50 protein-coding genes and 1 tRNA gene (2 of these 51 running past the window's edge) are annotated in these 57,671 nt (G+C 69.6%); 34 read left to right on the top strand and 17 right to left on the bottom strand.

The window, feature by feature from the left end; all coding sequences use genetic code 11:
- From aceA to ilvA, 3 genes are all read left to right on the top strand, one after another.
- Window positions 1-1,011, top strand: partial view of an isocitrate lyase gene (gene aceA / locus FNH13_RS16400; RefSeq protein WP_143784441.1) — the 3' portion only. The gene continues 318 nt to the left of window position 1, outside the view; 1,011 of the gene's 1,329 nt are visible here — the last part of the coding sequence; its start codon lies beyond the left edge, outside the window; the stop codon is at window positions 1,009-1,011.
- An 89-nt stretch (window positions 1,012-1,100) separates the two neighbouring features.
- The gene (gene aceB / locus FNH13_RS16395; protein WP_143784440.1) at window positions 1,101-2,810 is read left to right on the top strand and encodes a malate synthase A; all 1,710 of its coding nucleotides are present in this window, start codon (window positions 1,101-1,103) and stop codon (window positions 2,808-2,810) included.
- Between the two features lie 163 nt (window positions 2,811-2,973).
- On the top strand, window positions 2,974-4,218 hold the full coding sequence (ilvA, locus tag FNH13_RS16390) for a threonine ammonia-lyase (protein ID WP_143784439.1): 1,245 nt from the start codon (window positions 2,974-2,976) through the stop codon (window positions 4,216-4,218).
- Between the two features lie 79 nt (window positions 4,219-4,297).
- Here the strand turns inward: ilvA and greA are convergent, their stop codons facing one another.
- Window positions 4,298-4,798: a transcription elongation factor GreA gene (greA, locus tag FNH13_RS16385; RefSeq protein WP_143784438.1), complete on the bottom strand. Its 501-nt coding sequence runs from the start codon at window positions 4,796-4,798 to the stop codon at window positions 4,298-4,300.
- 257 nt (window positions 4,799-5,055) lie between these two features.
- On the bottom strand, window positions 5,056-5,427 hold the full coding sequence (locus tag FNH13_RS16380) for a DUF4307 domain-containing protein (RefSeq protein ID WP_165700155.1): 372 nt from the start codon (window positions 5,425-5,427) through the stop codon (window positions 5,056-5,058).
- 161 nt (window positions 5,428-5,588) lie between these two features.
- Here FNH13_RS16380 and mca point away from each other — a divergent pair, with 161 nt between their 5' ends.
- Together mca and FNH13_RS16370 are read left to right on the top strand one after the other, a co-directional pair.
- Window positions 5,589-6,689: a mycothiol conjugate amidase Mca gene (gene mca, locus FNH13_RS16375; protein ID WP_143784436.1), complete on the top strand. Its 1,101-nt coding sequence runs from the start codon at window positions 5,589-5,591 to the stop codon at window positions 6,687-6,689.
- Window positions 6,686-7,021, top strand: a complete 336-nt coding sequence (locus tag FNH13_RS16370; protein WP_143784435.1) for a hypothetical protein — start codon at window positions 6,686-6,688, stop codon at window positions 7,019-7,021. The genes mca and FNH13_RS16370 overlap by 4 nt, the downstream gene beginning before the upstream one ends.
- Window positions 7,022-7,023: 2 nt before the next feature.
- Here FNH13_RS16370 and trhA read toward each other — a convergent pair whose 3' ends face one another.
- Window positions 7,024-7,803 (bottom strand): PAQR family membrane homeostasis protein TrhA, encoded by a 780-nt coding sequence (gene trhA, locus FNH13_RS16365; RefSeq protein WP_143784434.1) that lies wholly within the window; start codon window positions 7,801-7,803, stop codon window positions 7,024-7,026.
- 103 nt (window positions 7,804-7,906) lie between these two features.
- Here trhA and FNH13_RS16360 point away from each other — a divergent pair, with 103 nt between their 5' ends.
- The 4 genes from FNH13_RS16360 to FNH13_RS16340 all read left to right on the top strand — a co-directional run bounded on the left by FNH13_RS16360 (window position 7,907) and on the right by FNH13_RS16340 (window position 13,167).
- A complete protein-coding gene (locus tag FNH13_RS16360; protein WP_143784433.1) occupies window positions 7,907-8,671 on the top strand; it encodes an isoprenyl transferase in 765 nt (254 codons plus the stop codon).
- 308 nt (window positions 8,672-8,979) lie between these two features.
- Window positions 8,980-10,395, top strand: coding sequence for a PhoH family protein (locus FNH13_RS16355; RefSeq protein ID WP_143784432.1), 1,416 nt, complete (start codon window positions 8,980-8,982; stop codon window positions 10,393-10,395).
- Between the two features lie 229 nt (window positions 10,396-10,624).
- Window positions 10,625-11,542 carry an aggregation-promoting factor C-terminal-like domain-containing protein gene (locus FNH13_RS19355; RefSeq protein ID WP_202878810.1) on the top strand — a complete coding sequence of 306 codons (918 nt, stop codon included), beginning with the start codon at window positions 10,625-10,627 and terminating at the stop codon, window positions 11,540-11,542.
- Between the two features lie 188 nt (window positions 11,543-11,730).
- Window positions 11,731-13,167 carry a class II fumarate hydratase gene (locus FNH13_RS16340; RefSeq protein WP_143784431.1) on the top strand — a complete coding sequence of 479 codons (1,437 nt, stop codon included), beginning with the start codon at window positions 11,731-11,733 and terminating at the stop codon, window positions 13,165-13,167.
- A gap of 111 nt (window positions 13,168-13,278) precedes the next feature.
- Here FNH13_RS16340 and coaA read toward each other — a convergent pair whose 3' ends face one another.
- A complete protein-coding gene (gene coaA, locus FNH13_RS16335) occupies window positions 13,279-14,241 on the bottom strand; it encodes a type I pantothenate kinase (RefSeq protein ID WP_407669910.1) in 963 nt (320 codons plus the stop codon).
- A 55-nt stretch (window positions 14,242-14,296) separates the two neighbouring features.
- On the opposite strand from coaA, the gene glmS reads away from it, so the two are divergent.
- From glmS to FNH13_RS16315, 4 genes are all read left to right on the top strand, one after another.
- The gene (glmS, locus tag FNH13_RS16330; protein WP_143784429.1) at window positions 14,297-16,153 is read left to right on the top strand and encodes a glutamine--fructose-6-phosphate transaminase (isomerizing); all 1,857 of its coding nucleotides are present in this window, start codon (window positions 14,297-14,299) and stop codon (window positions 16,151-16,153) included.
- A gap of 7 nt (window positions 16,154-16,160) precedes the next feature.
- Complete coding sequence (locus FNH13_RS16325) at window positions 16,161-16,511, top strand: holo-ACP synthase (protein WP_143784428.1); 351 nt, start codon at window positions 16,161-16,163, stop codon at window positions 16,509-16,511.
- 44 nt (window positions 16,512-16,555) lie between these two features.
- On the top strand, window positions 16,556-18,031 hold the full coding sequence (locus FNH13_RS16320; protein WP_143784427.1) for an NAD(P)H-hydrate epimerase: 1,476 nt from the start codon (window positions 16,556-16,558) through the stop codon (window positions 18,029-18,031).
- Window positions 18,032-18,148: 117 nt separating this feature from the next.
- A complete protein-coding gene (locus FNH13_RS16315) occupies window positions 18,149-18,577 on the top strand; it encodes a VOC family protein (protein ID WP_143784426.1) in 429 nt (142 codons plus the stop codon).
- A 201-nt stretch (window positions 18,578-18,778) separates the two neighbouring features.
- Here FNH13_RS16315 and leuA read toward each other — a convergent pair whose 3' ends face one another.
- Together leuA and FNH13_RS16305 are read right to left on the bottom strand one after the other, a co-directional pair.
- Window positions 18,779-20,572 carry a 2-isopropylmalate synthase gene (leuA, locus tag FNH13_RS16310; RefSeq protein WP_143784425.1) on the bottom strand — a complete coding sequence of 598 codons (1,794 nt, stop codon included), beginning with the start codon at window positions 20,570-20,572 and terminating at the stop codon, window positions 18,779-18,781.
- Between the two features lie 703 nt (window positions 20,573-21,275).
- A complete protein-coding gene (locus tag FNH13_RS16305; protein WP_143784424.1) occupies window positions 21,276-21,653 on the bottom strand; it encodes a hypothetical protein in 378 nt (125 codons plus the stop codon).
- A 48-nt stretch (window positions 21,654-21,701) separates the two neighbouring features.
- Between FNH13_RS16305 and FNH13_RS16300 the strand changes: the two genes are divergently transcribed.
- Entirely contained in the window at window positions 21,702-22,097 is a 396-nt protein-coding gene (locus FNH13_RS16300) for a hypothetical protein (protein ID WP_143784423.1), read from the top strand.
- Between the two features lie 240 nt (window positions 22,098-22,337).
- Here FNH13_RS16300 and leuD read toward each other — a convergent pair whose 3' ends face one another.
- Window positions 22,338-22,937 (bottom strand): 3-isopropylmalate dehydratase small subunit, encoded by a 600-nt coding sequence (gene leuD, locus FNH13_RS16295; RefSeq protein ID WP_143784422.1) that lies wholly within the window; start codon window positions 22,935-22,937, stop codon window positions 22,338-22,340.
- A complete protein-coding gene (gene leuC, locus FNH13_RS16290; protein ID WP_143784421.1) occupies window positions 22,937-24,406 on the bottom strand; it encodes a 3-isopropylmalate dehydratase large subunit in 1,470 nt (489 codons plus the stop codon). Before leuC ends, leuD begins: the two co-directional genes overlap by 1 nt.
- A gap of 125 nt (window positions 24,407-24,531) precedes the next feature.
- On the opposite strand from leuC, the gene FNH13_RS19630 reads away from it, so the two are divergent.
- The 9 genes from FNH13_RS19630 to pheA all read left to right on the top strand — a co-directional run bounded on the left by FNH13_RS19630 (window position 24,532) and on the right by pheA (window position 34,398).
- Complete coding sequence (locus FNH13_RS19630; RefSeq protein WP_228266451.1) at window positions 24,532-25,440, top strand: peptidoglycan-binding domain-containing protein; 909 nt, start codon at window positions 24,532-24,534, stop codon at window positions 25,438-25,440.
- Window positions 25,441-25,636: 196 nt separating this feature from the next.
- A complete protein-coding gene (locus FNH13_RS16280) occupies window positions 25,637-26,782 on the top strand; it encodes a 3-isopropylmalate dehydrogenase (RefSeq protein WP_143785186.1) in 1,146 nt (381 codons plus the stop codon).
- A gap of 28 nt (window positions 26,783-26,810) precedes the next feature.
- Window positions 26,811-28,058, top strand: a complete 1,248-nt coding sequence (gene alr / locus FNH13_RS16275; protein ID WP_143784420.1) for an alanine racemase — start codon at window positions 26,811-26,813, stop codon at window positions 28,056-28,058.
- Complete coding sequence (locus FNH13_RS16270; protein ID WP_228266450.1) at window positions 28,055-29,236, top strand: alpha/beta fold hydrolase; 1,182 nt, start codon at window positions 28,055-28,057, stop codon at window positions 29,234-29,236. The genes alr and FNH13_RS16270 overlap by 4 nt, the downstream gene beginning before the upstream one ends.
- Window positions 29,233-29,880 (top strand): tRNA (adenosine(37)-N6)-threonylcarbamoyltransferase complex ATPase subunit type 1 TsaE, encoded by a 648-nt coding sequence (tsaE, locus tag FNH13_RS16265; protein WP_143784418.1) that lies wholly within the window; start codon window positions 29,233-29,235, stop codon window positions 29,878-29,880. Before FNH13_RS16270 ends, tsaE begins: the two co-directional genes overlap by 4 nt.
- Window positions 29,877-30,455, top strand: a complete 579-nt coding sequence (locus FNH13_RS16260) for an arsenate reductase/protein-tyrosine-phosphatase family protein (RefSeq protein ID WP_143784417.1) — start codon at window positions 29,877-29,879, stop codon at window positions 30,453-30,455. The genes tsaE and FNH13_RS16260 overlap by 4 nt, the downstream gene beginning before the upstream one ends.
- Before the next feature lie 424 nt (window positions 30,456-30,879).
- Window positions 30,880-32,460, top strand: a complete 1,581-nt coding sequence (locus FNH13_RS16255; RefSeq protein WP_143784416.1) for a sugar transferase — start codon at window positions 30,880-30,882, stop codon at window positions 32,458-32,460.
- Window positions 32,461-32,503: 43 nt separating this feature from the next.
- Window positions 32,504-33,469, top strand: a complete 966-nt coding sequence (locus FNH13_RS16250; RefSeq protein WP_228266449.1) for a zinc-binding dehydrogenase — start codon at window positions 32,504-32,506, stop codon at window positions 33,467-33,469.
- On the top strand, window positions 33,466-34,398 hold the full coding sequence (gene pheA / locus FNH13_RS16245; RefSeq protein WP_228266448.1) for a prephenate dehydratase: 933 nt from the start codon (window positions 33,466-33,468) through the stop codon (window positions 34,396-34,398). Before FNH13_RS16250 ends, pheA begins: the two co-directional genes overlap by 4 nt.
- On the opposite strand, the gene FNH13_RS16240 is transcribed toward pheA, so the two are convergent.
- From FNH13_RS16240 to FNH13_RS16205, 8 genes are all read right to left on the bottom strand, one after another.
- Entirely contained in the window at window positions 34,388-35,047 is a 660-nt protein-coding gene (locus FNH13_RS16240; RefSeq protein WP_143784414.1) for a GDSL-type esterase/lipase family protein, read from the bottom strand. The genes pheA and FNH13_RS16240 overlap by 11 nt on opposite strands.
- 13 nt (window positions 35,048-35,060) lie before the next feature.
- The gene (locus tag FNH13_RS16235) at window positions 35,061-35,243 is read right to left on the bottom strand and encodes a DUF6104 family protein (RefSeq protein ID WP_143784413.1); all 183 of its coding nucleotides are present in this window, start codon (window positions 35,241-35,243) and stop codon (window positions 35,061-35,063) included.
- Window positions 35,244-35,252: 9 nt separating this feature from the next.
- Window positions 35,253-36,302: a GNAT family N-acetyltransferase gene (locus FNH13_RS16230; protein WP_143784412.1), complete on the bottom strand. Its 1,050-nt coding sequence runs from the start codon at window positions 36,300-36,302 to the stop codon at window positions 35,253-35,255.
- Between the two features lie 176 nt (window positions 36,303-36,478).
- Entirely contained in the window at window positions 36,479-40,363 is a 3,885-nt protein-coding gene (locus FNH13_RS16225) for a multifunctional oxoglutarate decarboxylase/oxoglutarate dehydrogenase thiamine pyrophosphate-binding subunit/dihydrolipoyllysine-residue succinyltransferase subunit (RefSeq protein WP_143784411.1), read from the bottom strand.
- Window positions 40,364-40,459: 96 nt separating this feature from the next.
- Window positions 40,460-41,302 (bottom strand): ABC transporter permease subunit, encoded by an 843-nt coding sequence (locus FNH13_RS16220; RefSeq protein WP_143784410.1) that lies wholly within the window; start codon window positions 41,300-41,302, stop codon window positions 40,460-40,462.
- The gene (locus tag FNH13_RS16215; RefSeq protein ID WP_143784409.1) at window positions 41,299-42,336 is read right to left on the bottom strand and encodes an ABC transporter ATP-binding protein; all 1,038 of its coding nucleotides are present in this window, start codon (window positions 42,334-42,336) and stop codon (window positions 41,299-41,301) included. Before FNH13_RS16215 ends, FNH13_RS16220 begins: the two co-directional genes overlap by 4 nt.
- Window positions 42,337-42,504: 168 nt before the next feature.
- Window positions 42,505-43,929: an aldehyde dehydrogenase family protein gene (locus tag FNH13_RS16210; RefSeq protein WP_143784408.1), complete on the bottom strand. Its 1,425-nt coding sequence runs from the start codon at window positions 43,927-43,929 to the stop codon at window positions 42,505-42,507.
- Window positions 43,930-43,967: 38 nt separating this feature from the next.
- Window positions 43,968-44,204 carry a DUF2249 domain-containing protein gene (locus FNH13_RS16205; protein ID WP_143784407.1) on the bottom strand — a complete coding sequence of 79 codons (237 nt, stop codon included), beginning with the start codon at window positions 44,202-44,204 and terminating at the stop codon, window positions 43,968-43,970.
- Between the two features lie 163 nt (window positions 44,205-44,367).
- Here FNH13_RS16205 and FNH13_RS16200 point away from each other — a divergent pair.
- The 8 genes from FNH13_RS16200 (at window position 44,368) to prmC (ending at window position 54,230) form a co-directional block, all read left to right on the top strand.
- Window positions 44,368-44,439, top strand: a tRNA-Arg gene (locus FNH13_RS16200).
- A gap of 166 nt (window positions 44,440-44,605) precedes the next feature.
- Window positions 44,606-46,252: an arginine--tRNA ligase gene (gene argS / locus FNH13_RS16195; RefSeq protein ID WP_143784406.1), complete on the top strand. Its 1,647-nt coding sequence runs from the start codon at window positions 44,606-44,608 to the stop codon at window positions 46,250-46,252.
- 14 nt (window positions 46,253-46,266) lie between these two features.
- Window positions 46,267-47,262 (top strand): homoserine dehydrogenase, encoded by a 996-nt coding sequence (locus FNH13_RS16190; RefSeq protein WP_165700154.1) that lies wholly within the window; start codon window positions 46,267-46,269, stop codon window positions 47,260-47,262.
- Window positions 47,263-47,348: 86 nt separating this feature from the next.
- Window positions 47,349-48,782, top strand: a complete 1,434-nt coding sequence (locus tag FNH13_RS16185) for an aldehyde dehydrogenase family protein (protein ID WP_143785184.1) — start codon at window positions 47,349-47,351, stop codon at window positions 48,780-48,782.
- Window positions 48,783-49,179: 397 nt separating this feature from the next.
- Window positions 49,180-51,291, top strand: coding sequence for a transcription termination factor Rho (rho, locus tag FNH13_RS16180; protein ID WP_228266732.1), 2,112 nt, complete (start codon window positions 49,180-49,182; stop codon window positions 51,289-51,291).
- Between the two features lie 433 nt (window positions 51,292-51,724).
- On the top strand, window positions 51,725-51,943 hold the full coding sequence (gene rpmE, locus FNH13_RS16175; protein ID WP_143784403.1) for a 50S ribosomal protein L31: 219 nt from the start codon (window positions 51,725-51,727) through the stop codon (window positions 51,941-51,943).
- A gap of 129 nt (window positions 51,944-52,072) precedes the next feature.
- A complete protein-coding gene (prfA, locus tag FNH13_RS16170; RefSeq protein WP_407669909.1) occupies window positions 52,073-53,170 on the top strand; it encodes a peptide chain release factor 1 in 1,098 nt (365 codons plus the stop codon).
- A 172-nt stretch (window positions 53,171-53,342) separates the two neighbouring features.
- The gene (prmC, locus tag FNH13_RS16165; protein ID WP_143784402.1) at window positions 53,343-54,230 is read left to right on the top strand and encodes a peptide chain release factor N(5)-glutamine methyltransferase; all 888 of its coding nucleotides are present in this window, start codon (window positions 53,343-53,345) and stop codon (window positions 54,228-54,230) included.
- Window positions 54,231-54,564: 334 nt separating this feature from the next.
- Here the strand turns inward: prmC and FNH13_RS16160 are convergent, their stop codons facing one another.
- Window positions 54,565-55,245 (bottom strand): pentapeptide repeat-containing protein, encoded by a 681-nt coding sequence (locus tag FNH13_RS16160; RefSeq protein ID WP_143784401.1) that lies wholly within the window; start codon window positions 55,243-55,245, stop codon window positions 54,565-54,567.
- A 100-nt stretch (window positions 55,246-55,345) separates the two neighbouring features.
- Between FNH13_RS16160 and FNH13_RS16155 the strand changes: the two genes are divergently transcribed.
- The 3 genes in view from FNH13_RS16155 to FNH13_RS16145 are tightly spaced (at most 45 nt apart) and all read left to right on the top strand, a layout consistent with a single transcriptional unit that may run on beyond the window.
- Complete coding sequence (locus tag FNH13_RS16155) at window positions 55,346-56,254, top strand: L-threonylcarbamoyladenylate synthase (protein WP_143784400.1); 909 nt, start codon at window positions 55,346-55,348, stop codon at window positions 56,252-56,254.
- 5 nt (window positions 56,255-56,259) lie between these two features.
- Window positions 56,260-57,543, top strand: coding sequence for a serine hydroxymethyltransferase (locus FNH13_RS16150; RefSeq protein WP_143784399.1), 1,284 nt, complete (start codon window positions 56,260-56,262; stop codon window positions 57,541-57,543).
- Between the two features lie 45 nt (window positions 57,544-57,588).
- Window positions 57,589-57,671, top strand: partial view of a glycosyltransferase family 4 protein gene (locus tag FNH13_RS16145; protein WP_143784398.1) — the start only. It continues 1,012 nt past the right edge of the window; 83 of the gene's 1,095 nt are visible here — the first part of the coding sequence; its start codon is at window positions 57,589-57,591; its stop codon lies off the right edge, out of view.

The raw sequence follows: 57,671 nt of genomic DNA, 5'->3' as shown, positions 1-57,671 counted from the left end.
GGCTGGCAGGTCGCCGCCGACGCCAACCTGGCTGGCCAGACCTACCCGGACCAGAGCCTCTATCCCGCCAACTCCGTGCCGGCCGTGGTGCGCCGCATCAACAACGCGCTGATGCGCGCTGACCAGATCGACTGGTCCAACGAGACCAACGGCACCGACTACCTGGTGCCGATCGTCGCTGACGCCGAGGCCGGCTTCGGTGGCCCGCTCAACGCGTTCGAGCTGATGAAGTCCATGATCGTCTCCGGCGCCGCCGGGGTGCACTGGGAGGACCAGCTCGCCTCGGAGAAGAAGTGCGGCCACCTCGGTGGCAAGGTGCTCGTCCCCACCACCCAGCACGTGCGCACCCTCAACGCCGCACGCCTGGCGGCCGACACGCTCAACGTCCCGAGCCTGGTGATCGCCCGCACCGACGCGCTCGCCGCTGACCTGCTCACCAGCGACGTGGACCCGATCGACCAGGAGTTCATCACCGGGGAGCGCACCAGCGAGGGCTTCTTCCGGGTGCGCAACGGCATCGAGCCGGTGCTGGCGCGCGCCAAGGCCTACGCCCCCTACTGCGACCTGATCTGGGTCGAGACCGGCACCCCCGACCTCGGCCTGGCCCGCGAGTTCGCAACCGAGCTCCACAAGGAGTTCCCGGGCAAGATGCTGGCCTACAACTGCTCCCCGTCCTTCAACTGGAAGGCCGCGCTGTCCGACAGCGAGATCGCCGCCTTCCAGGACGAGCTCGGTGCCCTGGGATACAAGTTCCAGTTCATCACCCTGGCCGGCTTCCACGCACTGAACCACTCCATGTTCCACCTGGCTCACGGCTATGCCCGCACCGGGATGAGCGCCTACGTCGAGCTGCAGGAGGCCGAGTTCGCCGATGCCAACCGTGGCTACACCGCGGTCAAGCACCAGGCCGAGGTCGGCACCGGCTACTTTGACAAGGTCTCCACGGCCATCAACCCGACCAGCGGCACCCTCGCGCTGACCGGCTCCACCGAGGAAGAGCAGTTCCACTAAATCGCCCCGGCCACCGGCTGACCAGCCAATCCGGCCACACGACACGGCCAGACGACACCGGCCACACGACATACGAGAAGGAGAAAACGATGGCCACCACCACAGCCACCACACGGGGCACCAACGGCGCCGTCCAGGTCCGCGGCTCGGACCACCCCCGGTTCGACGAGATCCTCACCCCCGAGGCCCTGGACTTCGTGCGCCAGCTCGATGGTGCCTTCGCCGGCCGCCGCGCGGAACTGCTCCAGGCCCGCAGGGCCCGTCAGCACCAGATCAGTGCTGGCCGTGAGGAACTGGACTTCCTCCCCGAGACCCGCGGGGTCCGTGAGCACAAGTCCTGGCGCGTGGCCGAGCCCGCCCCGGGCCTGACCGACCGTCGCTGTGAGATGACCGGCCCGGCCAGCCGCAAACTGACCGTCAACGCCCTCAACTCCGGTGCCCGGGTGTGGATGGCCGACCTCGAGGACGCGACCGCGCCCACCTGGTTCAACGTGATCGACGGCCAGCTCAACCTCTTCGACGCGATCCGCGGCCAGATCGACTTCACTGATGAGAACGGCAAGGAGTATGCCGTCCGCGGGCAGACACCGACCATCGTCATGCGGCCGCGTGGCTGGCACCTGTGTGAGAAGCACCTGTCGGTCGACGGGCGGCCGCTGCCGGCCTCGTTGGTTGACTTCGGGCTCTACTTCTTCCACAACGCCCAGGAGCTCATTGAGCGGGGCGCCGGTCCGTACTTCTACCTGCCCAAGCTGGAGTCGCACCTGGAGGCCCGCCTCTGGAACGACGTCTTCATCCTGGCGCAGGACCTGCTGGGCATCCCGCAGGGCACCATCCGCGCGACGGTGCTGATCGAGACGGTGTCCGCGGCGTTCGAGATGGAGGAGATCCTCTATGAGCTGCGCGATCACTCGTCGGGCCTGAACGCGGGTCGCTGGGACTACATCTTCAGCTACATCCGCACCTTCGCCCAGCGCGGACCGGAGTTCGTCCTGCCGGAGCGTGCCGAGGTCACCATGACCACGCCGTTCATGCGCGCCTACACCGAGCTGCTGGTCAAGACCTGCCACAAGCGTGGTGCCCACGCGATCGGGGGCATGGCAGCCTTCGTGCCCGACCGCACGGATGAGGCGGCCGCGGCCGCGGCGCTGGAGAAGATCCGGGCCGACAAGGAGCGCGAGGCCGAAGATGGTTTCGACGGCTCCTGGGTGGCCCACCCGGCGCTCGTCCCGGCCTGCACCGAGGTCTTCGACCAGGTCCTCGGTGAGAACCCGGACCAGCGCAGCCGTCAGCGCCCGGAGGTGGAGGTCACCGCGAGCGACCTGCTCACCGGCGTGCCGGACCCGACGGTCACCGAGTCCGGGGTGCGCACCAACATCGCGGTGTCGCTGCGTTACCTGGCAGCCTGGACCGCCGGCACCGGGGCCGTCGCCATCGACAACCTGATGGAGGACGCCGCCACCGTCGAGATCTCGCGTGGTCAGCTGTGGCAGTGGATCCGCAACCGCACCCCGCTGGACGACCTGCGGGTGGTCACCCGCCAGCTGGTCGCCGACCTCATCGAGGAGGAGGCCGGACGGCTCACCGCCGAGGGCGGTCCGGAGGTCGCGGAGCCCCTGGCCCGTGCCCGTGAGGTGCTGGAGTATGTGGCGCTGGGTGAGTACCTGCCCGGGTTCTTCACCAACTACGCCTACGTCCGCTACCTCATCGACAAGCCGATGACCGGTCCGCTGGACAAGGAGGACCTGCGGATGTCGGAGCGGGTCCCCGGCGCCGGGCAGTCGGAGGACGCGGCCTGACCTGGTGTGCGATGGTCCGCCCACCCTGTCAGTGGTGGTCCGCCCCCCTGTGAGCGATGAGACATACTGCGCGCGATGCGACGTCCTGCACGTCGCATCGCGCGCAGCGCTGCCGGCTCGCGGAGGACCGGACCGGGGCCGGGAGGCCGACTAGGGTGATGCTGTGCCAACGACGCCCACAGTGACCCCAGCCGACATCGACGCCGCCCGCGAGGTCCTCGCCGGTGTTATCCAGCCGACGCCGATGGAGTTCAGCCAGGCGTTGAGCACGCTGGCCGGCACCTCCGTGCACCTGAAGTGCGAGAACATGGGTCGGGCCGGGTCGTTCAAGATCCGCGGCGCCTACAACCGGATGGCCGGGCTCTCCGCGGAGGAACGCGCGCGCGGGGTCGTGGCGGCGAGCGCCGGCAACCACGCGCAGGGTGTGGCCCTCGCCGCCAAACTGCTCGGTATCGAGGCCACCGTCTTCATGCCCAACGGAGCCTCCATGCCCAAGCTGCGGGCCACCAGAGGCTATGGGGCCACGGTCGAGCAGGTCGGCAGCACCATCGACGACTGCATCGAGCGGGCCCGGGCCTTCGAGCAGGAGACCGGCGCCGTCTTTATCCCGCCCTTCGACCACCCCGCCATCGTGGCTGGACAGGGCACCTGCGGGCTGGAGATCCTGGAGCAGGTCCCTGACGTCGGCACGATCCTGGTCTGCCTGGGCGGCGGGGGCCTCCTCGCCGGGATCGCCACCGCGGTCAAGGCCGTGCGGCCGGACGTGCGGGTCATCGGTGTGCAGGCCGAGGAGGCAGCGGCCTGGCCGGGCTCCCTGGCCGCGGGACACCCGGTGGCCGTGTCCTCGATGACCACGATGGCCGACGGCATCGCGGTGGGTCGACCCGGTGATGTCCCGTTCGATCTGGTGCGCGACCTCGTCGACTCGGTCGAGACCGTCGGTGAGGACTCGATCGCCAGGGCCATGCTGTTCCTGCTGGAGCGGGCCAAACTCGTGGTCGAGCCGGCCGGAGCCGCAGCTGCCGCCCACCTGATGAACCAGGCGGCCGCGGCCGGGGAAGAGCCGGCCTTCGACCCCGACAAGCCCGTCGTGGTGGTGCTCTCCGGTGGCAACATCGACACCCTGCTGATGCTGCGGATCATCCGCACCGGCCTGGGCATCGCCGGGCGCTACCTGCAGTTCCGGGTCACGGTGCCCGACCGTCCCGGCTCGCTGTCCGCGCTGCTCGCGCTGCTCGCCGAGGAGCGGGCCAACGTCCTGGAGGTCCAGCACGGGCGCACCACGGCCGCGCTGAGGGTGCACGAGGTGCAGATCGGCGTCACGGTCGAGACCGACGGGCACGAGCACTCCGACAGGGTCGTCCAGGCCCTCAACCACCACGGCTACCGGCCGGTGCTGGCCGGCTGACGGCATACAACAACGCCCCGCGGCGGCCGGTTGACAACCGGCGCGCGGGGCGTCTGTGGCCAGCGTGGCTGGCCCCTGCTCAGGAGGAGTAGGGCGTCGCGGAGATGACCTTGACGTCGATGCTCTTGCCGTTGGGGGCGGTGAAGGTCACGTTGTCACCGGGGCCGTGGCCCAGGATCGCCGCACCCATCGGGGACTTCTCGCTGTAGACGGTCAGCGTCTCGTCGTCACCGATGATCTCGCGGCTGCCGAGCAGGAACTTCTCGGTGTCGCCGAACATCTCGACGGTCACGATCATCCCGGGCTCGACGACACCGTCGTCCGCCGGGGCGTCACCGATGGTGACGTTCTGCAGCAGCTGCTCGAGCTGGCGGATGCGGGCCTCCATCTTGCCCTGCTCCTCCTTGGCCGCGTGGTAGCCACCGTTCTCCTTGAGGTCGCCCTCCTCGCGGGCCTCCTCGATGCGCTGGGAGATCTCGGTGCGTCCCTCGCCCTTGAGATGGGCCAACTCCGCCTGCAGGCGGGCGTGCGCCTCGGGCGTCAGGTAGGTAGCCGTCTGCTTGGTGGTTGTGTCGGTCACTTCAGTCACTCCTCGGGTCACGAGCCAGGGCCGGGTCTCGCGCAGTGCGGAGTCCCTGTCACGATCAAACAGTGAGGTCCGGGCGATGGGATGTCCTGAGGTTTCCTTGTGCTCAGGTCGTCCGGCCCGGACCTTCTCGAGGTTTAAGTCTAACAAGGAAACGGCCAATGACCATCTGAGCAGGTCACGATCCGGTCACGAGTATGCCGGCCGGCGGGTCTGTGCAGCCCGCGCCGCAGAGGTGGTCGAGACGGGCGTCAGCCGGTGTAGGAGCAGGAGTCGACATAGCCCGTCACGGCCCGGCTCACCGTGCGCAACGGCTCCACGTGGCGGGTCGGGGAGGTGTCGGCCGGGGGCACCGTGACCTGGCCGGTGCCGACCCTGGCGTGGTGCTCGTCCAGGGCGTGCAGGTCGCAGGTGACGGCGCGGGTGGGATCCCGGCGGACGTCAAACCTGACGTCGATCTGCTCGTCAGAGACGATCTCGAAGCCGGCGTTGTACCAGTGCACCTTGCCGCTCGCGCCCGCGATGCCGAACCAGATGGCGAAGGCCGTCATCACGACGACTCCCACGGTGCCCACGATCCACCAGGTGCGGCGAGAGACTGTGGGTGCTGCGGTGCTGCTCATGGGGCTCCGTCCGGGGTGGATGGACTCGCGGTGACATCGGGACCAGGTCGCGCTGGGTGCGGTGGGGACATCAAGCCTGCCGGAGGGTGAGAGGATGGGTGGTGCTGTCGCGCCGGGGCGCGACACCATTGTCCGTCACCCCAGACACGAGGAGCACAAGGGTGTCTCAGGAACTCCGCCTGATGGCCGTCCACGCACACCCGGACGACGAGTCCAGCAAGGGCGCTGCCACCACGGCAAAGTATGTCGCCGAGGGCGTGCAGGTGATGGTGGTGTCCTGCACCGGCGGCGAGCGCGGCGACATCCTCAACGAGGCGCTCAAAGGCAACACCCGCATCGAGCGTGACCTTACGCAGGTGCGCCGCGATGAGATGGCCCGGGCCGCCGAGATCCTCGGCGTGCAGCACACCTGGCTGGGCTTCGTCGACTCCGGTCTGCCTGAGGGAGACCCGCTCCCGCCGCTGCCGCCGGGCTGCTTCGCGCTGGAGCCGGTCGACGTGACGACCGAGGCGCTGGTGCGGGTCATCCGTGAGTTCCGTCCGCACGTGCTGACCACCTATGACGAGAACGGCGGCTATCCGCACCCCGACCACATCATGACCCACGTGGTGTCGATGGCGGCCTTCCACGCGGCCGGTGACCCCACGGCATACCCGCATGCTGGGCAGCCCTGGCAGCCGCAGAAGCTCTACTACTCCGGCTGGTCGATCAAGCGGATCCGCACGATCCACGACGCGATGCTCGCCGAGGGACTGGAGTCGCCCTACGAGGACTGGGTCACCGGCGCGCGCAACCGGCCGGAGCGGGACGTGAACACCCACGTGGAGTGCGCCGAGTTCTTCCCCGTGCGGGACGACGCCCTGCGGGCCCACGCGACCCAGGTGGATCCCGAAGGGTTCTGGTTTGCCGTCCCGATGGAGCTGCAGCAGAGGGTGCACGCTACCGAGGACTGGGAGCTTGCGCGGTCGCTGGTCGAGCCCTCCTTCCCGGAGTCGGACCTGTTCGCCGGGCTGCGCGAGCTGGACCTGGAGGCCGTATGCCGTCAGGAGCCCGCGCGGGACGCTGACGGTGAGGTGGTGGTCGCCTACCGCTCGGTCCCGCCGCCCCCGGTCGACGCGGACGGCGACGGCATCGACGACGCCCGCCAGACCGACGACCTGCACGACGAGATCACCGAGGTTGAGGGGCACCATGACCGCGACCAGAGTCACGAGGCCGACGAGGCGCACGTCGACGCGCACGGCGACGAGCAGGCCTCATGAACGGCACGAGTGTTGAGGTCACCGGCGGCCTGGGAGCCTTCCTGGGGCTGTTCTTCCTCGCCGTCGCCGTCATCTTCCTGGGCTATGACCTCAGCAGACGACTCCGCCGCCTCGACCACCAGGAGAAGCTGCGCCTCGAGGAGGAGCGGCTGACTCAGGAGCGCCGCGACCGACTGGCTCACGAGACAGACGCGGCAGCAGCAGGTGACGGCTCCGCCTCAACCGGGGACTCCGGAGATGAGCAGCAGCGGGGGGCGGGAGACGAGCAGCAGCGTGGGGCGGGAGACGGTCGGCGAGCCGATCCGGACGGCGACGCGCCTCCGACAGGCTGAGGTCAGCCGGCAGCAGCCGGGATCGCGCCGTAGACCGAGAAGGACACCGCGATGTAGTGCGCGGCGAAGGCCAGGATCGTGAAGGCGTGGAAGATCTCGTGGAAGCCGAACCAGCGCGGTGAGGGGTTGGGCCGCTTGGTGCCGTAGACGACGGCGCCCAGGGTGTAGAGCAGCCCGCCGACCGCGATGAGCGCCACCACTCCTGCGCCGCCATTGCGCCAGAAGCCCGGCAGATAGAAGACCGCGACCCAGCCGAGCGCGACATAGACGGGCGTGTAGAGCCAGCGCGGCGCGCCGACCCAGAGCACGCGGAACAGGACCCCGGCGATGGCTCCGCTCCAGACGATCCAGAGCAGGGTCTGTCCCTGCCCCTCGGGCAGGAGCAGCACCGCGAACGGCGTGTAGGTGCCGGCGATGATCAGGAAGATGTTGGCGTGGTCCAGCCGCTTGAGGATCCGGCTGGTCCGGGCACTGAAGTGACCGTTGCCGCGGTGATAGATCGCCGAGGTGCCAAACAGCAGCACCGCGGTGATCGCGAAGATGGCCGCCGCGATGCGGGAGGGGGTGTCGGGGGCGAAGCTGACCAGGACGATGCCGCCGGCCAGGGCCAGTGGGGTCGTGACCAGGTGAAGCCACCCGCGCAGCCGGGGCTTGATGGCCGCGACTGCCTCCCGTGCAGCGTCCTTGACCTCGTGGGCGGACTCCCGGACCTCTTGCACAGCAGACTCCGTGGCCTGGTGCACGCGGCCTCGGTCCTTGGCGGGCGAAGAGCGGTGTTCCATGGACCAATACTAACCTACGATGACGTAGGTTACGAGTGGGTAACCTAAGAATTGTCACGAGACTTGCCACACTCCACCGCGTGACGGCGAGTAGGTTGACGCTATGCGTTCTCCCCGCGACCTGCTCTATCGGGTCTACAACAGATCGCTGACCAGGCATCTTCCGGCAGATCGCATGCCGCGCCACGTGGGGGTCATGCTCGATGGCAACCGCCGCTGGGCCAGGTTGCGCGGCGCAGACACCGCCCAGGGCCACCGTGCGGGCGCGGACAACATCGCGCCGCTGCTCGAGTGGTGCCGGGAGGCGGGGGTCGAGGTGGTGACTCTGTGGCTGCTGTCCACGGACAACCTGCGCCGCGATGTCCGTGAGGTGGAGCCCCTGCTGCAGATCATCGAGGACGTCGTGTCCGAGCTGGCCGAGGTGGATCGGTGGCGGATCAACCTGGTCGGGGCCGCCCACCTGCTGCCCGAGAAGACGGTGCGCGTGCTGCGCGCCGCCGTCGAGCGCACGGCCGAGGTGGACGGCATGGTCGTGAATGTGGCGATCGGCTATGGCGGGCGCCAGGAGATCGCCGACGCGGTGCGCTCCCTGCTGGCCGAGGCGGCCGAGCGGGGGACGCCGATCGCTGAGCTGGCTCAGACCCTTGAGGTGGACGACATCGCCGAGCACCTCTACACCAAGGGTCAGCCCGACCCGGACCTGGTGATCCGCACCAGCGGCGAGCAGCGGCTCGGCGGATTCCTGCTCTGGCAGAGCGCACACAGTGAGTTCTACTTCTGTGAGGCCTACTGGCCGGACTTCCGCAAGGTCGACTTCCTGCGTGCGCTGCGGGCCTACGCCGAGCGGGAGCGTCGGTTCGGCAACTGAGCGCAGCGCTGGGGGTGCCCGGCACGGGCCGGTCGCAGGAGAACCTGCGGTGACGCCGCGGTGAACCCTTCGGGACGCGAGGCGGCACGTTTGCCGAAACGCCGCGCTAATGACCCCTCCCGGGGCGCGTCGCGCCTAACGTCAGGGGTGACGCAGGACACCCGTCCTCGTTCGGGAGGCTCACCACATGGAGCGACAGCTCTGGGCGGGGGGCCGGCGCCGGCACCTCGACCGCGTGGTCTGGGTCCCGTCCCGGTCAGCCCACCGCCGTCACGCGTAGCGCTTGCACGCGTGCAGGGAGAGTCGACATGGCATCCACCACCAGCCGATCCGTCACCCGTTCCACGCGCGCTGCTTCTACTACGCCCGCCGCTGTCTCAACCACTGCTGCCGCAGCACCCGTCGCCGATCTTGCTGCCTCCGCGACGAGCACCAAGACCTATGTCCTGGACACCTCCGTCCTGCTGTCCGACCCGCGGGCGCTGCTGAGGTTTGCCGAGCACCAGGTGATCCTGCCGATCGTGGTGATCACCGAGCTCGAGGCCAAGAGGCACCACCCGGAGCTGGGCTACTTTGCCCGGGAGGCGCTGCGGCTGCTCGATGATCTGCGGGTCAAGCACGACGGTCTGAGCGACCTCGTGCCAGTGGGCACCACGGGAGGCACCCTGCGGGTGGAGCTCAATCACACCGACCCCGCCTCACTGCCGGCCGGCTTCCGCCTCGGGGACAACGACTCGCGGATCCTGGCAGTGGCCTGCAACTTCAGTGCCGAGGGTCACGACGTGACGGTGGTCAGCAAGGACTTGCCGATGCGGGTCAAGGCCTCGGCGTGCGGGCTGGACGCCCAGGAGTATCGCGCCGAGCTGGCGGTGGAGTCCGGCTGGACCGGCATGGCCGAGCTGGAGGTGGATGACGCTGGCATGACCACGCTCTATGAGACCGGCCGCCTGGAGCACGAGGCCGCCCAGGATCTGCTGGTGCACACCGGTCTGACGGTGTTCGGCCCGTCCGGAAGTGCGCTCGCTCGGGTGGCCCCGGACCGTGCCGTCAAGCTGGTGCGTGGGGACCGCGATGCCTTTGGCCTGCACGGCCGCTCGGCAGAGCAGCGCATCGCCCTCGACCTCCTGCTCGACCCCGACGTGGGGATCGTCAGCCTCGGTGGGCGAGCCGGCACCGGCAAGTCAGCGCTGGCGCTGTGCGCTGGGCTCGAGGCAGTGATGGAGCGTCGCCAGCACCGCAAGGTGATCGTCTTTCGTCCGCTGTATGCCGTGGGCGGCCAGGAGCTCGGCTACCTCCCAGGCACGGAGAACGAGAAGATGGGGCCGTGGGCCCAGGCGGTCTTCGACACTCTCGGGGCCGTGGTGTCCAAGGAGGTCGTGGAGGAGATCATCGATCGCGACATGCTCGAGGTGCTGCCGCTGACCCACATCCGCGGGCGCTCGCTCCACGACGCCTTTGTCATCGTGGACGAGGCGCAGTCACTCGAGCGCAATGTGCTGCTCACTGTCCTCTCCCGGATCGGACAGAGTTCGCGGGTGGTGCTGACCCACGACGTGGCCCAGCGGGACAACCTGCGCGTTGGGCGTCATGACGGCGTCGCCGCCGTCATCGAGACGCTCAAGGGGCACCCGCTGTTCGCCCACGTCACGCTGCACCGCAGTGAGCGCAGCCCGATCGCAGCGCTGGTCACCGATCTGCTCGAGGGCGACGACTCGATGGCCTGACCCTGACTGGGTGCGCAGCGCCAGACCACATACGTCACACCAGCCCCACAGGCCTCTCTCGCCGGCCTGTGGGGAGGTGTGACGTTGACCACGTAACCCCTGGTTGAATTTGCGAACTCTTGACTCCGGCTGTCACCGTAGAAGGACACATCACGATTTGATAACGCTCGTGACCGTTTCCCCCGCTGCATCTGGCAGCCGACGGTGCCCCGGGCGTGGAGGTTCTCTCTTGTCCAATGCCCCTGACCTTTCTGTGCTGCCCGACAGCGACGACACTGCTTCCGGCAAGCACCGCAATGGCCGCCGCCTGCACCGCGGCGCCACCGCCGTCACCGCGATCATCGCGGCTGGCGCGGTCGCCATGGCCACCTATGCCGCGATGCCGGTGACCACATCCCCGACTCTTGACGGCGACGGTGTGGCGAACAGCATCTCCGACGCCAGCCCCTTCGTTGGCGACGCCGCACTGCGCAGCGTCGTCGACGGCGCCCAGTCGCCGCTGGCTGACGCTGTCGGTCAGGTCGACCAGCAGCTGGCTGACTCGCAGCTGCACTTCTCCGCCTGGAGCGCCCGCAAGGGTGGCGACGCGGCGACCGAGCGGTCCGAGACGATCGCCGCCGAGCGTGCCGCTGCCGAGCAGGCGGCCGCTGAGGAGGCCGCTGCCCAGCGTGCCGAGGAGGCCGCCGCTGCTGAGGCCGCTGCTACTGAGGCTGCAGCCGCAGAGCGCGAGCAGGCCGCTTCCCGGTCCGAGGAGCGCGTCGAGGCGCCGGTGGAGGAAGCCGCCCCGGCTCCGCAGCCGGCCCCGGAGCCCGAGCCGGAGCCGGAGCCCGCCCCGGCGCCGCCGGCCGGTGACGCTCGGTCCATCGCCCGCAACATGCTCGGCAGCTACGGCTGGAGCCAGGACCAGTTCGGTTGCCTGGACTCGCTGTGGATGCGTGAGAGCGGCTGGAACCACACCGCGACCAACCCCTCGTCCGGGGCCTACGGCATCCCGCAGTCGCTGCCGGCCAGCAAGATGGCCAGCGCTGGCTCGGACTGGCGCACCAACCCCGCGACGCAGATCCGCTGGGGCCTGGGCTACATCCAGGGCCGCTATGGCAGCCCCTGCTCTGCCTGGGCGCACTCGCAGTCCGTCGGCTGGTACTGAGCCACCCGCGCTGACGCTGCGCACCGCCGCAGCGTCACCAGCAACGCATGCCGCGCACCGTGAAGGTGCCTGGCACCAGGACCCCGGTCCGACCGTCATGGTCGGGCCGGGGTCTGCTGCGTGCGGGGCCTCGTGCTCGTGCCCCGGGTGGGTGGCGCCGCCCTGAGGGCACGGGGGAGACTGGAGGCATGACTGTCGACCCCAGCCCCTCGACCTCAACACCCGACGTCCCGATGCGGACGGAGCACGACTCGATGGGGGAGGTGCAGGTGCCGGCCGATGCGTTGTATGCCGCGCAGACCGCCCGCGCCGTCGAGAACTTCCCGATCTCCGGGCAACCGGTGCCACCGGCCATCGTCCACGCCCTGGCGCTGCTGAAGTCCGCAGCCGCCGCGGTCAACGCCGAGTTCGAGGTGATCGACCCCGACCGGGCGCGGGCGATCGGCGAGGCGGCGGACGAGGTCGTGCAGGGGCGCCACGACGCACACTTCCCGATCGACGTTTATCAGACCGGATCGGGCACCTCGACCAACATGAACGTCAACGAGGTCGTGGCGACGCTGGCGAACAGGGCCACCGGCGGCGAGCCCACCGTCCACCCCAACGACCACGTCAACGCCGGTCAGTCCAGCAATGACACCTTCCCCTCCGCGATCCGGGTCGCCGCCGCCCGCCTGGTCCGTGACGAGTTGCTGCCCGCCCTGGAGCACCTCGAGCAGTCTCTGGCAGACAAGGCCGCAGAGTTCGCCGACGTCGTCAAGGCTGGTCGGACACACCTGATGGACGCGGTGCCGGTCACGCTGGGCCAGGAGTTCGGGGGCTATGCCCGCCAGATCGAGCTCGGCCGCCAACGCGTGCGCTTTGCCGCCGAGACACAGGTCAACGAGCTGCCCCTCGGCGGCACCGCGGCGGGGACCGGCCTCAATGCCCATCCCGAGTTCGCCCCGCGGGTGATCGCCGAGGTGTCCCGACGCACGGGGGTGGACTTCGTCGAGGCAGCGGACCACTTCGAGGCCCAGTCCACGCAGGACGCCCTCGTCGCGCTCAGCGGGGAGCTGCGCGTGGTCGCTGTCTCCCTGACCAAGATCTGCAACGACCTGCGCTGGATGGGCTCCGGGCCGCGGGCTGGGCTGCAGGAGATCCAGCTGCCCGACCTGCAGCCGGGGTCCTCGATCATGCCGGGCAAGGTCAACCCGGTGCTGCCGGAGGCCACCTTGATGGTGTGCGCCCGGGTCATCGGCAACGACGCGACGGTGACCTTTGGTGGTGCCAGCGGCACCTTTGAGCTCAATGTGATGCTGCCGGTCATGGGTCAGGCGCTGGTCGAGTCGATCACCCTGCTGGCCAACTCATCGCGCGTCCTGGCGGACCGGTGCATCTCCGGGATCACTGCCAATATCGAGCACAACCGGGAGCTCGCCGAGAGTTCGAGTGCGATCGTCACCCCGCTCAACAAGTACATCGGCTATGAGGCAGCTGCCGCAGTGGCCAAGCAGTCGCTGGCCAACCGGCAGACCATCCGTGAGGTCGTCATCGAGCGCGGCCACGTCGAGCGGGGCGAGCTGACCGAGGAGCAGCTGGACGCGGCGCTGGACGTCCTGGCGATGACTCGCCCGCACAGCTGACCGGGCGCGTGGGCTTGCGCTCACACAGCTGCCCGGGTGCGCGAGCTTGCGCCCGCAGAGGTGACCGGGCGCGCGCTGGGTCGGATCGGGGGACCGGCGCGTCCGGCATACTCACAGCCGACGTAGGCGCACCCGGTTGACGGCGTGGTCCTCACCCTTGCTGAGCACGAGCGTGGCCCGGCCGCGGGTCGGCAGGATGTTCTCCACCAGGTTGGGGGCGTTGATGGCGTCCCAGATGCTCGAGGCGACATCGTGCGCGGCGGCGTCGTCGAGGCTCGCATAGCGGTGGAAGTAGGATTCCGGCTGGCTGAACGCGGTGTGCCGCAACTCCTGGAACCGGTCGACATACCACTTCTCGATCAGTTCCTGCTTGGCGTCGACATAGATCGAGAAGTCGAAGAAGTCGGCAACCGAGAGCCCGGTGCGGCCGTCGCTGTGCTGGCGGGGCGGCTGCAGGACATTGAGCCCCTCGACGATCAGCACGTCCGGGCAGTGGACCACGACCCGCTCGCCGGGGACGATGTCGTAGGTGATGTGGGAGTAGACCGGGGCAGCCACCTCGGCCTTGCCGGACTTGACCTCCATGACAAAGCGCAGCAGGGCGCGGCGGTCATAGCTCTCGGGATATCCCTTGCGCGCCATCAGGCTGCGCTCGTGGAGTGTCTTGTTCGGATAGAGGAAGCCGTCGGTGGTGACGAGCTCGACGACCGGCTTGGACTCCCAGCGCTGGATGAGGGCCTGCAGGATGCGGGCGGTGGTCGACTTGCCCACCGCGACCGACCCCGCGACGCCGATCACGAAGGGGGTGCGCTCGTGACGCTCGCCCAGGAAGTTGCTGGTGACCTGGTGCAGCTGCTCGACCTCGTGCTCGTAGAAGGAGAGCAGCCGCGACAGCGGCAGATAGACCTCCTCGATCTCCTGCAGATCGAGGCGTTCACCCAGACCCTGCAGACGGGTGATGTCCTCCTGGGAGAGCAGCATCGGGTGCTGCTGGCGCAACGCGGCCCAACTTGCCCGATCAAGCTCGACATAGGGCGAGGTGACGCCGGCGCCGTTGGTAGCCATGGGTGACATTGTGCACGGCCGTGGGATGCGACTTGTTGGGGCCGCACGGATTAGGCTGCTCCCCATGTGTGGAATCGTCGGATACGTCGGTCCGAACCCCAGCGCCAAGGCCCTTGACGTCGTGATGGAGGGCTTGACTCGCCTGGAGTACCGCGGCTATGACTCTGCCGGTGTCGCGTTGATCGGCGACGGTGAGGTAGTCGGTGAGAAGCGAGCCGGCAAGCTCAGCAACCTCGTCGAGGCGCTCAACGCGCACCCGCTGCCCGAGACCGCGACCGCGATCGGTCACACCCGGTGGGCCACTCACGGCGGACCGACCGACGGCAACGCCCACCCGCACCGCGGCGGGACCGACCGCAAGCTGGCGCTGGTGCACAACGGCATCATCGAGAACTTCCACGCGCTGAAGAAGCAGCTGCTCGCAGAGGGCGTGGAGTTTGCCTCCGAGACGGACACCGAGGTGGTGGCCCACCTGGTGTCCCAGGCCTTCGGGCGCACCGGGGACCTGACCCAGGCCATGCGGGAGGTCGTCAACACCCTGGCCGGTGCCTTCACCCTGCTCGCGGTCCACGCGGACCAGCCCGACGTGGTGGTCGGTGCCCGCCGCAACTCCCCGCTGGTCGTGGGCCTGGGCGAGGGCGAGAACTTCCTCGGCTCCGACGTCGCCGCGTTCATCGGCTACACCCGCCACGCCCTCGAGCTCGGCCAGGACCAGATCGTCACGATCACCCCGGACAGCTACTCGGTCATCAACTTCGACGGCACCCCCAGCGACGGCAAGGCCTACGAGGTCACCTGGGACTCGGCGGCCGCGGAGAAGGGCGGCTACGACACCTTCATGGAGAAGGAGATCAACGACCAGCCGCACGCAGTCGCTGACACCCTGCTGGGGCGCACCGACGAGCGCGGCCACCTGGTTCTGGACGAGATGGGCATGTCCGAGGAGGACCTGCGCGCGATCACCAAGATCGTCATCGTGGCCTGCGGCACCGCGGCGTATGCCGGGATGGTCGCCAAGTACGCCATCGAGCGGTGGGCGCGGATCCCCGTCGAGGTCGAGCTGGCCCACGAGTTCCGCTATCGCGACCCGGTGATCGATGAGCAGACCCTGGTGGTCTCGATCAGCCAGTCCGGGGAGACGATGGACACCCTGATGGCGGTCCGCCACGCCAAGGATCTCGGCGCTCGCACCATCTCGATCTGCAACACGCACGGCTCGACGATCCCGCGCGAGTCCGACGGTGTGCTCTATACCCACGCCGGGCCGGAGATCGCCGTCGCCTCCACCAAGGCCTTCCTGGCGCAGATCACCGCCAGCTACATCCTCGGCCTCTATCTCGTCCAGGTCCGCGAGGGCAACGAGGAGGGCGTCGCCGAGGTGATGAGCGAGTTGCAGGCCATCCCGGACAAGATCCAGCAGGTGCTGGACGGCATGGACCGGGTCAAGGAGATCGCCCGGTTCATGGCTGACACCCGCGCGGTCCTCTTCCTGGGCCGGCACGTCGGCTACCCGGTGGCCATGGAGGGCGCGCTCAAGCTCAAGGAGCTGGCCTACATCCACGCTGAGGGCTTCGCCGCGGGTGAGCTCAAGCACGGTCCGATCGCGCTCATCGAGCCTGGCCAGCCGGTCTTCATCGTGGTGCCCTCGCCGGACTCCGAGCACGGTCTGCACGGCAAGGTGGTCTCCAACATCCAGGAGATCCGGGCCCGTGGCGCCCGCACGCTGGTCATCGCCGAGGAGGGCGATGAGGACGTGGTGCCGTTTGCCGACGAGGTGATCCGCATCCCGCGCTCGCCCGCGCTGCTCGCGCCGCTGCTGTCAGTAGTGCCGCTGCAGGTCTTCGCTCTCGAGTTGTCCACCGCCAAGGGCTTGGACGTCGACCAACCGCGCAACCTGGCCAAGTCCGTCACGGTCGAGTGAGCCGGAGATGATCATCGGCGTCGGCATCGATGTCGTCGACATCCCCCGCTTCGGGGCCACGCTGGCGCGCACCCCACGCCTCCTCGAGCGGCTCTTCACCCCCAGCGAGCGCGGCCTGCGCCTGCCCTCGCTCGCGGCCCGGTTCGCCGCCAAGGAGGCCCTGGCCAAGAGCCTGGGAGCGCCGGTGGGCCTGAGCTGGCAGGACGCCAACGTGGTCAAGGACGAGTGGGGTCGCCCGGACCTGGAGATCCGAGGCAGCGTGCTCGCCCGGGCTGAGCAGCTCAAGATCACCACGCTGCACGTCTCCCTCTCGCACGACGCCGGCATCGCCTCGGCGGTCGTCATCGCGGAGGGCTGAGTCGTGGGTGTGCCAACGAGCCGCGCTCCCGCGGCGGTGCCGGCATGAGGCGCGCCTTCAGCATCACCGCGGTCCGTGCCGCCGAGCAGGTGGCGATGGCTGACCTTGAGCCCGGCACCCTGATGCAGCGCGCCGCCGACGCGCTCGCGGAGGTGGTCCTGACCCGTTGCCGTGAGCGGTCTGGGGCCTCGGTGGTCGTTCTGGTCGGCCCCGGCGACAACGGCGGAGACGCGCTGTATGCCGCCGCGCGCCTCATCGAGCACCTCTCGGTGATCGTCGTGCAGGTCGGTGAGGCGGTCCACGAGGGTGGTCTGGGCGCGGTCACCACGGCGGGCCTTCCGGTGCTTCGCGTGGCGCGCACCCGCCGCGCGCTGACCAAGCCGATCCGCCAGGCCCTCGATGAGGCCGATGTGGTCGTCGACGGACTGCTCGGCATCGGCGGACGTCCCGGGCTGACCGGTGCGATGGCTGGGCTGGCGGACGCGGTGCCGGAGTCGGCCCTGGTGATCGCCGTGGACCTGCCCAGCGGTGTCGATCCTGCTGGCGAGATCACCCCGACCAAGACGTTCGTCGCCGATGAGACCGTGACCTTTGGGATGGCCAAACCGGTGCATCTGCTGCCGGCGACCCGACCTGCCGTGGGGCGGGTGAGCGTCATCGACATCGGTGTCCCCGAGCCGGCCGCCGCGCTGGCTGAGCAGCTGATGCCCTCGGACGTCCCCGCGCTGTGGCCCATCCCTGGCTCCTCTGATGACAAGTACTCCCGTGGTGTCCTGGGGGTGATCGCTGGCAGCGCCCGCTATCCGGGGGCGGCGGTCCTGGCGGTGACCGCCGCGGTGGAGGCCGGGGCGGGCATGGTGCGTTATGTCGGCCCTGATCTCGCGACCCAGCAGGTGCTCGCGGCCTGCCCCGAGGCGGTGCCCGGTCAGGGCCGGGTGCAGACCTGGGTCATCGGTCCCGGGATCGACCCGGATGACACGACCTACGACATACGTCGTCAGATCGATGCCTGCCGCGGCGCGCTCGCCTCGGACCTGCCCGTGGTGGTGGATGCCGGTGCGCTGGACCTGATCGAGGGACCCCGGGAGGCGCCCACCCTGCTGACCCCGCACGCGGGGGAACTGGCGCGGATGTTGAGCCGCCTCGAGCACGGCCGCGTCTTCCACCGCACCCAGGTCAGTGCAGCGCCGTTGCAGCACGCGCGGCGACTCGTCGAGCTGACCGGGGCGACGGTGCTGCTTAAGGGCGCCACGACCCTGGTCGTCTCACATGACGTGGACCGCCCACTCCGCGTCCAGTGCGACGGTCCGGCGTGGCTGGCGACCGCGGGTGCGGGCGACGTGCTGGCCGGGCTGGTCGGCACCCTCGTCGCTTCCGGGCTGGACCCCCTGGATGCCGGCTCTCTCGCCGCTCTCGTGCACGGTCGTGCGGCCCACCGTGCCAACCCCGGCGGACCGGTACGGGCCCGCGGCGTAGCCCGCGCCATCCCGAGCACCGTCGCGGACCTGCTGCGGTCCTGATCGCTGATCGGAAGGTCCGGACGGGAGCAGGCAGTCCGATACGGCCCGACGGTCACGCGTGCCGCGAGGACGCCGAGCGCTGCACCGGTGCCGCACGGTTGCCGATAGTGTTCCGATATGGATCAGAGATTGAGCCTCGTGACGCTTGGCGTCCGCGACCTGGACCGGGCGACCACCTTCTACACGGCACTGGGCTGGGAGCGGGCACCCTCACCAGAGGGCGTTGTGTTCTTCCAGACAGGGGGCATCGTCGTCGCGCTGTGGGACCGCGCCGCCCTGGAGGTCGACTCGTGTGCCGAGGACTCCGGAGGGTGGGGCGGCGTGACCCTGGCTTATAACGTCAACAGTCGCGAGGAGGTCGACGACGCCCTCGACGAGGCCGAGGCCGCCGGAGCCACCATCGGTCGACGCGGGGGCGGGACCTTCTGGGGCGGCTACTCCGGAGTGTTCACCGACCCAGAGGGCCACCCGTGGGAGGTCTCGCACAACCCGTTCTGGAGTGTGACGGAGGACGGTCGGACGCTGCTCGGAGACGGCCGGGGCTGACCTCTGCTCAGCGCGCCAGAGCCGCCTGGCTGGGCGGTGTGACGCGCGGGGTCATCAGGGACAGCACGGTCGGCCCGGTCCTGGGGCGGGGGCTCGCGCCACCACCGACCCCGCCCCAGGACCCCGGGTGAGTCGGGCGCCGTCACGCCTGAGCCCGGTTGAAGGCGCCCGCTCCCAGGACCCCGGGTGAGTCGGGCGCCGTCAGGCCTGAGGCCGGTTGATCGCGCTGCACACCGCGTTGAGGGAGGCGCTGACGATGCTCGGGTGGATGCCGGCGCCCCAACGCACCTCCCCGTTGATGGCGCACTCCACATAGGCCGCCGCCTTGGCGTCATCACCTGCCGACATCGCGTGCTCGGAGTAGTCCAGCACCCGCACGTCGATGCCCACGCTCTCCAACGCGTGGACGAAGGCCGAGACCGGACCGTTGCCGTGGCCCTCGACCTGGTGCTCGACGCCGTCTACCGCGATGGTGGCCGTGAGCACGTCCTGCTCGGTCTCACCGGACTCGTGGATGATCGAGAAGTCCTTGATCGCAACCGGTCCGGTCTGCTCGAGGTACTCCTGCTCGAACTCGGCCCAGATCGCGGCCGGGGACATCTCGCCGCCCTCTGAGTCGGTGCGGCGCTGCACGACCTGGCTGAACTCGATCTGCATGCGACGCGGCAGGTCCAGCTTGCGCTCGGTCTTCATCACATAGGCCACCCCGCCCTTGCCGGACTGGCTGTTGACCCGAATGACGGCCTCATAGGTCCGGCCGACGTCCTTGGGGTCGACCGGCAGATAGGGCACCTCCCACCGGAACTCGTCCACCGGCACGCCCGCCTCGGCGGCGTCCGCCTCCAGCGCCTCGAAGCCCTTCTTGATGGCGTCCTGGTGGGACCCAGAGAACGCGGTGAAGACCAGGTCACCGCCCCACGGGTGCCGCTCGGGCACCGGCAGCTGGTTGCAGTGCTCGACGGTGCGACGGATGTCGTCGATGTCGGAGAAGTTGATCTGCGGGTCGATGCCCTGGGTGAACAGGTTCATCCCCAGGGTGACCAGGCAGACATTGCCCGTGCGCTCGCCATTGCCGAACAGGCAGCCCTCGATCCGGTCCGCCCCGGCGAGATAGCCCAGCTCAGCCGCCGCCACGCCGGTGCCGCGGTCGTTGTGCGGGTGCAGGCTCAGGATGACGTTCTCGCGGTGGTTCAGGTGACGGCTCATCCACTCGATCGAATCGGCATACACATTGGGGGAGGCCATCTCCACGGTCGCCGGCAGGTTGATGATGACCGGCTTCTCAGGGGTCGGGACGAAGACCTCCATGACGGCATTGCAGACGCGTGCGGCGAACTCCAGCTCGGTGCCGGTGTAGGACTCGGGGGAGTACTCGTAGAAGATCTCGGTGTCCCCAGGCAGCTGCTCCTCGTACTTCTTGCAGACCCGGGCGCCCTGCACCGCGATGTCGACGATCTCGTCCTCGCTGGCCCGGAAGACGACTCGGCGCTGCAGGGTCGAGGTCGAGTTGTAGAGGTGCACGATGGCCTGCTTGGCCCCGGTGATCGACTCGTAGGTCCGCTCGATCAGGTGCTCGCGCGCCTGGGTCAGCACCTGGATGACAACGTCATCGGGGATCAGGTCCTCCTCGATCAACATCCGCACGAAGTCGTAGTCGGTCTGGCTGGCCGCCGGGAAGCCGACCTCGATCTCCTTGTAGCCCATCTGCACGAGCAGCTCGAACATCCGCTTCTTGCGGTCGGGGGTCATCGGGTCGATCAGGGCCTGGTTGCCGTCGCGCAGGTCGACCGCGCACCAGCGGGGGGCGGAGGTGATGGTCTTGCTCGGCCACGTGCGGTCAGGCAGGTCGACGGCGGGGTATGCCGGGTAGCGGCTGAACGGCATCCCGCTCGGTTGCTGGGGGTTGCGCTCGATGGCGCTGGCGGGCGTGATGGTGGGGCTGGACGTGGTGGCCTCGGTGGGCGTGACGCTCTGGGTCGTCTGGATGGCGGTCATGCTCGGTTCCTCGCTGGGGCTGTCGGGGTGTCCGGGACAGCAGAGACTCCGCAGCGAGGGCCGGACCTAGAAGGTCTCGCTGCGGCGACTGAGGAGGAGCATGCGTGCCATTGAGGACGACTGTAGCCGATTCGCCTGACGTCGCGTCAAGTGGCCTCCTCGCGTGCCGACTGCCGCCAGCGTCGCCGCACCTACCGCCGCCTCACCTCCACCGCCCGCTGCGTCGCCGCACCTACCGCCGCCTCACCTACTGCCCACTGCCGCCTCACCTCCACCGCCCCGGCAGCCTCACCTACTGCCCGCTGCCGCCTCACCTCCACCGCCCGCTGCGTCGCCTACTGCCCACTGCCGCCTCACCTCCACCGTCTGCTTCACCTCGGGCGTCCACGTGCATGCATGATTCACGCGATTTCGAGATCTCGCGTGAACGACGCGTGCACGTGAACCTCGCGACGAGCGTTGGCGTGCTCGCTGCTAGAGGTCAGGAGATCTCGCAGGTCAGCAGGGCCATGTGGATAAAGTCGCCCGGTCCCGGCGCAGGTGCGAGATCGTGCGGGCCATGGCTCTGGATGTGCAACTTCCCTTCACCTGGCGTCAGGCCCGAGATGAGGGCATTTCGCAGCGGGCGCTGGAGGGCAAGGACTACCGACGTCTGGTTTCGGGCGTGTATGTCGCCGCTGATGCACTCGGCACGAGCCGGTTTTCAGCACAGTCGGCCGCCGCTCGTGCCGAGGCGGGCGCTGCACTTCTGGTCGCGGGAAAGCACGCCTTCTTGTCCCATCACACGGCTGCCAGACTCTACGGAGCGGTCGTGCCGGATGTGCCAGTGCTCCATGCCAGCGTCGCTCCCGGGCGGCGCCGTTCGCGACATCGAGAGGTCGTGGTCCACCAGTCTCGACGTGAGCCGGTCCGGTTTCGCGGCCTGCCGATTACGACCCCAGAGGATCTGCTTCTCGACCTCGCAACTCACCTGTCGCTCGTCGATCTCGTTGTGCTCGGCGACTCGCTTGTGCGGCGCGGACGCACGGCGCCCGAACGACTCGTGGCAGCGATGGAGGAAGCCACCGGGCGCGGGGTCCATCCAGCGCGACGTGCTGCAGCGTTGGTCAGAGCGGGTGTCGACTCACCCATGGAGACCCGCTGTCGGCTGCTGCGAGTCCTGAGCGGACTTCCTGAACTCGAGACCGACATCCGGTTCTACGGCACGGACGGCCAACTGCTCAGGCGACTGGACGCGGGCGACCGACCGACGAAGACGGCCGTCGAGTATGACGGGCGCCATCACGTCGAGCGCCAGGAGCAGTGGGAGGCCGACCTCGGTCGACGCGAGACCTTTGAGAATGACCAGTGGCGCATTGTCACTCTGGTCAGCAAGGACGTCTATGCCACGCCCGGGCTCACGGTCCAACGGCTCGCTCACATCTTTCGGCAGCGTGGCCTGGGCGTCGGCCAGTTGAGCGACGAGTGGCGACGCCACTTCCCAGAGCGGCCCAGCGGCAAGGACACTGGCGCCAGATCCGCGTGACGGTGCGAGTGACCGGCACGCTCGGTGGGTGTGTCGCCGGACCACTTCGCAAGTGCATGGATCCTTCACGCGATGTGCGAGAACACGCGTGAAGGATCCAACCACTTGCACCGGTTGGGGCGTGGGCCGGTTGGGCGTTGGCCGGTTGGGGCGTGGGCCGGTTGGGGCGTGGGCCGGTTGGGCGTGGGCCGGTTGGGGCGTGGGCCAACTGGAAACCTGCGCCAGTCGGGCGAGTTGCCGTCAGTCGGTCGCGGAGGTCACGACCGGCTTGTAGGGCGGCCGACCCGCCTCAAAGGCTGTGATCTCGTCCTCGTGCTGGAGCGTCAGGGAGATGTCGTCCAGCCCGTTGAGCAGGCGCCACGCGACATAGTCGTCGACCTCGAAGGGGGCCGTGATGTCGCCGGCGACGACGGTGCGTGCCTCCAGGTCGACGGTCACCGTGGCGCCGGTCTCATTCTCCAGATATTTCAGGATGAGCTCGACGTCAGGCTGGGCGACCTGGGCGGTGAGCAGGCCACCCTTGCCGCTGTTGCCCCGGAAGATGTCGCCGAACCGGGAGGAGATGACGACCCGGAAGCCGTACTGCTGCAGCGCCCAGACGGCGTGCTCGCGGCTGGACCCGGTGCCGAAGTCGGGGCCGGTGACCAGGACCGAGCCGCCGGCATACGCCTCCTGGTTGAGCACGAAGGAAGGATCCTCGCGCCACCGGCTGAACAGGCCGTCCTCGAAGCCGGTCCGGGCGACCCGCTTGAGCCAGTGGGCGGGGATGATCTGGTCGGTGTCGACATTGCTGCGACGCAGTGGGACGCCGATGCCCGTGTGGGTGGTGAACTTCTCCATCAGGCCGACACCTCCTGCGTCGCCGCGGCGGACGTATGCCGCCCCGTGGCGTCCGTCGGCCCGGCCGGGTCCGCGGGGGGCAGGTCGGCCGGGGAAGAGAGGTGACCGGCGACGGCAGTGGCCGCGGCGACGGCGGGGGAGACCAGGTGGGTGCGCGAGCGGGCGCCCTGCCGTCCCTCGAAGTTGCGGTTGGAGGTGGAGGCGCAGCGCTCCTGGGGAGCCAGCTGGTCGGGGTTCATGCCCAGGCACATCGAGCAGCCGGCCAGCCGCCACTCGGCGCCGGCATCGGTGAACACCGCGTCGAGTCCCTCGGCCTCGGCCTGCAGCTTCACCGCGTGCGAGCCGGGCACCACCATCATCCGCAGGCTGTCGGCGATCGTGCGCCCGCGCAGCACGTCCGCGGCCAACCGCAGGTCCTCGATCCGACCGTTGGTGCACGAGCCCAGGAAGACGGCGTCGACGGTGATCTCCCGCATCGGCGTGCCAGGGGTCAGGTCCATGTATTCCAGGGCGCGCTGTGCGTTGCCCCGGGCGTCCTCGTCGCCGAGAGCGGCAGGGTCCGGCACGACATCGTCCAGCGTCACGGACTGACCGGGGTTGGTGCCCCACGTGACATAGGGAGTCAACGTGGTCGCGTCGATCGTGATCTCCTCGTCGAAGACCGCGTCGTCGTCGGTGCGCAGCTGGCGCCAGGCCTCAACTGCAGCATCCCAGTCAGCGCCGGTCGGGGCGTGCGCGCGGCCCTTGACGTAGTCGAAGGTCGTCTCGTCCGGAGCGATCATGCCGGCACGGGCGCCAGCCTCGATCGACATATTGCAGATCGTCATGCGGCCCTCCATGGACAGGCCCTCGATCGCCTCGCCGCGGTACTCGAGCACATAACCCTGTCCGCCACCGGTGCCGATCTTGTTGATCACCGCCAGGATGATGTCCTTGGCGCTCGCCCCCGGCGCCAACGCGCCCTCGATGTTGATCGCCATCGTCTTGAACGGCTTGAGTGGCAGCGTCTGGGTGGCCAGGACGTGCTCCACCTCGGAGGTGCCGATGCCGAACGCCAGTGCGCCGAAGGCACCGTGGGTGGAGGTGTGGCTGTCACCACAGACGATCGTCATCCCGGGCTGGGTCAGGCCAAGCTCCGGACCGATCACGTGCACGATGCCCTGGCCCAGGCGGCCGCGCCTGTGGTGCACGATGCCGAACTCCGCGCAGTTGGCGGTCAGCGCCTCCAGCTGGGTCTTGCTGATCAGGTCCAGCACCGGTCCGGGCGTCGTCGGGACGTTGTGGTCCTCGGTGGCGACCGTCAGGTCGGGACGGCGCACCGTGCGGCCGGCTACCTTGAGTCCCTCGAAAGCCTGCGGGGAGGTCACCTCGTGCACCAGGTGCAGGTCGATGTAGAGAAGGTCTGGTTCACCCTCCGCCTGTCGCACCACGTGCGAGCGCCAGACCTTTTCGGCCAGCGTGTGTCCCATTGCTCCTCCTCCGCGAACTGTTGTGGTGGCACCCCTGTTGGTGTCCTCCTGGTTGCGGGACACTGTAGTCGTGCCGCTTTCCGTTGCGGAAAGCGGTCTGGTCAGTCTGCCGATGGGAGCGCGTCATGGCTGTTGCCACCTCGTTCAACGGTTTGGCCGTGCTGGGCGACTACCCCGGGTTCAGCTTCACTGCACCGGGGTGGAAGGTGGTCTATGTGCGCTCGCGCCCGGCCGCAGTGATCCTGGAGGCGTGGGCACGGCGGTGGCACGCCGAGATTGAGCCGATCGCCCGGTCCCACCGGGACAACTGGCACCGCCCCCGCGAGCGCCATTCGCGGACCAAGTCCGGTGCGTTCGACCTGATCGGCATCCACTCCTACCGGCCACCGGGCACCAAGGTCGGCACTGGCAACCAGAGCAACCACCGATCCGGGTCGGCGATCGACATCAACGGACACCTGCACCCCTATGAGGCGACGACCCCGGCCGGGAAATACCGCGACGGCTTCACCCAGGCGCAGCGCGACGCCGTCCGAGCCATCGCCGCCTCCGCGCGGGACGCCGACGGCAAGAGCATCGGACGCTCGGGGCTGGACTTTGCACGGGGCAAGCGGGACGGCATGCACCTGGAGATCGCGCCCGGCGTCAGCGAGGACCGGATTGCCGCCGCGGCCCGGCGCTTCGAGGACGAGGTGGGGCGTTCGGCGACCTCCGACGTCTGGTTCCGCAACGCCTTCGGGCACGACGTGGCCCGGTTCCAGCACTTTCTTGCTGACGCCGGCTTCGGGGTGGGGACCGTCGATGGAGACGCCGGCCGCAGGACCCACGGCGCGGTCGAGGGCTTCCAGGACGCCAACGGCCTGACGGTCGACGGGCGCGTCGGACCCCAGACCCGCCGCGCGGCGGGTCTGGACGGCCCGGACATCGCCGGTGGTCCGACCCTGCCGGACCAGGGCCCGAGCGACGCCGAACTGCTGGGCCTGGAGGAGCCGCTCCCGCAGACCGACGAGACCGACGAGATCGACCCTGAGTGAGGCGCGCTGGTGCCCTTGTCCGTCGTGGTGCACGGGTCGGTTGTCCGTCGCGGTGCACGGGTCGGTGCGGCCTGGCGGCGGCCATGGTGCAGACTGACGCGCACCAGCCAGCGCCCCCAGGAGGTCGAACGTGTCGGAGCCAGCAAACCCTGCCGCGGTGCCACCCGCGCCGGGCGCAGCCGCAGGGTCGGGGACGGTGCGCTCGCACCGCCTGGGAGTGATCCCCGGGGACGGGATCGGCCCGGAGGTCACCGAGGCGGCACTGAGCATCCTGGACGCGGCGCAGGGCCGGTTCGGGTTCACCACCGAGCGCACCGAGGTGCCGCTCGGAGCCGACACCTACCTCAGCACCGGGGAACTGCTCACTGCGGACGCCGTCACGCAGCTGCGGGGTCAGGACGCCATCCTGTTTGGTGCGATCGGCAGCCCGAAGGTGACCCCCGGCGTCCTGGAGCGGGGCATCATCCTGGCCCTGCGCGCCGAGCTGCGCCAGGCGATCAACCTGCGCCCCGTCCGTCTCTATCCCGGTGTGCCCACCCCGATCGCGGGACTGACCCCGCAGCGCTGCGACCTGGTGGTTGTGCGGGAGAACTCCGAGGGCAGCTATGTCGGTGGCGGCAGCACCGTGCACCGGGGCACCCCCGCGGCCGTGGCCACGCAGGGCTCGGTCAACACCTGGTATGCCGTGCACCGCGCCGTGGACTTCGCCTTCCGTCTCGCCGCCCAGCGCCGTGGACGAGTCACCCTGTGCCACAAGACAAACGTGCTGGTCGATGCCGGTGCGTTGTGGCTGGCGGTGGTCGATGAGGTGGCGGCCAGATTCCCGGACGTGGAGCACGACTACGTCCACGTCGACGCCATGTGCATGCACCTGCCGGTCGCGCCCGAGCGCTTTGACGTGGTCGTCACCGACAACCTGTTCGGCGACATCATCACCGACCTGGGGGCGGTCCTGCAGGGCGGCCTTGGGGTGGCGGCCAGCGGCAACCTCAACATCGAGGGCTCGGCCCCCAGCATGTTCGAGCCGGTGCACGGCTCGGCCCCCGACATCCAGGGTCAGGGCCTGGCCAACCCCGCAGGAGCCGCGCTGTCCCTCGCGCTGTGCCTGGCGAGCCTGGGTGAGGGCCAGGCCGCTGCGGCGGTCGAGTCCGCCACCGCTGAGGTCCTGTCCGGGCTGCCGGCCCTGTCCGGTGCCGGCATGGGCGCCTCCACCGCGGAGCTGGGCGAGCGCATCGCGGCCCTGGTCACCGAGGCGGGCGACGGTGACGGCGCGGCGGGTGGGCTGGCCGGACCCAGTCTGATGACACAACTCGCGGCGGTTCAGGCCGGTCTGTCAGGTTAACCGCTCAACCGCTGGCACACTGTCCAGGATGAGTCACGCAATCGAGCGTCCCAGCGCCCCGATCCCGGCGGGCACGGGGTCGGCCGGTGCCCGGGTGCCCTTCCCGGCCAGGGCCGTGGTCGACCTGGCCGCGATCGCCCGCAATGTCGGGGTGCTCGGTGAGCGTGCTGGAAGCGCCGGGGTGATGGCAGTGGTCAAGGCCGACGCCTACGGCCACGGCCTGGTCCCCTCCGCCAGAGCAGCACTGGCGGGTGGTGCCTCCTGGTTGGGGGTGGCCCAGCTCACCGAGGCCATCCGCCTGCGCGAGGCGGGGGTGAGCGCACCGGTGCTGTGCTGGCTGCACGCACCCGGTGCCGGGTTCGGCGAGGCGATCACCCAGGACATCGACCTGGGAGTGTCCGCGACCTGGATGCTGGACGAGGTCGCCGCGGCGGCTCGGGTGGCCAGACGGACCGCTCGGGTGCAGCTCAAGGCGGACACCGGGCTGGGCCGCAACGGGGCCTATGTGTTCCCGACCGGCCCCGAGGGCTCCACGAGCAGTGACTGGTCCGAGCTGGTGGACCTGGCCCGACGCCTGGAGGCGGAGGAAGCTGTGCGGGTCACTGGGCTTTTCACCCACTTCGCGTATGCCGACGCCCCCCACCACCCCACCGTCCTGGCCCAGCAGGAGGCCTTCGCCGACGCCGTGGCACTGGCCGAGCGGGCTGGTCTGCGCCCCGAGGTGCGGCACATGTCCAACTCGGCGGCGACGCTGACGACGCCCGAGGCCGCGTGGGACCTGGTCCGGCCCGGCCTGGCGGTCTATGGGCTCACCCCGGCCCCCGAGGTGGGCAGCTCCGAGGACTTCGGGCTGGTGCCGGCGATGACCGCGATCGCGCACGCCTCGGTGGTCAAGCGGGTCCGGGCTGGTCAGGGCGTCTCCTACGGGCACACCTACACCACCACCGGACCGACCACCCTGGTGGACGTCCCGCTCGGCTACGCGGACGGCATACCGCGCCACGCCTCCGGCAAGGCCGAGGTGTTCGTGGGCGGGCAACGCGCCTCGATCGCGGGCCGGGTGTGCATGGACCAGTTCGTCATCGACGTCGGCGACCTGAGCGTCGCCGCCGGGGACGAGATCGTGCTCTTCGGCCCCGGCACCCGCGGTGAGCCCACCGCGCAGGACTGGGCCGAGGCCGTCGGCACCATCAACTACGAGATCGTCACCCGTTTTGGACCCCGGGTCCCGCGGGAGTATGTCGGAACACCCCCGCAAGGACAGGAGACCTGGTGAGCAAGTCCCGCACGGATGTCCTGCTCGGCATCGGCGCCGGCGTCGCGGCGGCCGGACTGGCCACCGTCGGCGCGGTGGCGGCCGACCGGTTGTGGCGTGACCGCAAGCAGGCCGAGGCACTGGGCACCGAGGAGGACTTCTCGGTGCTCCCGGACGAGACCCGCGTCGTGGTCGCCGATGACGGGGTGCCCCTGCACGTCGAGATCAACGAGCCCGCGGACTGGGACGGCAGCGGACCGACCGTGATCCTGTGTCACGGGTTCACACTCGACCTGCGGTGCTGGGTCTATCAGCGTCGGGCCCTGATCGAGGCCGGTCACCGCGTGGTCGTGTGGGACCTGCGCGGGCACGGCAACTCGGGTGAGGGCGACACCGAGGCCTACAACATCGAGCAGCTCGGAGTCGACCTCTCGCGCATCATCCGGGACGTGGCACCCGAGGGTGACCTGATCCTCGGCGGGCACTCGATGGGAGGCATGACCATCATGGCCCTGGCGGAGGCCGAGCCGGGGCTGTTCCGTGACCGGGTCCTGGGCGTGGCGCTGATCAGCACGAGCGCCGGGGGTCTGCACCGGATCACCTGGGGTCTGGGATCGCTGCTCGGGGGAGCGGTCAACCGGGTCGGCCCCAGCGTGCTGAAGGGGGTCTCACCGCACCAGGAGCTCGTCGACTCGCTGCTGCGGGGCGGCCGAGAGCTCCGCGAGTTCTTCGTGGCCCGTGGTTCGTTCGCCTCCCCGGTGTCCCTAGCAGTGGTCCGGCTGACCGCCGACATGATCTTCGGCACTCCCCTGACGGTGATGTCGGCCTACAGCCACACGCTCGAGGACCATGACAAGCGCGAGGCGCTGGCCAACATGGTGGGGCAGGAGGTCCTCGTCTTCAACGGCGACAAGGATGCGCTGACCTCGGCCGTGCACAGCACTGAGATCGTGGAGGCCATCCCCGGCGCCGAGCACGTCTTCGTCAAGGACGCGGGGCACATCATCATGCTGGAGTACCCCGACCTGCTCGCGAGTGAGCTGCTGCAGCTCATCGGTCGGGGTGAGCGCTGCCGGGGACAGCAGCCCCGTGAGGTCCCCGCTCGAGGCGGCTCCCGGCATACGGTCACCGACCTGTCCAAGCGGCGCCGGGACCTGCAGGCCCGACCTCGGCAGCGTAGGTCGCGCCAGGGCGCATGAGTGCCGATGACGCGGTGGTCCGGCCGCACGTGCCAGCACCGGTGAGTCCTGGGCCCCTGGCCACGATCTTGTCGGGTGAGCGGGCGCGACTGGCCACTGCTGAGGACACGCACGCGCTGGGCGTCGAGCTCGGGGCCATGCTGCGACCCGGAGACCTGGTGCTGCTCACCGGTGATCTTGCGGCGGGCAAGACCACGCTGACCCAGGGCATCGGCGCGGGTCTGCAGGTCCGTGGTCCGATCACCTCGCCGACCTTCGTGCTCGCACGGGTGCATCCGAGTCTGGGGTCCGGACCGGCGCTGGTGCACGTTGACGCCTACCGTCTGGGTGGGCTTGCGGAGCTCGACGACCTTGACCTCGACGCTGAGCTGGACGAGGTGGTGACGGTGGTGGAGTGGGGCCACGGGATGGCCGAGGTCCTCGCCGAGAACCGGCTCGAGATCGTGCTCTCCCGGGCTGAGCCCACCGATGAGGCAACCGGTGGCGGACCGGCCAGCGGGGACGGTGTCGTCAGCGGTGACGTGGGGGACAGCGGTGACGTGGGGGACAGCGAGGCCATGTCCGACCTCGAGGGTGCTCAGGCACGCTGGGTGAGCGCCGTCGGGCACGGACCGCGCTGGTCCGGTGCGGAGCGGGCGAGATGACAGACGTGACCGGGCCGGGCCGGGTGCTGGTCGTCTGCACCGGCAACATCTGCCGTTCCCCGCTGCTGGAACGGGTCCTGCAGCGCGCGCTCGACCGGCGATGGGGCACGGGTGGCTATCAGGTCAGGAGTGCCGGGACGCACGGACTGGAGGGCCATCCGATGGATGAGCGTGCGGCGAGCGTGCTGCGGGCACTCGGCGGCACCCCCAGCGGCTTCGTGGCCCGCCGGCTCCGCCCGGCGATGGTGGCAGAAGCCGACCTCGTCCTGACCGCGACGACCGCGCACCGAGGTCTGGTGGTGCGGGCACACCCGCTCGCGCTGCGTTATGCCTTCACGTTCCGCGAGTTCGCCGCGCTGGCCGACACCCTGGACGACGACCAGCTGCCGGGGCCTGAGGGACCGCCCTCCGGAAGGCTGCGAGATCTCGCGGCGACCCTGGTGACCAGGCGTGGGCCGGGCGTGGTGGACGACGCTGACATCGTCGACCCCTTCCGCCGCGAGGACGCCGTCTATCAGCAGATGGATGCCCAGGTGCGCGTGGCCCTGCCTGGGGTCCTGCGCGCACTCACCTGACCCGGGTCCTGCGGGCACTGACCTGACCCGGGTCCTGCGCGCACTGACCTGAGCCGGGTCCTGCGCGCACTGACCTGACCCGGGCGTAGCGACTCCTGCCCGCGGGGGGCCTCATCACTTGAGAACGTGGTCGTGGGTTCGGCTGAGAGCACGCGTGATTTCGGCCGAGGGCACGCGTGGGCATGGCGTTTCCCAAGTCTGGGCATAGCGAGCGCCAATGCCAGGTCATGGGTTATCCTGCAATCCGTGGGGTCACTCGGGCTTAGCCAGGTCGGTCTGCCTGCGAAGATCCTGCAATGGAGCCGTGTGGAAGAAGTTTTGCGGAGGGTCTAGCGGAAAGTCCCTGAACCTACTACCCTCAATGAGTCATGGTTAGGTAAAGTCTTCTTCAAGTTCTCGGCAACATCCTTACGACGGGGGTCGTATGACCGCACAGCAGCAGGTTGAATTGCGCGACAGCGTGTTCAGCCGTACCAGCGTTGTGCGCGGTACCCCAGGTACCCGCCCGCTCAAGCCTCTCTTCGTCCTTCCCGACGGACTCGCCACTGACAATCGCCCCCGAGACCGCCGTGCTCCCGGTCATACGCGCGCCCGGGGCTACCTGGACGGCTATCTGCGGTGGCTCCGTTTCTCCGACGCCGTCGTCATCATGGTCGCCCTGGCGATCACCACGCTCACCCGGTTCGGTCTGGCGGATGCGCCGTTGGTCTCCACCCAGTTCGGTTACTGGACCGTCAGTGCGGGACTGGCCGTGGCGTGGGTGCTCATGCTCCACCTCCACTCCTCCTACGACGGCCGATTCAGCGGTCACGGTGTGCAGGAGTACCGTCAGGTCTTCCACGCCTCGCTCTGGCTCTTCTCCACCCTGGCGATCGTCGCCTATGCCATCAAGCTGGACGTGGCCCGCGGCTACGTGATGCTGGCGTTCCCGCTGGGCACCCTGCTCCTGCTGCTGTCCCGCTATGCCGCCCGCCGGTGGCTCGTCCGACAGCGCCGGGAGGGCATGTTCTCCGACCGGGTCCTCCTCGTGGGAGGTCGCGCCGAGGTCGAGGACCTCGTCGTCGCCCTGCGCCGCACGCCGGACGCGGGCTACAACGTCCTCGGTGCCTGTGTCGACGACCTCCCCCGGGGGAGCAAGGTCGCCGGTGTCCCTGTCGTCGGCTCGGAGCTGGATGTCGTGGCCCGTGGAGTTGACCTGGGGATCGACGTCATCGCGGTGTCCTCCTCGGCCGGCCTGGGATCTGCCGGGTTGCGCCGGCTCGGGTGGGCGCTCGAGGGCACCGAGATCGACCTGGTCGTGGCCCCCGGCATCATGGACGTGGCGGGCCCCCGGGTGCGCACCCGTCCCGTGCAGGGCCTGCCGCTGATCCATGTCGAGGCGCCGACCTTCAGCGGACCCACCCTGGTGTTCAAGAACGTTCTGGACCGGACGCTGGCGGCCCTCGGGCTCATCGCGCTCCTGCCACTCTTCCTGGCCGTGGCCCTCTCGATCGCGCTGGACGACCGCGGGCCGGTCTTGTTCGGTCAGGAGCGGGTCGGGCGTGACGGGCGCACCTTCCGGATGCTGAAGTTCCGCACCATGGTCACCAATGCGGAGTCGGCGCTGCCGGCCCTGATGGCCCTCAACGAGGGCTCCGGGCCGATGTTCAAGATGCGCCGCGACCCCAGGATCACCCGGATCGGCGCCTTCTTGCGTCGCTACAGCCTGGATGAGTTTCCCCAGCTGATCAACGTTCTGCGGGGCGAGATGAGTCTGGTCGGGCCGCGCCCGCCGCTGCCGCGTGAGGTGGCGGCCTATGAGGCCGACACCCGCCGACGCCTGCTGGTCAAGCCGGGCATGACCGGCATGTGGCAGATCAACGGCCGCAGCAACCTCTCCTGGGAAGAGTCGGTCCGCCTCGACCTCTACTACGTCGAGAACTGGACGCCGCTGCTGGACCTGATGATCATGTGGCGCACCGGACATGTCGTGCTCCGTCCCGACGAGGACACCGGCGCCTACTGAGGCTGCCGCCGCGGCGGGGTGGTGGAGCGATACGCTGATCAGCGTGCTAGCTGCCTACGTCGCCGAGTTCCATCCCGACAACCCGCTCGCGGGCCTGGTGGTCGCTGACCGCCCCGCTCCCGAGGCGCCCGAGGGCTGGGCGCTCGTCGACGTGCGGGCGGCCGCCCTGAACCACCACGACGTGTGGTCGTTGCGGGGCGTCGGTCTCAAGAGCGAGCAGCTGCCGATGATCCTGGGCTGTGACGCGGCCGGGGTCGACCAGGACGGCAACGAGGTGCTGCTGCACGCGGTCATCTCCTCGCCCGGCTGGATCGGTGAGCAGACTCTGGACCCGCGACGTTCCCTGCTCTCGGAGCGTCACCAAGGCACCCTGGCGGAGCAGGTCGTGGTGCCAACTGCCAACCTCGTGCCCAAGCCCAGCGGTCTGTCCTTCGAGGAGGCCGCCTGCCTACCCACCGCCTGGCTGACGGCCTACAAGATGCTGTGCATCAACGGCGGACCTCCCGGCTCGACCGTGCTCGTGCAGGGCGCCGGTGGTGGGGTGGCCTCGGCGGCCATCGCGCTCGGCTCGGCCCTGGGCTACCGGGTGTGGGCCACGAGTCGGGACGAGTCCCGGCGCCAGCGGGCCCTCGACCTGGGTGCTGACGCCGTCTTCGAGAGCGGGCAACGTCTCCCCGAGCGGGTCGACATCGTCCTGGAGACGGTCGGCGCGGCGACCTGGTCGCACTCCGTCTCCAGCCTGCGCCCCGGTGGCACCGTCGTCATCGCCGGGGCGACCTCCGGTGATGCACCGCCGCGGGCCGAGCTGACCCGGATCTTCTTCCAGCAGATGCGGGTCCAGGGCTCCACGATGGGCAACCTGGAGCAGCTGCAGCAGGTTGTCCGGGTGGTCGAGCAGACCGGCGTGCGCCCCCTGATCGACCGGGTGCTGCCGCTGTCCCAGGCCGCGGACGGGATCGCCGCCCTGCATGCCGGTGAGGTCTTCGGCAAGGTGGTGCTGACCCCGTGACCCCGGTGCCTGCCCCTCAGGACGGGGTCGGCTATCTCGGGCCGGCGGGCACATTCTGCGAGGAGGGGCTGCGCCGCCTGGACCCGGACACGGCCGAGAGCGCCTGGCCGGCTCCGACCGTGGCCGCTGCCCTCGAGACGCTGCGGGAAGGCGTCCTGGCGGAGGCGCTCGTCCCCTTCGAGAACTCGGTCGAGGGGTCGGTGTCGGCCACCCTCGACGAGCTCATCCGCGGCGAACCGCTGGTCATCACCGGCGAGGTGCACGTCGAGGTCGAGTTTGCCCTGATGGCCCGCCCCGGCACTGACCTGGCCGCGGTGCGCCGCATCGCGACGCACCCGGTCGCCGAGGCACAGACCCGGGACTGGATCGCCGCACACCTCCCGGGCGCCGAGGTGATCCCGGAGTCCTCCACCGCCCGGGCTGCGGTGCTGGTCGCCGCGGAGGTCTATGACGCCGCCATCGCCGCGCCCCTGGCTGCTGAACGGCACGGACTGAACATCCTCGTCGGTGGGATCGCTGACCGTCCCGGCGCGGTGACCCGGTTCATCAGGCTCGCCCGCCCCGGCCACATCCCGGAGGCAACGGGTGCGGACGTGACCACGCTGGTGGCCTACCTGCGTCACAACCACGCCGGTGCCCTGCTCGATCTGCTCAACCAGTTCGCGATGCGCGGTGTCGACCTGGTCCGGCTGGAGTCACGGCCCACCGGAGAGGCGCTCGGCCAGTACTGCTTCGCGATCGAGGCGCTCGGACATCTCCGTGAGCCGCGGGTCGCGGAGGCCCTCAGGGGGCTGCACCGGGTCTGTGCGCAGGTGCGCTTCCTGGGGTCCTACCCGCGGGCCCAGGCAGCGCAGACCCCGGTGCCCGAGGTGGCCACCGCGCAGGCGTATGACGCGGCTCGAGTCTGGGTGGAGCGTCTCAGCCGTTGACCTTGAGCCAGTCCTGCCAGCCTGCGTGCAGCACCAGCCACGCGATCAGGCCATAGCCGGCCTGTCCCGGGTGGACGCCATCGCCGGCGGCCAGATCTGACTGCCACTGGTCGTGGTCGCGCAGCGGGTGGAAGCAGTCCACATAGGGAACTGCGCGACGCGAGCACACATCCGCCTGTGCGTCGGCCAGAACCTCCAGGCGCTGGTTGACCTCGGCGTCCAGGGTCGGGGTGGGACCCACGACAAAGGTGCTGATGCCGGTGGTGGTCGCCTCGTCGAGGATGTTTGCCAGGTTGAGCCGTGAGCGCGCGGTGGTGATGCCGGCAGCGACGTCGCCGGCGCCCACACCGACGACCAGACGGCGCTCGGAACGGTCCAGCCACCGGGGGGCGCACTCGGCCCGCCAGCGGCTCATCACCTCAGCGCTGGACTCTCCCCGCACCCCGAGGTTGTAGGCGCTCAGGTCGGCATCTGTGACCGGGCTGCGGCCCACCACGCGGCTGACCCAGCCCAGGGCCTTGGGGTCGCCGTAGCCGGCCACGAAACCATCACCGACGAAGCACAAACCGATGTCCCGTGGTCCGTCGGTGATCTGGAACTCCGCGCTGGGGTTGAACTCCACGACGGGCTCGTCGTCGGTGGCTGTCACAGGGTGTCCTCCATCATTCGTCGTCGATCTCGTCGTCCAGTCGGGCCAGCCACGTGGCGAGGCGGTCCACGGGCGCCTCAAACTCGGGGTGCAGGTCCACGAACGTGCGCAACTGCTCAGAGAGCCACTCGAGAGTGACCTGCTCGTCGCCTCGCCTGGTGGCGAGCTCCTCGATGCCGCGGTCGGTGAAGTACACAGCCGCAGACTAACCCGCGGGAGCCTCCACGTCCTTGTGCCACGACTCTGTGACGTAGACCGTCTTCCAGCCCATCGAGGAGTAGAGCCCGTCGGCTCCGGTGGGGGAGTCGGCGTCGACCTCGAGCCCGACCCGGTTGCGGCCGCGTGCGGCCGCGTCGGCGATGACGGCCCACAGCAGGGCCTTGGCGACCCCGCGACCACGGGCGCTGGAGTGGACGCCGATGTACTCGACATACGAGCCGTCTGGGACCGGGTTGCCCGCCGGGTCCAGGCGACCAGTGACGGTCGTGCCGACCAGGGCGCCCGCCGGTGCACCGTCGACGTCGGCCAGCCACCAGTGGTCCCACCGGTGACCGGGGTCCGCGCGGAGCCGGTCGAGAAACTCCTCGAAGGTCTCGCGGTAGTTGTTGAAGTGGTCGGCGAAGGACTCCTCCAAGATCTCGTGCACGGCGTGCAGGTCCTCCTCGTCCGGCAGCCCGACGGCGTCGTCGCGGCGGACCCGGTGCACCACCACTCCCTCACGCGGCTGAGGGTGGTCGGTGGCGTCCTGTGCCGTGACGGGGCGCTCCATCTGCCACCAGGTGCGCACGTGCTTGAAGCCGGCGTCCTTGAGCCAGCGATCCTGGCGGTCGTCGTCCTGGAAGGCTCCGGAGTCCATCTGGGTCGCCGCCAGCCCACGGTCCCTGGCGATCTCCCCGGAAGTGCGCTCGGCCAACGCAAAGCAGTGGGTCGCGACCGGCTCGGCCTGCGCCGGGTCAAGGTCCGGGTCCACGGTCACGCCCACCAGCACTCGTCCAGCGGCCCGGTCGTGACAGCTCACCCAGGCGCGGGCAGCCCCCTCCGGGTCGCGGATCAGCCAGTGCCGCCGGGTCACTGCTCCCTTGCCGGTGACATCGGCCGCTACCTGCTCGCTGTCGGCGCCGGGCCAGCCGCGTGCCTCCTTCTCGTGCTGTCTCAGCAGCCGGACCAGGTCCGGCACGTCGTCTCCGGTGGGTTCCTGGGCGGTCCAGCCAGCGGGAAGCGCAGCGTGCGAGGGGGCAACGTCGGGAGAACTCATGGCGGGCATTCTTTCAGGAAGTGACTCGGGCCGTGTCAGCACCCTCCGCGGGGAGGGTCAGGCCCGAGGGGAGACCCATCGCTGGCGGCGAGCCTGCACACGCGCAACGGCCCGGGCAGGCTGCCCGGGCCGTTGCGCGCTGTGATCAGACTCTGCTGATCCCACTCACCTCAGGGTCAGCGGTCGAAGGCTTCCTTGATCAGGGCTGCCTGCTCGACGGCGTGCACCTTGGCCGACCCCGTTGCCGGGGAGGCGGAGGCCGGACGGCACACGACCCGCAGCGGTCGCTTCTCGCCGGACTGCGCCATCGACTGGGGCAGGTTAAGCGCCATGAACGGCCAGGCGCCCTGGTTTTCCGGCTCGTTCTGCACCCACACCAGCTCGGCGTTCGGGAACTGCTTGACCTGCTCGGCGACCTCGCGGCCAGGGACCGGGTAGAGCTGCTCGACCCGGATGATCGCGGTCGTCTCGTCCTCGCGCTGGGTGCGCTCGTCCTCCAGCTCGTAGGTCAGCTTGCTGCTCACCAGGAGCACCCGCTCGACCTTGGCCGGGTCGTGCTCGACCCGGTCCGGCAGGACCGGGCGGAAGGTGCCCTCGGTGAAGTCTGCCGGACTGCTGCCCGCGCTCTTCAGGCGCAGCATCGCCTTGGGCGTGAACACGATGAGTGGCTTGCGCGGGCGGGAGAACGCCTGCTTGCGCAGCAGGTGGAAGTAGGACGCCGGGGTGGAGGGGTAAGCGACCACCATGTTGTCCTCGGCGCACAGCTGCAGGTAACGCTCGATCCGGGCCGAGGAGTGGTCCGGACCCTGTCCCTCATAGCCGTGCGGGAGCAGCAGCACGACGGAGGAGTGCTGACCCCACTTCTGCTCCGAGGAGGAGATGAACTCGTCGACGATCGTCTGGGCACCGTTGGCGAAGTCGCCGAACTGGGCCTCCCACATCACCAGGGCATCGGGCCGCTCCACGGAGTAGCCGTACTCGAAGCCCATCGCGGCGTACTCGCTGAGGAACGAGTCGTAGATCCACAGCTTGGCCTGGTCGTCGGACAGGTGCCGTAGCGGCGTCCACTCCTTGGCGTTGCTCTTGTCGGTCAGGACCGCGTGCCGCTGCACGAAGGTGCCGCGTCGAGTGTCCTGACCGGCAAACCGGACCGGAGTGCCCTCGACCAGCAGCGAGCCGATGGCCAGCAGCTCGCCCATCGCCCAGTCGATGCCACCCTCGCGGGTCATCTCCTGGCGACGCTGCATCAGCTGTGCGAGCTTGGGGTGGACCGTGAAGCCCTCCGGCGTCGCGACAAAGGCGTCGCCGATCTGCTCCACGAGCTCTGTGGAGATCTTGGTCTGGTGCGGCTTGTGCGGTGCGCGCTCGTCCTCGTCCTGGGCCCGCGGCCGGTCGAGCTGACCGGTGGTGCCGTCCTCGCCCTTGAGCGCGGCCTTGGTCTCGGTGAAAACCTGCTCCAGCTGACGCTGGTAGTCGCGCAGCGCCTTCTCCGCGTCGTCGATGGTGATGTCGCCGCGACCGACCAGCGCCTCGGTGTAGAGCTTGCGGACCGAGCGCTTGTTCTCGATCAGCTCATACATCAACGGCTGCGTCATCGAGGGGTCGTCGCCCTCGTTGTGTCCGCGGCGGCGGTAGCAGACCATGTCGATGACGACGTCCTTGTTGAACGCCTGGCGGAACTCAAAGGCGAGCTCGGCGACCCGCACGCAGGCCTCCGGGTCGTCACCGTTGACGTGGAAGATCGGCGCCTGCACCATCCGGGCGACGTCTGTGCAGTAGACGGAGGAGCGTGAGGCTTCCGGCGCGGTGGTGAAGCCGACCTGGTTGTTGATGACCACGTGGATCGTGCCGCCGGTGCGGTAGCCGCGCAGCTGGGACAGGTTGAGGGTCTCGGCGACCACGCCCTGACCAGCGAACGCAGCGTCCCCGTGCAGCAGCACGGGCAGCACCGTGAACACCTCGCCGGCCAGGTCGAGCCGGTCCTGCTTAGCGCGGACGATGCCCTCCAGGACCGGGTTGACAGCCTCCAGGTGCGAGGGGTTGGCAGCCAGGTAGACCCCGGTCGACCTGCCCTCCTCGTTGGTGAACTTACCCTCGGTGCCGAGGTGGTACTTCACGTCGCCGGAGCCCTGCACGGAGCCGACGGCCTGCTTGCCCTCGAACTCGCGGAAGATCTGGCCGTAGGACTTGCCCGCGAGGTTGGCGAGGACATTGAGACGCCCGCGGTGCGGCATACCGATGCAGACCTCGTCGAGCTCCTCGTTGGCGGCCTCGCTCATGATGCGGTCGAGCAGGGCGATGACGGACTCGCCACCCTCCAGGCTGAACCGCTTCTGGCCGACGAACTTGGTCTGCAGGAAGGTCTCGAAGGCCTCCGCGGCGTTGAGCCTGCGCAGGATGCGGAGCTGCTCGTCCGGCGAGGTCTTCTCGTAGGGGACCTCGACTCGCTCCTGGATCCACTCGCGCTGCTCGGGGTCCTGGATGTGCATGTACTCGATGCCCACGGTGCGGCAGTAGGAGTCGCGCAGGATGCCCAGGATCTTGCGGAGGGTCAGTCGCGGGGCCCCGCCGAAACCGCCGGTGGCGAAGCTGCGCTCCAGGTCCCACAGAGTCAGACCGTGGTTGGTGATGTCCAGGTCGTGGTGGCGGCGCTGGCGATACTCCAACGGGTCGGTGTCGGCCATCAGGTGACCGCGCACCCGGTAGGAGTGGATCAGCTCCTGGACCCGGGTCGCCTTGGACACGTCGTCGTCGTGCGAGGAGGTGATGTCCGGGGCCCAGCGCACCGGCTCGTAGGGGATGCGCAGCCCGGTGAAGATGTCGTCATAGAAGCCGTCGGCGCCGAGCAGCAGCTGCTGCAGCACGCGCAGGAACTCCCCGGACTGGGCACCCTGGATGATCCGGTGGTCATAGGTCGACGTCAGCGTCAGGACCTTGCTGACGGCGGCCCGGGCCACCGAGTCGGGGCTGGCGCCCTGCCACTCGGCCGGGTAGTCGAGCGAGCCGACGCCGATGATCGCGCCCTGGCCCGGCATGAGACGGGGCACCGACGAGACGGTGCCGATGCCACCGGGGTTGGTCAACGAGATCGTGGTGCCCTGGTAGTCCTCCAGGGTGAGCTTGTTGTCCCGAGCCTTGCCGACCAGCTCCTCGTAGGCTGCCCAGAAGTTGCCGAAGTCCATCGTCTCGGCGCTCTTGATGTTGGGCACGACCAGCTGCCGGGTGCCGTCGGGCTTGGCCAGGTCGATCGCCAGACCGAAGTTGACGTGCGCGGGCTCGACGAGGTGCGGCTTGCCGTCCTGCTCGGTGTAGCTGTTGTTCATCTCCGGCATCGCCTGCAGCGCCTTGACCATGGCATAGCCGATGAGGTGCGTGAAGGAGACCTTGCCGCCGCGGCTGCGCGAGAGGTGGTTGTTGATGACGATCCGGTTGTCGATCAGCAGCTTCGCCGGGATGGCGCGCAGGCTGGTGGCGGTGGGGACCTGCAGGCTCAGCTCCATGTTGGTGACCGTGCGGGCGGTCGCCCCCCGCAGCTTGGTCACCGAGGACTGGGACTGGGGACCGGTCGACTTGCGGGCCGGGGCGTCTCGCGACATCGGCGCGGAGCCGGTCGCGGGGGCCGGCTTGTCGGACGTCTTCTCCGCCGCCGACGGTGCGCTGGCTTCCTTGGCGGGCGCCGCGGCCTTCCTGGCCCCGCCCTGGGGGGCCGACTCCTTGGGTGCCTCGGCTTTCGGTGCCTCGGCTTTCGGTGCCTCGGTCTTGGGTGCCGACTCCTTCGGTGCTGGCTCCTTGGGGGTCGGCCGGGCGGCTGCCGGCTGCTTCGACACCGGGGTGTCGGCTGGGCGCGCGGCGGCCTGCTGCTCACCCACTGGCCCGTCCGCTGCCTTCTCCTTGGTCACCGACTCCACGGGCGCGCCGTCCTGCGTGGCGAAGTATTCGCGCCAGGCGACGTCAACGGACGAGGGGTCGGCGAGATAGTGCTCGTGCATATCCTCCACGAGCCACTCGTTAGCCCCGAAGTCTGCTAGGGGGTTGTCGCTGCTGGGGGACTGGTTCGCCACGGCGTGCGCGCCTCTTTCTCACAGGTAGTGGGCAGAACTGATGCCTGGCAAGCCTATCTCCGATAGGGACACCTGCGCGCACTGGGCGCGCGGGCCTCAGGTGATGTCACGGCGGCGGGTCAGCCAGAGCCCGATCAGCGTCATCACCGCGGCGTAGGCCAGCAGGGTCAGGGCGCCGCCCCACCAACTCAGCTGGTCGCCGCCGGCACCCATCGCCGCGGAAATGGCCGGGTCCATGCCGGAGTACAGGGACAGTGTCGCCGTGGTGGCCTGGCTGGGGAAGTAGGAGGCCACCACGTCCCAGCCATCGAAGAAGGTCAGGGCGAAGGCCACCAGCGGCTCCACGATGAGGGTGATCGCGATGCCCAGGAACAGGGCCGCCACCTGGTTGGGGATCAGCACTCCCAGGCCGAGACCGATCAGCCCCCACACGACGAGGATGAGCGCCATCAGGGCGAAGGTCTGTGCCAGTGCCCCCAGGTCGGGGAGCAGGGACTCGCCGGCCGTGGTCAACAGGATGCCGCCGCCCACGAGGGCGCCAGCGATGTGGGCCACAGCGTTGACCACCAGGATGATCACGAGCGAAGCGACCTTGGCCAGGATCACCTGGTGACGCCGCGGACCGGCAAGGAAGGTGATGGACAGGGTCTTGTGCCGGAACTCTGAGCCCATGCTGAGCACGCCGATGACCAGCGCGAGCATGTAGGCGAACTGGATGCCACCGGAGTAGATCATCCGAGCCCGGGTGAGGTCGGGCAGGACCTCACCCAGCTCGATCATCGTGTCTCCGCCGCCGACCGGCAGCTGACCATAGAGCGTGAAGTAACCCGTGAAGGCGGCGAAGAGGGCACCGACCAGGAACATGGCCAGCGCCATGCCCCACCACATCCGGGTGGTGAAGTACTTGCGCAGTTCGGAACGGATGAGCTTGGCGTTCATCGCTGACCCCCCTCGGTCGCCGCGGCCGGCCCGGGTGTGCTTGGCGGCGCCGCCGTTGGTGGTGCGGTGGCTGCGACCTCACCCCGGTTGCGGTTCTGGCGCTCGGGCGCCTCGGTCAACTGGAAGTAGAGGCGCTCCAGGTCCGTGCGCAGGACCCGCAGCTCATGGACCGGGATGCCGGCGGCGAGGGCGAGATCGCCGACCTGAGCCAGGTTCCCGGTGCCGACCCGGACCGCACCGGGACCTTGTGCCGGCTCGTCGAGAGCGGGGAGCCCACCGGCGCGGAGCGCTGTGATGAGCCCACGGGAGTCACTGGTGCGGACCAGGGCCGCGGGCTCACCGTGCAGCTCATCCATCGTGCCCTGCCGGACGAGCTGACCGTTGGCGATGATGACCACGTCGTCGACGGTCTGCTCGACCTCGCTGAGCTGGTGGGAGGAGATCAGGATGGTCTTGCCCTCGGACGCCAGGTGGCGCAGGAAGCCGCGGAGCCAACGAATGCCCTCCGGGTCCAGACCGTTGGACGGTTCGTCCAGGACCAGGACCTCGGGGTCGCCGAGCAGCGCGGCCGCCAGACCGAGCCGCTGCCGCATGCCCATCGAGTAGCCGCCGGCCCGCTTGTTGGCAGCGGCGGGGATGCCGACCAGGGTGAGCAGCTCATCGACGCGGCTGTCCGGGATCCCGTGGGTGGCGGCCAGGACCCGCAGGTGGTCACGGCCGGTGCGGCCCGGGTGGAAGTTGGTGGCCTCCAGGGCGGCCCCGACGGTCTCGAGGGGACGGGGCAGCGCGGCATACGTCACGCCGTTGATCAGGCCCGTGCCGCTGCTGGGCCGGATGAGTCCCAGCAACATGCGCAGGGTGGTGGTCTTGCCGGCCCCGTTCGGGCCGAGAAAGCCGGTGATCCGGCCTGGCTGCACCTCAAAGGTGAGGTGGTCGACGGCGACGAAGTCCCCAAACTTCTTGGACAGGTCACGGACTACGATCGCGGCCTCACGTGCCTGTGGAGGTCGCTCCGCGGTGGCGGGCACGGTCATTGATCATTCCCCCTTCGGGTCGTGGACGGAGGCGTGGCCGTCCGACAGACAGCCCACCATGTGCGGGCGGGACCGCGCATCCCCATTGCGGGGGAGATCTGGAGCCCTGTCGCCCGAATCCTCCCATCATGCGGGTGACCCGTGTGGCGGCCGCTCAGGCCGCGACGCTCAGAGCTTGACGACCACGGTCTTGGTCTGGGTGAACGCGTCGAGCGCCTCGCGGCCCTTCTCGCGCCCGTAGCCGGACCTGCCCCAGCCGCCGAACGGCAGCTCGACGCCGCCGCCCGCGCCGTAGTTGTTGACGAAGACCTGACCGGCCCGCAGCGCCGCGGCCAGGCGGTGCCCGCGCGAGAGGTCGCGCGTCCAGACAGCGGCGAGCAGACCGTATGCCGTGCCGTTGGCGAGCGCGACCGCCTCGTCCTCCTCCGTGAAGGTCATCGACGCGATCACCGGACCGAAGACCTCCTCCTGGGCCAGGCGTGACTGCGGGGCCACGCCGTGCACCAGGGTGGGGGAGAAATAGGCGCCGTCGGCCAGCGCAGCGTCCTGGGGCCGGGATCCGCCGACCAGCAGCTCCCCACCGGCGAGGTCGTCCATGAAGCTCTCGACGCGCCGCTGCTGCTTGGCGGAGACCAGCGGTCCGAGGTCCGGGTCGGTCGCTCCGGGGCCGATCGTGGTCGCCGCGAAGATCGCGATCACCTTGTCCAGCAGTGCGTCCTGGACGTCCCGGTGCACGAGCAGCCGGGACCCGGCGGAGCAGGTCTGACCGGCGTTCTGCAGGGCTCCCCGCGCGATCGCCTCGGCAGCGGCGTCGAGGTCGGCGTCGGCAAAGACCACCTGGGCGGACTTGCCGCCGAGCTCGAGCACGGTGGGCACGACGCGGTCCGCCGCGGCGTGCGCGATGACCGAGCCGATCTCGGTGGAGCCGACAAAGCTGAGGTGGCCCACGCCGGGGTGTGCCGTCAGGGCGGCCCCCGCCTCGGCACCGGTGCCGGTCACCACGTTGACGGTGCCCGGCGGGATCCCGGCCTCGACCGCCAGCCGGGCCAGGGCCACGGCCGTGCGCGGGGTCTCGTCTGCGGGCTTGACCACGACCGCGTTGCCCGTCGCGGTGGCGGCGGCGACAGAGCGGGCAAACAGTTGCATCGGATAGTTCCACGCGATGACCGAGCCGACCACACCGAACGGCTCGCGCAGCGTGTAGGCGTGCAGATCCGGGCCCTTGGGGATGGTCAGCCCGTAGTAGGAGTCGATGGCATGGGCGTAGAACCGCAGATAGCGCGCGGCGACCCGGGAGTCGGCCCGGGCCTGGGTTAGTGGCTTGCCGGTGTCCTGGGACTCCAGTTGGGCCAGGGCCTCCGCGTCGCGGTCGACCAGGCCTGCCCAGGCGGTGAGCAGGTCCGAGCGTTCCTCGGGGGTGGTGCGTGCCCACTGGCGTTGGGCGGCCGCGCCCGACTGCACGGCGTGGTCGACCTCGCCGCTGCCTCCGCGGGCCACGGGCCCCAGACTGCGTCCCGTCGCGGGGTCGATGTTGTCGTAGCTGTCGGTGCTGGCGACGTCCTCGCCACCGATGAAGGAAGTCGTCAGATCCATGGCGCGACTATCGCACGCACCCCCGCGATGGGGTGGGCTCAGGCCGCGGTCCGCCCGATGCGCACCCGCCAGACCTCCGGGCCCTCCTCGAGGTACTCCCAGGTGAACTCGCCGGTGTGCTCGGCCTGGAACTGGTAGTAGAGCGGCTTGGGGTCGTGGTCGTTGACGAGCACGAAGGCGGTCTCCGGCTCGAGCGCGGAGTAGGTCTCAAAGATCTGCGTGTGCCGGTCTCGCGGGATCAGCTCACGCACATCGAGCTCACGGTCCTGGGACATGGGTCCTCCTCTGGACGAATATTTCACATGTTCTGTCACAATTTAGCCCACCGCAGGTCGAGGCGTCGAGGGGGCTGGACCGGTGGCCGTGGGGCACCGGTTGAGCCGGTGGCCCCGCCGATGACAGAGCATCGCCTGCGGACTGGTAATCTGTGACGCCGTTGCCCCCGTAGCTCAGGGGATAGAGCACCGCCCTCCGGAGGCGGGAGCGCAGGTTCGAATCCTGCCGGGGGCGCAACGCATCAGGGCCGGTCCTCCCACGTGAGGCCGGCCCTGACCTGTGTCCGGCTCGGACCGGTGTCCGGCCGTGCCCTTGTCTGACCCAGGTGCCCGCCCCGGCGGACCCGGGCGCACGGCATACACGGTCCTGGGCGCTCGCGGTCGGAACTAGACTCCACGAGGTGACCCCGGAGCAACTCGCTGAAGCCATCATCGCCGCCCTCGGCCAGGCCGTCTCGGCCGGTGACTTCGCCGTCGAGGTGCCCCGCGAGGTGCGCGTGGAGCGACCGAGGAGTCGGGAGCACGGGGACTGGTCCACCAACGTCGCCCTGCAGCTGGGCAAGCAGGCTGGTATGCCGCCCCGCGAGCTGGCGACCCGGCTCGCCGCGCGCCTGGAGTCGGTCGAGGGGGTGGCCGCGGTGGACGTGGCCGGCCCAGGCTTCCTCAACATCACCCTGGAGGCCGCGAGCGCCGGGGCGCTGGCCCGCAGCATCGTCGAGGCGGGGCCGGCCTACGGCACCAACGAGACCCTCACCGGGCATGTCATCAACTTGGAGTTCGTCTCCGCCAACCCGACTGGCCCGCTGCACATCGGGCACACCCGGTGGGCGGCTCTGGGGGACGCGATCCACCGGCTGTTGTCCGCCTCCGGCGCGGAGGTCACGGCTGAGCACTACACCAACGACGCCGGCAACCAGCTCGACCTGCTGGGGGCCTCGATCGTGGCCCGCGCCCAGGGCGCTCCCCTGCCCGAGGGGGGCTATCCGGGGGACTACGTCGCGGACCTGGCCGACGCGGTGCTCGCCCGCCGTCCCGACCTGCTGGAGCTGGAGGAGCAGGAGCAGATCGCCGTCGCCCGGGAGCTGGGCTATCGCACGCAGGTGGCGCAGAACGAGCAGACCCTGACCGACTTCAACGTGCACTTCGACGTGTGGTTCTCCGAGCGCACCCTGCACGACAGCGGCGCAGTGGAGCAGGCGGTCGAACGCCTGCGGGAGCAGGGTCACGTCTTTGAGCAGGAGGGTGCGATCTGGTTGCGCACCACCGACTTTGGTGACGACCGCGACCGCGTCCTGATCCGCGCCAACGGCGTGCCGACCTACTTTGCCGCCGACGCCGCCTACTACCTGAGCAAGAAGGACCGCGGCTTCGCCGAGAAGATCTATCTGCTCGGTGCCGACCACCACGGCTACATCGGGCGGCTCAAGGCGATCGCCGCCTGCGCCGGGGACGACCCCGAGGTCGCCATCGAGGTGCTGATCGGTCAACTGGTCACCATCGCCGGGGCGCGGATGGGTCGGCGGCGGGGCAATGCGCTGCTGCTCACCGAGCTGCTCCAGTGGATCGGCTCGGACCCGCTGCGCTATTCCCTGGCCCGCTATCCCGCCGACTCGCCGCTGGATCTCGACGGTGAGGAACTGCGCAAGCGCACCAACGACAACCCGGTCTTCTACGTGCAGTACGCCCACGCCCGCACCTGCAACGTGGCGCGACTGGCCCGCGAGGACGGGGTCAGCCGAGACGACGGGTTCGACCCCTCGCTGCTGACCCACCAGACGGAGGCCGTCCTGCTGGCCGGGCTCGGGGACTTCCCGCGCGTCGTGGCTCAGGCGGCGACGCTGCGCGAGCCGCACCGGGTCGCCCGCTATCTGGAGGCGCTGTCCGCCTCCTTCCACAAGTGGTATGACGAGTGCCGGGTCCGACCCAAGGACGCGGACGAGGAGATCACCGACCTGCACCGCACCCGCCTGTGGCTCAACGACGCCACCCGGCAGGTGCTGGCCAACGGTCTGGGGCTGCTCGGTGTCAACGCCCCCGAGAGGATGTGAATGGTGTGAGTGCTGTGTCCCAGACCCCAGTGCGGGTCGCGCTGCTCGGCGCCGGCACGGTTGGTGCGGCGGTGGCGCGCCGGCTGGCCGACCGGGCCGAGGTCTTTGCCCGACGGGTCGGCGCCCCCCTGGAGCTGACCGGCATCGCCGTGCGTGACCTGGGTCGACCCCGAGACCTCACCGGCGTGCTTCCGGGGCTGCTCACCGATGACCCGGGTGCCCTGGTCGACGAGGTGGACATTGTCGTGGAGGTGATGGGCGGCATACAGCCTGCTCGCGGTCTGATCGAGCGTGCGCTGCGCGCGGGTGCCGATGTCGTCACCGCCAACAAGCAGTTGCTGGCTCAGCACGGCGTCGAGCTCGAGGCCCTCGCGGGGCGTGAGGGCCACGGGCTGGAGTATGAAGCCGCCGTGGTGGCGGCGGTCCCGATCATGCGCACGGTGCGGGATGCCCTGGCCGGGGACGAGATCCGCTCGATCCGGGGCATCGTCAACGGTTCCACCAACTACATCCTCGACATGGTCGCGCGGCAGGGGGTGCCCTTCCAGGACGCGGTCACCCAGGCCGGTGACCTGGGTTATCTGGAGGCGGACCCGACCGAGGACCTCGAGGGGTTGGACGCAGCCGCCAAGATCGTGCTCCTGGCCCGCGCGGCCTGGGGTGGCGAGGTCGGTATGTCGGACGTCCAGCGCGAGGGCATCTCCGGCCTGACGGACGCGGACTTCGAGAACGCCCGCGGCACCGGACAGGTCATCAAGCTGATCGCCTCGGCCTGGCGCTCGGGTGCGCCTGGAGCCCCCAGGATCGAGGTCGCCGTGCGCCCCACGCTGGTCGCCGCGGACCACCCGTTCGCGCAGACCCGGGAGGGCACCAACATGGTGATCATCGAGGCCGACTCCGCCGGCAGCCTGCGCCTGTCCGGGGCGGGGGCCGGGGGCGACGAAACCGCCTCGGCGGTGTTGGGCGACCTGATCAACCTGGCGCGGGCCCGGGTGGCCGCGCGAGACTAGGACGGGACCAGCAAGACCGCTACGAAAATCCGGGTAGGACCAGCAAAACCTCTACGAAAATTGGAGTGGACGTGGACGAGCAGCTCATGCACATCGGCGGGCAGTGGGTGCCGGCGGTTTCCGGGGAGACCCTTGAGGTGATCACCCCCACCGATCGTGACGTAGTCATCGCGACGACCCCGCGCGCCGGGGCCGAGGACGCCGACCGTGCGGTGGCGGCTGCGCGCGCCGCCTTCCCGGCGTGGGCGGCACTGCCCTTCACCGAGCGGCAGCGCGCCCTGCTGCGCATCGCCGACTCCCTGGAGGAGGCGGTCGAGGACCTCGCCACGCTCACCGCCCTGGACACCGGCAACGCGATCCGCACCCAGGCCCGGCCCGAGGCGCTCAACCTGGTCGCCTGCTTCCGCTACTTCGCCGGTGTCGCCGGTGAGGTCAAGGGGACCGTGCTGCCGACCGCCGACGGCCAGCTGCAGTACACCCGGCGCCAGCCCCTCGGTGTCGTGGCTGGCATCCTGCCGTGGAACTCGCCCCTGATGATCGCCGGGTTCAAGGTGCCCGGCGCGCTCGCAGCCGGCAACACCATGGTGCTCAAGGCCGCCGAGGACGCCCCGCTGACCATCCTTGAACTGGCCCGGATCTGTGCCGAGCACCTGCCGGACGGCGTGCTCAACGTGGTCACCGGCTATGGCGCCGAGATCGGCGAGGCACTGGTCGTCCATCCGGACGTGGACAAGGTCTCGTTCACCGGCTCCACGCTGGTCGGGCACCAGGTGGCAGCCAAGGCGGGTGCCCGACTAGCGCACAGCTCGCTGGAGCTGGGCGGCAAGTCACCGTGCATCGTCGACGCCGACTCCTGCACCGACGAGGTCGTCGAGCAGGTGCTGCTGGCCAGCCGGTTCGCCCGGCAGAGCCAGAGCTGCACCACCGGCTCGCGGCTGTTCCTGCACTCCTCGATCCATGACGAGTTCCTCGACAAGCTCGTCGCCCGCACCAAGCAGCTGGTCGTCGGGGACCCGCGGGAGGAGTCCACGGACATCGGCTGCATCATCAACGCCAAGCAGTGGGACCGGGTGCAGGGCTACATCGAGGACGGTCTCTCCCAGGAGGGGGTCGTTGTGGCCTATGACGGACGGCCGGACCTGCAGGTCGGCCCGCCGGGGTTCTACCACGCCCCGATGATCCTGACCCAGGTGTCCAACGACTGGCGCATCGCGCGCGAGGAGATCTTCGGGCCGGTGCTCGCGGTGATCCCGTGGACCGAGTCGGAGGAGGTCGTGGCGATGGCCAACGACTCGCACTACGGGCTGGCTGCGTTCGTCTTCTCCAAGGACCTGGACCGGGCGCTCGGCATGGCGCACCGCATCGACTCGGGCTGGGTGCAGGTCAACCAGGGCGGTGGTCAGGTGGTCGGCCAGTCCTACGGCGGCATGAAGACCAGCGGAATCGGCCGCGAGCTCTCCCTCGAGGGCATGCTCGAGGGCTTCACGCAGATCAAGCAGGTCAACGTCAAGCTGAGCTGAGCGTGAGCCCCAGCGGTATGCCGCGGGGCAGGTTCTGTGCTGGGGACGCGGCGAGTTCTGTGCTCGGGACGCGGCGAGCAGGCGTGTCGGTGCACTGTGTTCGGCGAGGGCAGCAACAGGTGATACCGTTGCCACACACTCGCGAACGACGCTGCGGGCACAGGCCCCGTGTTCTCGCGTAGTGATCCCACCACCATGTATGTGGTGCAACCACGCGGTTCTCGTGTGGTGACATCGCCTCGCGGTGGTCGGTGATTCAACTCGGGCCGGCAGAAGCCGGATCTACCTGAAACTCCTGGGCCATGCATGTGGCTGGCCCTCCGAGGGAGAAGGAACCTTCGTGACCAACACCACCGAAACCGCTGCGCCGAGTCGCTCCGGGGGGGCCCTGAGCTCGATGCGCGTTGCCGAGCTGCAGGCTCTGGCCGGCAGCATGGGCATCACCGTGTCGCCCAAGATGCGCAAGGCGGACCTCGTCGAGGCGATCCGTGCTCGTCGGGAGGGCGGCAGCACGTCCGTCAAGACCAGCGCTCCGGCGCGTGAGGCTGCCCCCCGTGAGGCTGCCCCGCAGACCAGCGACAACACCGCCGCAGGGCAGGACTCCGGCTCCGCGGCGTCGCAGGACAGTAGCCCCGCGGCGTCGCAGGACAGCAGTCCCGCAGAGTCCGGACAGCGTGCCCCCCGGCGGTCCCGCCGGGTCGCTGCTGCCGCTGGTGCACCGCAGTCTCGCGCCGGTCGCTCCGGCGCCGACGAGAGTGCTGAGAGCGCCCCGGCCCAGGCTCCGGCAACCGAGGCGGGTGCGACCGAGGTCGGTGGCACCGAGGCTCGTCAGGACCGCCAGGAGTCGGGCGGCAACGCTGACAGCGGTCAGGACCGTAGCCGCCGTGGCAACCGCCAGCAGGACGGCGGCCAGCAGGACAACCGCCAGGACAACCGTCAGGACGGGGACCAGCAGGACAACCGCCAGCAGGGCAACCGTGGCAACAAGCAGGGTGGCAACCAGCAGGACAACCGTCAGGACGGGAACCAGCAGGACCACCGCCAGCAGGGCAACCGTGGCAACCAGCAGGGCAACCGCCAGGGCGGCAACCAGCAGGACAACCGTCAGGACGGGGACCAGCAGGACAACCGCCAGCAGGGCAACCGTGGCAACCAGCAGGACAACCGCCAGGGCGGCAACCAGCAGGGCGGCAACCAGAACCGCACCAACAACCGCTTCGATGACGACGACGAGGGCGGCCGTGGGGGCCGTCGTCGCAGCCGGCAGCGGGGCCGCGACCGCAAGCGCGGGCGCAGCCAGGGAGGGGAGAGCTACGCCGAGGAGCAGGAGACCGGTTACACCGAGGAGGACGTGCTCGTCCCGGTGGCTGGTGTCCTGGACATCCTGGACAACTACGGCTTCATCCGCACCACCGGCTACCTGCCCGGCCCCAGCGACGTCTATGTCCCGATGGGCCTGGTCCGCAAGAACGGACTACGCAAGGGTGACGCCGTCACCGGTGCCATCAAGGCAGGGGACCAGCAGCAGCACTCCGGTGGTCGTGGTGACCGCCAGAAGTACAACGCTCTGGTGCGTCTCGACACGGTCAACGGCAAGGCCCCGGAGGAGTCCAAGGATCGTCCGGAGTTCGCCAAGCTGACCCCGCTCTATCCCCAGGACCGGCTGCGCCTGGAGACCGAGCAGAAGAACCTGACCACGCGGATGATCGACCTGGTCTCCCCGATCGGCAAGGGGCAGCGCGGCCTGATCGTGTCCCCTCCGAAGGCCGGCAAGACCCTGGTGCTGCAGTCGATCGCCAACGCGATCACGCAGAACAACCCCGAGGCGCACCTCATGATCGTCCTGGTGGACGAGCGCCCCGAGGAAGTCACCGACATGCAGCGCACAGTCAAGGGTGAGGTCATCGCCTCCACCTTCGACCGTCCCGCCGAGGACCACACGACGGTGGCCGAATTGGCCATCGAGCGCGCCAAGCGCCTGGTCGAGCTCGGTGGCGACGTGGTCGTGCTGCTCGACTCGATCACCCGCCTGGGCCGTGCCTACAACCTGGCCGCCCCGGCCAGCGGCCGGATCCTCTCCGGTGGTGTCGACTCCAGTGCGCTCTATCCGCCGAAGCGCTTCTTCGGTGCTGCCCGCAACATCGAGTTCGGCGGCTCGCTGACCATCCTGGCGACCGCGCTCGTGGAGACCGGCTCCAAGATGGACGAGGTCATCTTCGAGGAGTTCAAGGGCACCGGCAACATGGAGCTGCGTCTGTCCCGCCAGCTGGCGGACCGCCGCATCTTCCCGGCCATTGACGTCAACCCCTCCGGCACGCGCCGCGAGGAGATCCTGATGGGCGCCGAGGAGCTCAAGATCATGTGGAAGCTGCGTCGCGTGCTCTCCGCGCTCGACTCCCAGCAGGCTGTCGAGCTGCTGCTCGACCGTCTCCGCAAGACCAAGACCAACCACGAGTTCCTGGTCCAGGTGCAGCAGACTTCCTCGGTCAAGCTGGACGACGAGGACTGATCACGCAGGGTCGGCCTCCGGCCACCTGATCTGGTCTGCCGTGTGGCCCGCCTTCCCCTGGGAGGCGGGCCACACGCCGTCCCGCCCCTCGGCATACGGTCTGTCGGACTCCGCTTGCCCCGGCCCCCGGCATACGGTCTGTCGGGCTCCGCTTGCCCCGGCCTGTCGGCATACGCCCTCTCAGGCAGCTCCGGCCCGGCGTGTCGCGCACAGTGCGGATCATGCTGTGGCGTGTCGGGTGCCAGGACCCCACGGCTGCAGCGCGGTTCCTGCACCGGGGTTCTGGGGAATGTGAGCGGACGGTGCGATGTTGAGGGAGTGCGTCATTTTGTGACCAGCCTGCCCTTTCTGGCAGAATCACCCCTTGGCCCTCCGGTTCACGGCGCGCGACCGCGCTCCGACCCGGGGAACTCGCCATCTGTGAGGAGACACCGTGAAGAAGAACATTCACCCCGAGTACGTCGAGACTCGGGTGACCTGCAACTGCGGCGCGCAGTTCACCACGCGCAGCACCTCGACGTCCGGCTCGATCCACGCCGACGTCTGCTCCCAGTGCCACCCGTTCTACACCGGCAAGCAGAAGATCCTGGACACCGGTGGCCGCGTGGCCCGCTTCCAGGAGCGCTACGGCAAGAAGGCCGAGAGCAAGTAAGTCTTTGCGCGCCGGCCCTGCGACACTCGTCGCGGGGCCGGCGTTGCCTTTTCCGAACCCGGCCCTAGTGCGGCCAGATCCGTCCGGGCTGGGAGCACACCACTACGAGATGGGGAAGAGGACACCGACGTGGTCGAGGTGGACGCAACTGCGGTGACACCGCTGCTCGAGGAGTACTCAAGCATCGAGACCCAACTCGCTGACCCGGAAACCCACTCGGACCAGGTCGCGCTGAAGAGGCTTAATAAGCGCTATGCCGCGCTCGCGCCCACGATCGCTGCGATCCGCGAGTGGGAGGAGGCCGGCGGCGACGTCGAGGCCGCCGTCGAGATGGCGTCCGAGGACGAGTCCATCGCGGCCGAGCTGCCCGCCCTCCGCGAGCGTGCGGAGCAGACCTCCGAGCGGCTGCGCCGGCTCCTGGTGCCCCGGGACCCCGACGACGATCGCGACGTCATCCTCGAGGTCAAGGCCGGAGAGGGTGGTGAGGAGTCGGCGCTCTTCGCCGGTGACCTGCTGCGGATGTATCTGCGCTATGCCGAGCGTCGCTCCTGGAAGACCCAACTGCTGGACGCCACGGAGTCCGACCTGGGCGGCTATAAGGACGTGCGTCTGGCCATCCACGCCACCGGCACCCCCGCCCCGGGGGAGGCTCCCTGGGCCCGCCTGAAGTATGAGGGGGGCGTCCACCGCGTGCAGCGCGTGCCGGTCACCGAGAGCCAGGGCCGGATCCACACCTCCGCGGCCGGTGTCCTGGTCATGCCCGACCTGGACGACCCCGAGGAGGTCGAGCTCGACCACAACCTGCTCAAGATCGACGTCTTCCGCTCCAGCGGCCCCGGCGGCCAGTCGGTCAACACCACCGACTCCGCCGTGCGGATCACGCACCTGCCGACGGGGCTGGTCGTCTCCTGCCAGAACGAGAAGTCGCAACTGCAGAACAAGGAGTCGGCCCTGCGGGTGCTGCGGGCGCGCCTGCACCAGTTGGCTGTTGAGGAGGCCGAGGCGGAGGCCTCGGCAGCACGCCGCAGCCAGGTGCGCACCGTGGACCGCAGCGAGCGCATCCGCACCTACAACTTCCCGGAGAACCGGATCGCCGACCACCGCACCGGCTTCAAGGCCTACAACCTCGACCACGTCCTCGACGGGGACCTGGACCCGGTGGTGCAGTCTGCGGTCGAGGCCGACGAGGCGGCGCGCATGGCCGCGCTCGGCAGCAGCGACACATGACCCATTCTTGGGGAGGTTTTGTCCGCGGATCGCGCATTTTTGGAGAGGTTTTGTCTGCCCCGACCGCGGGCGTGACCCCTGATTCGTGGCCAGGGCTCGTGCCGTGACACCAGCAAAACCCCTCTCAAAATACGGGGGCGGGCAGCGAAACCTCTCTCAAAATTGTGGGGGGATGGTGCGCGCGGCGGCGCACACGCTGGCCGCGGCCGGGGTGCCCAGCCCGCGCGTCGACGCCGAGGCCCTGCTCGCCCATGTCCTTGACCTTGAGGTACCCGAACTCAGGCGAGCCGTGATCCTCGGTGAGCGGGTCAGTGAGAGTGACCTCGCGGCTTACCAGCGGCTGGTCGAGCAACGGGCCGACCGGGTGCCGCTCCAGCACTTGACCGGTGTCGCGCACTTCCGGGCGCTGAGCCTGCGCGTCGGCCCTGGGGTCTTCGTGCCCCGCCCCGAGACCGAGGTGCTGGTCGACCTGGCCCTCGCCGACCTGCAGCGCAGAGCGTCGGCACTGGGCACCGCTGGGGACGGATCGGCCGTCAGGACAGGCACGGACCCGGTCGTCGTCGACCTGTGCACCGGCAGCGGGGCCATCGCGCTGGCGCTGGCTGAGGAGTGGCCGGGCGCGCAGGTGCACGCCGTCGAGTTGTCGGAGGACGCCCACGCCTGGGCTGCTGCCAACCTGGTCCACACCGGACTGGCGGTAGACCTGCGGCTGGGGGACGCCACGACAGCCTTTGCGGACCTGCTCGGACAGGTCGACGTCGTGGTGAGCAACCCGCCCTACATCCCCCCTGGCAGCGTGCCGGTCGACCCGGAGGTGCGCGACCACGACCCGGAGGTGGCCCTCTACGGACTTGGGGAGGACGGGCTGCAGGTGCCGCTGGCCGTCGCGGCCCGCGCGGCGCGGCTGCTGGTGCCCGGTGGTGTGCTGCTCATGGAGCACGCCGACGTCCAGGGGGAGGACCTGGTGCGACGACTCGCTGCCAGTAGGGACTGGGTGGACGTCGCCGACCACCGCGACCTGACCGGGCTGCCGCGCGTTGTGCGTGCGGTGCGCGCCTGACGCGCCACCCGCCGTCCAGACGAGAAGGGCGGGGCCACAGCACAGTTGCCGTGGCCCCGCCCTCACGTCAGGGAAATCGGGGGTTCCTGATCAGAAGATGAAGATCAACAGTGCGATGATCAGAAGCACACCGACGATGGTCCAGATAAGTCCGCTTCCACGCATGTGAGTTGCCTCCTTGGGCGTTTGCCTCCCCGGCCTTCGGGGAGGTGTGACGATCTCGTTCAGCGGTTCACGCTAGTAGCAACCGTCGGCCCTGTCCTGTTGGAAGACAAGGAGATCGCCGACCGCTGGTGAGGGGGCGATGTCGATCAGTCCGCGATGACGGCGTCGATCAGTCCGCGATGACGGCGCCGGTCAGGTCCTGCAGCGCGGCCACGGCCTGAGCAGTGGTCAGGACCGCGCCGGAGAGTATGTCGAGGCGCTCGCGGGTGCACGGTCCCAGGTCCGCGCCACGCAGGTCGGCGCCCTCGAGGGTGGCGCCGGTCAGGTCGGTGTGCAGCAGGACGCAGCCGTCGAGCACCGCCTCGCGCAGGTCGGCACCGGCCAGGTTGGCCTCGGTGAAGCGGGAGCCGGTGTGGGCTCGGCGGGCCAGGATGAGTCCGGGCAGCTCGGCGCCGTAGGCGTTGCAACCCAGCAGCAGGCACCCCATGCCCCGGGTTGCCTCGGCGACCAGGCCGGTCATCCGGCACCCACGGAACTCGGCGTCGGTGAGCAGCGCCCCGCTGAGCACCGCGCTGGACAGGTCGACCCGGTCGAACCGGGCGTCGGTCAGGTCGCAGCGCTCCAGCCGGACCCCGGTGGCGCTCCCGCCGCTGAACCGGGCACCGGAGAGCCGGGAACCGGTCAGGTCGGCCCCGTCCAGGAAACAGTCGGTGAAGGCCACGTCGTCGAGGTCAGCGTCCCGGGCGCGCAGCTCGGACAGGTCGCACCGCAGCAGCTCGACGGGGCCCTGACCCTGCGTCAGCTGGTCCACATCGGCAGGGGAGAGGCGTTGATCGGTAAGCGTCGGCATACGGCTGATCCTGGCAGAGGCGACGGACACTTCGGCCCCCTGGGACCCGCCATGGTGTGCTCAGTGCAGAGCGCGGCCTAGGAGGTGCGAAACTGGTCCGGTGATTGTCGACGCCACTGATCCGGACACCCATGAGCAGGCCATCGAGGCGGCCGCCAAGGTCGTGCGCGAGGGCAAGGTGGTCGTGCTGCCGACCGACACGGTCTATGGCGTGGGGGCCGACGCCTTCGACCAGGTCGCCGTGGCCATGGTGCTGGCCGCCAAGCACCGTAGCCGGGACGTGCCGCCGCCGGTCCTGGTGCCCAGCACCCGGACGGTGGACGGGCTGGGCTCCGACGTGCCGATGTATGCCAAGATCCTGATCCGCCACTTCTGGCCCGGGGCGCTCACCGTCGTGGTCCGCGCCCAGCCGTCGCTGGCCTGGGACCTGGGGGAGACCAACGGCACCGTGGCGCTGCGGATGCCCGATGACCTGCTCACCCTGCTGCTGCTCACCGAGGTCGGCCCAATGGCCGTGACCAGTGCCAACCGCACCGGCCAGCCACCGGCCACCACCGCTGAGGAGGCCCAGGGGCAGCTCGGCGGGGCCGTCTCCCTCTATCTCGATGGCGGCCCCCGCACGGACAGCGCTCCCTCCACGATCGTGGACTGCACGGGTGCGGAGCCCGTGGTGCTGCGCCACGGCGCGATCCCGGCGGACCGGCTGCGGGAGGTGCTCGGCACGACGGTGCTGCACGACGCGCCCCCGAGCGAGGCGGCCCCGAGCGAGGCGGTGCCGACCGCCGCAGTGTCTGACGGGCTGCCCGAGGGTGAGGCGCTCGCCGACGGGCGCCCGGGTGACGAGCGCGCCGCAGGTGAGCCGACCGACCGGGAGCCGACCGATGGGGAGGGCGCCGACTCGGCAGCACCGGTCGTGGACCCACTGGCCGCGATCGTGCCGCGTTCGAGCGGTCTGCCCGTGCGTGCCGATGCCCTGCGTGCCGTCCCGGCCCCCGATTCACTACAGTGACGGTCATGAGCGACGCCGACACCTACTACGGACCGAGTTATGCCGCGCTGGCCGCACAGGACCCCGAGATCGCGGAGATCCTGGTCAGCGAGTTGGAGCGCCAGCGCCAGGGCATCCAGCTGATCGCCAGCGAGAACCAGACCTCCCCCGCGGTCATGACCGCGATGGGTTCGACGCTGAGCAACAAGTATGCCGAGGGCTATCCGGGACGTCGCTACTACGGCGGGTGCGCCGAGGTCGACAAGGCCGAGGTGCTCGCCATCGACCGTGCCAAGGCGCTCTTTGGGGCCGACCACGCCAACGTCCAGCCGCACTCCGGCGCCAGCGCCAACCTGGCCGTCTATGGTGCGTTCGCCAAGCCGGGGGACACGGTGCTGGCGATGTCCCTCGCGCACGGCGGTCACCTGACCCACGGCTTCTCAGTGTCCTTCTCCGGCAAGTGGTTCAACGCGGTCCACTACGGCGTCGACAAGCAGACCGAGGACATCGACTACGACCAGGTCGAGGCCCTCGCCAAGGAGCACCGCCCCAAGATCCTGCTCGCGGGTGGCTCGGCGATCCCGCGGCTCATCGACTTCGAGCGCCTGCGCGCCATCGCCGACGAGGTCGGCGCCATCTTCTGGGTGGACGCGGCCCACTTCATCGGTCTGGTCGCCGGCAAGGCGATCCCCTCGCCGGTGCCGCACGCCGACGTCGTCTCCTTCACCACCCACAAGGTCCTGCGCGGCCCGCGCGGTGGCGCGATCGTCTGCAAGGAGGAGCACGCCGCCAAGATCGACCGCGCCGTCTTCCCGATGATGCAGGGCGGCCCGCTGATGAACAATGTCGCAGCCAAGGCGGTCAACTTCGCCGAGTGCGCGACCCAGGCCTACCAGACCTACGCCCAGCAGGTCATCGACAACGCCCGGGCGCTGGCCGGCGGCCTCGGCGAGCGTGGCATCCGGCCCATCACCGGCGGCACCGACACCCACCTGTCGCTGCACGACCTGCAGGGTGTGGGCGTCACCGGCATCGACGCCGAGACCCGCTGTGACGCAGCGGGCATCGTGCTCAACAAGAACGCCATCCCCTTCGACCCGCAGAAGCCCAACATCGCCTCGGGCATCCGCGTCGGCTCGCCGTCGGTGACCACCCAGGGCATGGGCACCGAGCAGATGGACCAGATCGCCGACCTGATCCACCGGGCGGTCACCACCACCGACGGCGACCCCGAGCACGAGGGCGCCCGGGCGATCCGCGCCGAGGTGACCGAGCTGCTCACCAGCTTCCCGGCATACCCCACGCCCTGACCCCGGGCCGGACCCGGCGGTCGGCAGATGACGAAGTGGTGAGCGGTGCGCGAATACCTCCTGGTGATGCTGGTGGCCGCCATCTTCACGTATGCCGCCACGACCGCGGTCCGCTGGCTCGCCTTCCG

It is taken from the genome of Ornithinimicrobium ciconiae (assembly GCF_007197575.1).
Lineage (GTDB): Bacteria > Actinomycetota > Actinomycetes > Actinomycetales > Dermatophilaceae > Ornithinicoccus > Ornithinicoccus ciconiae.
Note: the sequence above shows the minus strand (reverse complement) of the source record. Positions and strands in the feature narration are given on the sequence as shown.

What these genes read in the sequence shown, in the direction of transcription:
- prmC (WP_143784402.1), top strand. Translation starts at nt 53,343, where the DNA reads ATGGTGCGCGCGGCGGCGCACACGCTGGCCGCGGCCGGGGTGCCCAGC.
- FNH13_RS16230 (WP_143784412.1), bottom strand. Translation starts at nt 36,302, where the DNA reads ATGAGTTCTCCCGACGTTGCCCCCTCGCACGCTGCGCTTCCCGCTGGC.
- trhA (WP_143784434.1), bottom strand. Translation starts at nt 7,803, where the DNA reads ATGGAACACCGCTCTTCGCCCGCCAAGGACCGAGGCCGCGTGCACCAG.
- leuD (WP_143784422.1), bottom strand. Translation starts at nt 22,937, where the DNA reads ATGGAGAAGTTCACCACCCACACGGGCATCGGCGTCCCACTGCGTCGC.
- FNH13_RS16215 (WP_143784409.1), bottom strand. Translation starts at nt 42,336, where the DNA reads ATGACCGTGCCCGCCACCGCGGAGCGACCTCCACAGGCACGTGAGGCC.
- FNH13_RS16160 (WP_143784401.1), bottom strand. Translation starts at nt 55,245, where the DNA reads ATGCCGACGCTTACCGATCAACGCCTCTCCCCTGCCGATGTGGACCAG.
- FNH13_RS16325 (WP_143784428.1), top strand. Translation starts at nt 16,161, where the DNA reads ATGATCATCGGCGTCGGCATCGATGTCGTCGACATCCCCCGCTTCGGG.
- FNH13_RS16360 (WP_143784433.1), top strand. Translation starts at nt 7,907, where the DNA reads ATGCGTTCTCCCCGCGACCTGCTCTATCGGGTCTACAACAGATCGCTG.
- alr (WP_143784420.1), top strand. Translation starts at nt 26,811, where the DNA reads ATGAGTCACGCAATCGAGCGTCCCAGCGCCCCGATCCCGGCGGGCACG.
- glmS (WP_143784429.1), top strand. Translation starts at nt 14,297, where the DNA reads ATGTGTGGAATCGTCGGATACGTCGGTCCGAACCCCAGCGCCAAGGCC.
- FNH13_RS16315 (WP_143784426.1), top strand. Translation starts at nt 18,149, where the DNA reads ATGGATCAGAGATTGAGCCTCGTGACGCTTGGCGTCCGCGACCTGGAC.
- tsaE (WP_143784418.1), top strand. Translation starts at nt 29,233, where the DNA reads ATGAGTGCCGATGACGCGGTGGTCCGGCCGCACGTGCCAGCACCGGTG.
- FNH13_RS16220 (WP_143784410.1), bottom strand. Translation starts at nt 41,302, where the DNA reads ATGAACGCCAAGCTCATCCGTTCCGAACTGCGCAAGTACTTCACCACC.
- rho (WP_228266732.1), top strand. Translation starts at nt 49,180, where the DNA reads ATGCGCGTTGCCGAGCTGCAGGCTCTGGCCGGCAGCATGGGCATCACC.
- FNH13_RS16205 (WP_143784407.1), bottom strand. Translation starts at nt 44,204, where the DNA reads ATGTCCCAGGACCGTGAGCTCGATGTGCGTGAGCTGATCCCGCGAGAC.
- FNH13_RS16185 (WP_143785184.1), top strand. Translation starts at nt 47,349, where the DNA reads ATGCACATCGGCGGGCAGTGGGTGCCGGCGGTTTCCGGGGAGACCCTT.
- leuC (WP_143784421.1), bottom strand. Translation starts at nt 24,406, where the DNA reads ATGGGACACACGCTGGCCGAAAAGGTCTGGCGCTCGCACGTGGTGCGA.
- FNH13_RS16320 (WP_143784427.1), top strand. Translation starts at nt 16,556, where the DNA reads ATGAGGCGCGCCTTCAGCATCACCGCGGTCCGTGCCGCCGAGCAGGTG.
- coaA (WP_407669910.1), bottom strand. Translation starts at nt 14,241, where the DNA reads ATGTCACCCATGGCTACCAACGGCGCCGGCGTCACCTCGCCCTATGTC.
- FNH13_RS16255 (WP_143784416.1), top strand. Translation starts at nt 30,880, where the DNA reads ATGACCGCACAGCAGCAGGTTGAATTGCGCGACAGCGTGTTCAGCCGT.
- FNH13_RS16300 (WP_143784423.1), top strand. Translation starts at nt 21,702, where the DNA reads ATGGAGACCCGCTGTCGGCTGCTGCGAGTCCTGAGCGGACTTCCTGAA.
- FNH13_RS16150 (WP_143784399.1), top strand. Translation starts at nt 56,260, where the DNA reads ATGAGCGACGCCGACACCTACTACGGACCGAGTTATGCCGCGCTGGCC.
- FNH13_RS16340 (WP_143784431.1), top strand. Translation starts at nt 11,731, where the DNA reads ATGACTGTCGACCCCAGCCCCTCGACCTCAACACCCGACGTCCCGATG.
- leuA (WP_143784425.1), bottom strand. Translation starts at nt 20,572, where the DNA reads ATGACCGCCATCCAGACGACCCAGAGCGTCACGCCCACCGAGGCCACC.
- FNH13_RS16260 (WP_143784417.1), top strand. Translation starts at nt 29,877, where the DNA reads ATGACAGACGTGACCGGGCCGGGCCGGGTGCTGGTCGTCTGCACCGGC.
- aceB (WP_143784440.1), top strand. Translation starts at nt 1,101, where the DNA reads ATGGCCACCACCACAGCCACCACACGGGGCACCAACGGCGCCGTCCAG.
- FNH13_RS16355 (WP_143784432.1), top strand. Translation starts at nt 8,980, where the DNA reads ATGGCATCCACCACCAGCCGATCCGTCACCCGTTCCACGCGCGCTGCT.
- FNH13_RS16210 (WP_143784408.1), bottom strand. Translation starts at nt 43,929, where the DNA reads ATGGATCTGACGACTTCCTTCATCGGTGGCGAGGACGTCGCCAGCACC.
- FNH13_RS16305 (WP_143784424.1), bottom strand. Translation starts at nt 21,653, where the DNA reads ATGGACCCCGCGCCCGGTGGCTTCCTCCATCGCTGCCACGAGTCGTTC.
- FNH13_RS19630 (WP_228266451.1), top strand. Translation starts at nt 24,532, where the DNA reads ATGGCTGTTGCCACCTCGTTCAACGGTTTGGCCGTGCTGGGCGACTAC.
- FNH13_RS16380 (WP_165700155.1), bottom strand. Translation starts at nt 5,427, where the DNA reads ATGAGCAGCACCGCAGCACCCACAGTCTCTCGCCGCACCTGGTGGATC.
- FNH13_RS16370 (WP_143784435.1), top strand. Translation starts at nt 6,686, where the DNA reads ATGAACGGCACGAGTGTTGAGGTCACCGGCGGCCTGGGAGCCTTCCTG.